We start from the raw sequence: 57,671 nt of genomic DNA on the forward strand, positions 1-57,671 counted from the left end.
AGTAGCCCAAAGGCTACCAGATTAAACATCTCCCCACAGTGTCTTTGCGAGTTCGTATTTCTTTTGTAATTCATTTACTTCTTTCTTTGCATAAGTAAGAGCATAAGAATGACTACGCGGGCACTTTCCCGATTTAACGGCTTCGTGATATTTTTGAGCAACTTCAAGTTTATGCTCGTAGAAATCGATACTCTCCGGCATGGATAAATTGATTGTATTTGCACGTTGTTCCCAATATTTAGCTATCCTTTCGTGCTCGGCTGCTTTTTCGTCAAACTGAACACTTTTACCCATATTGTTCCATGCATCATCTATCGCTTTTCTGTGTCGCTTCTCGCTATGATGTCCCACTTTGATAGGTTCACCTAGAGAAAGAAAATCCTTATCTTTATTGGACTTGTTGTAGTATTCACTGCTTTTCTGTACAGCAGATGTAGCCCATTCATGACGACGTTCAGCCCTTTGTTTAGCCCACTCTTGTACATTAAATCCATCAGCCCGTACGATCGAGTAATAATAGAATCCATCACGTTCGTAAATGAGGTTGAAAACAATACATTCATTTTCTTTTCCATACTTGGTTGTAACCTCGATTACTTCTCCTTTTTCATGTTTTTCACTACATTTTGCAAGAAAAACATTTGGTACATATTTACTATACGTATTCATAGTGCCTATAATTATTGATTAAAAACTTCTTTGTGTACTTGGTTAATTGTTCCATTGATTATTAATGATCCTTTGGTAACACGAATCTTGTTACCTTTCTCTTGAACTTGGTAGCCCGCTTTTTTTAGCCGGTCTATTTTCTGTTGTGGCTCCATTTTAAAACCCCTCATCATCATAATCTGTATCAAATATTCGTGCAACCATATCGACGATATTTTCCTCAATGTCTTCCGTAGATCCGGTTACAGCATTAGCTATATTCTTTTTCTCCTGGATGATTCGATAAACCTTCTCATCTATCGTCCGACGGCCAAGAAAATAGTAACAGGTAACAGAGTCCTTTTGCCCGATACGGTGTGCCCGGTCTTCGCACTGACAACAATCGGCGTATGTCCAAGGGAACTCAACAAAAGCGACATTACTTGATGCAGTAAGCGTTAAGCCAACTCCAGCCGCTTTAATAGAGCAAATAATTATATCTGTCTTAGGATTATTCTGGAAGGCATCAACCGCTCTTTGCTTAACATCTTGGGAATCTCTTCCGGTAACTGACACAGCAGTGGGAAAGTAACGTTTCAGTTGGTCTACAACCTCATGAAGAGAACAAAAGAGGATTATTTTCTTTCCATTCTCCCGGAAGTCTTTCACAAATTCAATAACATCGCGTACTTTTCCACGTGCGGAGATCTGCCGAAGAATATTGATACGTACCATGACTTCACCACGCAAAGCCTTTTCAATCTTTTCATCGTCGGCATCCTTATATTTCTGTAGATACATAATAAGGTCACGTTCGGCATCTACGTACTCCTTACGATTAGTAATTTCACATGTGTTTACTTGACGTATTTTATCCGGAAGATCTGTAAGAACTAGTGACTTTTCACGTCGAAACATACAGTATTTCCATAGGTTGAAATTTAATTCTTTCAAATTTGACGCTTCTCTTTGACCTGAACAGTATCGGTTAACAAAAGGCTTATAACCTCCAAAATCTTCCATACGATTCAATATTGCTAGCTGTGGAATCAGGTCTTTTGGCCTGTTGACAACTGGGGTTCCCGTCAATTCGATAATCCATTCTTTGCCGGTGCATATCCCTTTACAGAATTTAGCCTGCTGGGTAGATGCAGATTTACAACGATGACTCTCATCAATGATAACTGATTTGAATAAGTTGATTGAGTTTCTAAATTCTACATCTCGTAGCGTCCAGCCTTCGGACTTCTTTATACGTTGTACAAAGTACTTTTTTAAAGACTCATAATTGACTATAAATACCTGATGCATTCCTGTTTGAAAGAAAAAAGTCCAAGTATCACGTACTTTATCAGTTAAGATCATTGCTTTTTTGTCCGTAAACTTCTCCCATTCACGCATCCAGTTTATTTTTAATGAAGAAGGACAAATAACAAGACAAGGAAAAGCACCAGCGATATTAATTGTTGCAATACTCTGCAATGTCTTACCGAGTCCCGGTTCATCACAGTTCATAAACCGTTTTAATTCTAATCCTCGAGCAATGCCTTTAAGTTGATAAGGATAAGGTTGAATTTTAAGATTATGAGGAATGACCAGCTCCGGAAGTTCCGGAATATCGTAAACAGCTTCTTCTTCCCTTTTTTCATTGCCACTAAGCCAGTTTATATTCTCAAATTGCTGTATTTGATAAATCATCCTTTCAAGATCAACTCTACTCCTAGTCGGAATAATCCAAACTTTTCGGGTACCGTCAAAACGTCTTCCAGGAATCTGCCTGATCCGATCTACGATAGAAGGTTTATATTTGAAAGATAATTCAAAATTATCTCCTTTTAATTCGATATTCATGATTTAGAGTATTTTGTAGGGGGAATTATCCCCCTATAGTGATTGGTGTTATGCAGTTGCATCTAAAGGAGCTGGAGCTTCTATTTGCTTCTTTCGCCCTCTTTTTTTAGGTTTATCTTCAATTATAACGGCTTCTTCCGGTTCGTCTGTATCAAAATCAAGACGTTCCTGTCTGACTCCCCATTTCTCTTCAAACAGATAACTCTCAACTTCCGCATCACAAGCTGCCGCATCAATGCTCAATTCTTCATAGTAAGGATAGTCTGCATCAAGAAGAGGAACGAAGATTTTCAGATCAACAACCTTGCCAGACTGAAGTAATTTAGCTCCCATAATAGTAATTCCAGAAACACTGTCGACACTATCGTTTGCATAGCCGGTTATGATGTAATTTTCAAGAATCTCTGAATAGCCAGGAGACGTAAAACTATCCTTATTAATATTGGCAGCTTCCGGCTGTTCGCATAATACGACAAGATGTAATTTAAGACGATTAAATGTCTCTCTTAAGTCACTATGAATGATCTGATCGCAGTTCTTGCTAATTACATTCGTATAGTTTGCTTCCGAAAAACGTTCATTGTACACTACATTCAAGCGGTCCTTTTTAATAATCGCTTTCTTGATTTCATTTTTTGCTTGTTCCATAATCTTCTTTAGTTGATAAAGTGATAATACTAAACGTTGATACAACTCCCATTACGGCAGCCGTAGTTATTTCTCTAGTTGTAGCATCTTCTCTTTGAGAGAAAGATAATGCCGTAAACAGGCCGATAACGGATATTCCGATTGTGACTCTTCTTAGATTTTTCATGATAATTACTTTTTGTTGTTAAACATTCCGGACATTTGCATTTCTGCCTTAGCTTTACTTATTACAGTTACACACCACGATAATTGATGTGTTGCCGTCCGATTGCAACGTTCGCACCAATCAACTAAGTATCTCTCTTCCCGACATAAAGAATTGACTAGAGCATTTATCGCTGTCGCTGTTGCTTTCGCACTTTTTGCCGTGTCTACAAGCGTCTGCATGACCTCGGATTTCATTGCCTCATTGAGCCAATATTTTGAATCTGCGAGCAATTTTCCAGAGCGGGCAACATATACAGCTAAATCATTACCGCGTTGTACAGCTTCTGCTACATCTTCGCTCATAGTTATATTAAGGAATGAATCTATATTGGTTAATTCGGCCAATATTTGTTCTTTTGATGTAATAAGTAAATTCATATTGTTTTATGGTAAAATATAATCAGACCATTAATTGCCACCACTTAAAAGCAAGGTCCTCGTATTTCTCTTTTCCTCTGATGTATGAAGGGTGTTTCCGGTCGGTGATAAAATGCTTGAAGATTCTACAATTCTTCTTGCTGATAGCATAAATAAAATCTTGTTTGCTACCGGCTATATCCATATACCATGCCCGGGACCGGTCCCAGTCAAAGAAATCTATCGCTTCATCAAATTGTGTTTGGGACTCTGCGAAGGTCGTTTTTAAATCACCTCCAAAGTTGAAAGAAGACAACCACCAATCCCATTTACACCGTGTATCAAGATGATAAACAAAGTTCCCATAAAAGAACTCTTGTTGTTTATTAACCATAAACTTTTGTGTATCGGACTGTGCTAAAACGACAGCTAGAAATTGATCCTTTTCTGCTTCTTTCCGGAGAGCCTTACGCATTTCAAGCCCTAGTTCAAATTCGTCTTTCGTATACACGTAATCGTCTACCATTAACTTGTCATATCTTACACGCTCGTTTTCTGTAATAAGAGCATCTACAAGAGTTCCAAACTTGAATGCCTTCTCTTTATCCCCGTATTGAGCACGGGGATAAAGATAGTTCTTAAGCTCTGTCAGATCTGAATTGCTGACCTCCGGACGAGAGTAATATGAATCAGGATTTGACATGGCTATTTGGCTTTTACATCTGCTTCATATCGGATGAATTTTGATTCGATATGCTTTTGATCTTTACCGTTCGCCTGCTTCTCGCAATAAGTAATCATCTTTTTAAAGATTTTCTCCAGTTCTTCAACAGGCAATGTTTGACCTTCGTTTATCCACCACATCTGGAATATTTCTAAATATCCCTGCTGATGAAGTACAACAATCTTTTCTTTCACCTTGGCGTTAGTCGGTGGAGGAGCAATAGAAGCGGCAGCTTCCATAAAAAGACTACCAATAGAGCTTTGTTGTGCCTTCAGTGCAGCCTCTTGTTTTGCTGCTTCTTCCTCCTTTTTCAACTCTTCCATTCTTTTGGCTGCAGCTTCTTTTTCACGTTGTTTACGCAATTCTTCCGCTTTGGCAGCTTCCTCTGCATTAGCGAGACGAAGTTGTTCCAGTTCTGCAAGTTCCTTGCGTTTAGAGGGAACACGGTCGGTAAGGTCTTGCTTAACGCTTACAATCTTTGCCTTATACTGTTGAGCGTATTGCTCATATTTGCCCTCTAGAACTTCTCGGCGAATCTCCTGTTTTGTTTCTTGACTAATATAGTAAGTCGCAGAATCCGCACTAAACTTATCAAAATGAGATTTGGGATAATCGGTCTGAAAAACTGTGATTCCTATAACTTCACGATCGAAGTTTTCATAAGTCAAGTTGGAAAATATTCCCTGCAATTCAGAAACTTTACTTGAAAGATATTGGTTGAAATAAGAAAGAAGGCTATCCCCTATTATCTGTCGATAGTTTGCTTTCTCTGTTTCAATTCTAGCTCTCTGTTCCGCTTCTCTCTTTCTTTTCTGTTCTTCTTCGTATTTAAACTTGGCATACTCATTGCGCTTTATCACAAGCTTTCCGGGAATTGTTGAAGGATCCTTAGGATCAATTTGTTTTTCTTGGGAGGTGAAAAAGGAACGTATTCTATCAAATATCTGCGTAATAGGTTTACGACGTTCATCCATATTTTTGAGTGTTACGCTAACCTTTTTCAAGTAGTCGGCTGTAGCCTGATCTATTGTTTCATTCATACCTTCTCCTTCGATAGTGTCAAGGAGAGCTTGCCCAGCTTCATTACACTTTTTGACAGAATTTGTATTCTTCCCCATTATATCTGGAAAAGATGACAGAATATTTTTTGCTTCGTCTATTTTGATTAACTCTGTTGCCATATTATTTATTTTAATCGGTTAGTAAGTATTAGAATCCACCGTCTTCATCATCATCGGAGACTGGCACCTGTACAGGTTCTGGAGCTTCCAGTTGTTTTTCTTCACCGAAAGGAATATTAGGATTATCCACAGCCTGAACGGGTTCATTAACCTTATCTTCATCCACCAAGCCATAGTCGATAATTTCTTCCTCTTCTTGATCCGAATCCATAATAGTAAACTTACCTGTACGCACTTTTGGATAAGCATCAAACGCATGTTTGATCATCTTATTCTCAAGGAACCCAGGATCAATGCTGCCATTATTCGAAGTATAGAGTGCATTGGCTTTACCCAATTCACGTCTTTTAGTTTGATCGTTCCACTTCGAATTTGCTTTTTCACTATAATGTTTCAATCGTTCGATATCACCTTCCATTAACCATTGATAATCTACCGAGTTGTCATTTCGTACAATACGAATGAATGCAGCAATAACTTTGGTTGAAGTACGGGGACATTGTGCTTCATACTCGATATTCTTTATACCATTAACTAAGGATGCTTTAAAATGATCTCCCTCATATACAACGACTGGATTATCCGCATACTTGATTTGCCCGGCACGCATACGCATTGTCAGTTCGCCATACCCGGTAACTGAAACATAGGCACGTTTTTCATAAATATCATATCCTTGTGCATTCTTGTGTCCGGTTTTACTGCTTCTGCTAAGTATATAGCAAAGTGGATGTCCTGTTTGATCTAGTGTAAGACCGTTGACTGCTATATCAAGAAAACAGCCATATAGAGACATCTTTGTCGAATCTGCCAAATCAGGATTATCACGGAGAAGTTTTTGAAAGTTGAATACTTCTTTATGATACATTTGCTCACCTTTATCTGTTCCCCAGATAGCATTGTACATTTGAACGAATTTTGCCTGTACATTTTCACTTTCGACAATTTTCGTTGCTGGAAGCGCATTTAGCTCTTCCACTTTTACTTCAATAATTTTACTCATAATTGTTTAAATATTAGCGTTTTATTAATCTCCTTGATATACTCCACGTCTATATTCCTCCATTAAAAGAATATCTTCGGCCGTGGGCTCTATGCTTATATTTTTATCAGGTTTAATCTCTACAGGAGTAGGAACATAGTTCTTTTTCTGTTCTTCTCTTTCTGCAATCTGCTTTCCGATACTGTCTTGCAGAGCCTGTAATACTTCTGATGATTTCGGTATATATCTCATACAGCGATCTGCATTAGTTGTTTGATAATGTTATCTGGAACTTTATTATGCAAATCCATCATTGCACTGGCTGTTTCCAATTCGGATCGTTTCACATAATATTTTCCTCTTTCCTTATTATTTGCCGGATAAAACTTAATCCAGGCTTTTTCGCGCCACTCTTTTATTAGGCGTTTTCCGTATATTTCTTCCGCTTGTGATATTGTTACTACTTCGGGGAGTAGTCCCAGCATCGTAAGCGTTTGCACCGTCCCAATTTTAATGCATCGGGCGACCATCATTTCGAAGCAATTTTCCATAATCTCTAATTAGGCTGTTTCCTATACTTTTGAATGGTGTTGAGCTGATTTTATTACTGAAACACATCTGCATCTCTATGCTATGCTGCCTGATTAATATTGATTAGAGTTCATATACTTCTTCTATTTTATTTCTTCGTATTCTTGCCCGTCGACTCCGGTTAAGATCGTTGTTGCAGTCAAATGCAATCTGAAAGGCAATAATTCCAAGAAACGAAAGAGCTACGATTGTTTTCTGCAATTGCTGGAAATCAATATTTAGAGCAAATGCTCTATTAGCCCACCAACTGCCTAATTCATTCAGTTTACTTGTTCCTGTCTTTTTGTAAGCTCTATCCAGTATTACGTTTACCGTCCCGTATGCAATATTCAAGAGATCCGCAATCTCTTTCTTTGCTTTACCACAAAAAGCGAGGCCAGCAATCTGATTTTCGCGCTTCGTTAGTTTAGCGTCAGCTTGCAGTTCCATGATGCAAAGTCTCTAGTTCGGCGGCAGCTTTGGAGACTCCTTTAGTAGCTTCCAAGGCTTCATTAGCCATTCTTACAGCGACATTCAATACTTTTGCTTTGTAGGTTGAGCGAGCAGAAGCCGGCTTATTATTAAGGATATTGTGCACTGTACCCTGTGAGCATCCTACTTCTTTCGCTATCTGCTTTTCGTATCCGTAAGGCAGATTTGCTTTGATAGTTTCTAATTGATTTTCCATATACATTATTATATTTATAGTTTCTAGTTCCCGGAAAGGCGGTCAAACCCGTCCGGGATTATATAGCTTATTCTTCCGTTTCTTTGTCAGTGAATGAATACTCTTCTTCTGCAATTCCGAAAGAAGAAAACAGTTCACGAATTTCATCTTTCAGTTCTTCGTCACCATCACACTCATATCCATCATTCATATCATAAGTTGGTAGTTCCCAAACATTGGTACTTGTTTGGTTCAGTTCTGTACGCAGCAAACTATATCTAATTGCATCCTTTGCCTTACTTGCTTCCTGTAATGAAACTTCTAGAATTGTCTTCATTTTCTTATTTTATTTATAAATGTAATCAGGTGAATTTTTATATCCATCAAACGAAATTCCAAACGCATCAAAATCACTCTCGCTTGCTAGTCTGATTTCATTCGGATTGTTGATCTGGAAATTGTTCTGCAAATTGGTTGTACCAATAGCTCCTTTCAGAGGTGAAGAATGTAGTATTTGAACTGAATCAGGCAATTCTGGTAGAATATACCCAAGCGTATGTTCTTTGTAAACCACTAATTTTATTTTTTCTGTCTTTACCATATCTATATATCGATTTAGAGTAAATAATCTATTTTGTTAACTTTATTGCCCTTTTATTTTGGCGTTATCATTGTTTTGCGTTAACTTTATAGTGCAAATATAAATTTTGTTTATATAGAAAACAACTTTATATATAAACATTGTTTAGTTTTTAATATAAATTAAGTTTGTATGACAGTAAACGAGAGGATAAAACTCGCAATAAAGTGGTTAATTGGACAACGTATTGCAGATAACCAAGAAGAAGTAGGTAAGCTATTAGGCTACTCAAATAAGTCATCATTTTCTCAAGTGATAAATGGAAGGGTTCCATTACCTAATGATTTCGTAGAACGTTTATGTTCGCTCGATAGAAATATAAACAAAGTTTGGATAACCGAAGAGAAAGGTGAAATGATATATCCTCAAAAAACACATATTACTAATGTAGATATTGACAAAGCTTCAAATATAAAAGGAATACCTTATTTTGACGTTGATGTTACTATGGGATATGATGAACTTCCCAACGATCAGACTAATATTCCTAATTACTATTTGCATATACCTGCATTTCAGAATTGTGATTGTGCGGTACCAGCTTATGGACGTTCTATGATTCCAGACATAAATGATGGTTCTATTATAGCCATTAAGGAAGTCAGTTTAGATAGTGTTCTTCCTGGAGAGGCATACCTTATTATAACAGACGAATACAGAACTGTGAAGTATATCCGTAACTGCAAGGATAATCCCAACAAGTGGCGCTTAGTCCCAAAGAACCTAGAAGAGTTCGATGAGATGGTAATAGACAAAGCTAAGATACTCCGGGTATTTCTCGTTAAGGGAGTAATCACAAACAAAATATTATAATATAAAGCACAAATATTATGGCTTCAATTCCTGATTTTAATTATAACAACGTGCTCCCTCCTCATTTAGGGAATCCCACAGATACTAGTAAAATATCACCATATAAAACAGATATTATGGAATTCTGTAAAAAGTTTGCTACATCATCTGAAAGAATAGAGATTTTAAAAGGATTTATCTATTTTAGATTAGAGGCATGTAAAAAGAATATTGTAAATGGATTCCAATGGATTGATGGGAGTTTTACAGAGAATATTGAAGCGTCAGAAAAAAGAGCTCCACATGATATTGATGTGGTGAGTTTTATATCACAAATATCTCCTCAACTCGAGCAAGATATAATTATTAAATTTCCAGCATTTGCATCTCCCTCTCTTTCAAAAAGCCAATATCATGTAGACCACTATCTTGTGATATTTGACCAGAATCCTTTAATGACTGTCCAAATGACCAAATATTGGATTCAATTGTTTAGTCATAATAGGGCTGGGGTATGGAAAGGTATGATTGAGTTACCATTGTACAATACCCTTGATTCAGATAATGAAGCCTTAAACTTTTTAAATTCACTATGATTATGGGAAATCATTCAAAAAAAGAGTGGCTTCAGTGGCAATTAACTGAAACACAACAATTATTAGAAGTTTCTAAGGATAGTCTATTAATGAAAGTATCCTTAGAAAATCGTATAGAAGATATAAAAAGACAACTAAAGGAATTAGAAGAACATTCTGTAGAAGCAAAGATTAGTTTACTATTTGCGGGAAATGCAGTTTTGGGTTCTATGGGAATAAAGTCTTCATTTGCTAGCAAAACAATGAGTTCGATACAAGGTATGATAAAGACCCAAATAGTTTATGATGCCTATGGAGAAGAACGTATAGGAAAAAGAGGTAAACTGGGGAAAACTAAAATGGGAGAAATGTTTCTAACAGGTTTACCTCAAGGTTCATTTGGTTTTGAACTCTCTTTAATGAATAATGAAGACCTTTTTGCAGAAGATTACGCAGCTAATTCTATTAAGGAAGTCATGGATATTATTCAAGCTACAGCTACTGACCAAGAACAGTATGAGAAACTAGTTTCCAATCATCCTAGCAGAATGTTTACTTATTTAAAAGATTTCTTCAAGGAGTTAGCGTCAGAAAATAGTATGCTAAAAATGGAATCGGGTAGCCATTATGTGGAATTAAGTGTAGATGATAATATGACAGGGTACGCAAGGACTACATCAACACATTGTCAAGAAAACAACATAAGAATAAATGGTGTTTTCAAAGGAGCATTTGTTGAATCTGGTAAATTTGAATTTTTGGATGAAGATGGCAACATAAAACATGGTAAAATAAGTGAAGATATTGATGAGGATATGATTGTAGAATATATTAGAAGATATTCTAATGAAAATTGTACCATGATGATTCTTGAGCGCAATTTTACTTTTAAAGATGGAAGGGAAAGTACTAGTTATGAGTTAATTGATATTCAAAAAGAAATAGGAAAATAGACTAGTATCAGATAAAAATTAGTAGTCTAGTTAATGAAAAAGTAGAATACACTAAAAGGCATCCTATTGGATACCTTTTACAATATAATTACATATATTTTCAATATACCTAATGGCAACCTCATCTAGTCCACCGTCATCTCGTTCATAGCAAAATGCATTAATGGAATTAGATGAATGTTTCATTGTATAATCAATATAATATTTGCGTAGTTTACGCATACGATAATTGTAAAGTAACTTTTTAAACATAACTTTTAATTTAATATATAAATGGAACCAGAGAATACCCCAAAGGTAATAGAACTCAAGGAGTTTGTAGAGGAAGCAATTTCCCAAATCGTTGATGGTATAACAGCTGCTCAAAAAAGAGTTGAAACCAGTGGGGCTATTGTAAGTCCTCGAAAAAGTAACAGTAAGAACAATGTAGAAATAGAAGGAAAATTATACAGTGTTCAGAATATTGAATTCGAGGTATCATTGGCTAATATGTCCGGTGAAGGTGGAAAAGTTGGCTTTGGAGTTACTTTTGGTGCTTGGGGATTCGGTAGTAATACCAAAATTGAAGGACAAGCTAAGTCAGCTACAAATATAAGATTTAGTATACCTATTGTTTTTCCTTGTATAGATAATAAAGAAAACAAGAAAGTGCAAGTAGCCGGACGACAAAAAATAACCGGATAAACCAACTAATAAATATATGGAAGATAAAGACAAAATAATCGCTTCGCTCCGGCAGCAGCTCCGGAAAGTACTGCGAGAAAACAGCGCCCAAAAGCAAGAAATTGCTCTCTTGAATTATGAGTTAGAAAGGGCTAAAATAAGGCCCTCAAAATAGCGTTCTTTGAACTATCTTTGAAATGGTTAGCTCGCATCATTATAATTGACTGATATGTAGCTGAATATCCTTTATTATCACGCCGCTTTGGGAGCAGGGGGTCGTGGGTTCGAATCCCGCTACCCCGACGAAAAAGAAAACGCTGATAATTAAGTTGCAAACTTGGCTATCAGCGTTTTCTTTTTATTCAAAAACTCCAAAAGCCATCGAAGAAACAACTAAACAAGCTAAAACAAAACAACTTATAAATTATTATTATGAAAAACATTTTATTTACACTTTTTGCTATTCTGATCTTAACTAGCTGTAGCAAAGATGATAACTGGATCGAGCTTAACGAAAACAATATCGTGGGTAATTGGTCGACAGGCATTAAAGGCTCGCATAAGTTTTTAAATTTCGGAAACGATGACAAAGGCTCTTTTGGAATTTATAGCAATGCAGATCCCATTTCTTTCCAAACGTTCAAATACAAAGTCGAAGATAGTAAGATTTACATCTATGATGTATTCCCAAAAGGTAAGTCACCATATTATTTGGACTGTAAAATATCAAATAATAAACTCAAAATTGAAAATGGTGAGGAATCTGGTACTTACGAAAAATTAGAATACTAACTACTTCCAAACTTAAAAATGCTTAGAATTAATAGTATAACACAAAAAATAATATTTATGAAAACAGCTTTTTTATTGGGCAGCATAGGATCAGGACTAATTCTATTATGCCACCTTTATTCGTTTGTCCAAATGATCATAATGAATCGCCCCGATTATTTGTATCCGACATATTACATCCAATCCATTATCATCTTCATAGCATGGACTTTGATTTTCATTTGCTTTATGATCGCTTACCAAAAACAAAACAATAAATCATGGAAGGATTAATACAATTCACAGGCATAGTGATCATTGCATTTGGAATACTGCAAATCATCCTTTTCTTTAAAGTTTGGGGAATGACTAATAACGTCAAACGTATTTGGAAGAAAATAGATAATAAAGACTTTCTTTCCGATGCTTGTGTTTCTTATATAAAAGGCAACTTGGAAGAAACAGAAAGATTGGCAAATGAAGCTTTTCTACAGGAAGTAGCTTTGCTTTCTAAATCATCTGAATCTTATGAAGATTGGATCGATAATTATATAAAAATAAAAGAAAAATATACCCGTATCTTCAAGAAAATAGATAAGCCAGCTCCTGACTTTAATAAATACGAAGAACCGAAGATGTATCTACTTTAAACAATAGAGAAAAAATAAGGCTGACATAACGAGTATCAGCCTTATTTTTTACATATATCCATATCACATATTCAAATAATACTCCCGCGTCAACGCTATATATTCCTCGCTATACTGATGACGTGCCAATTCCGTCAACAATTCTTCTACCACACACTCCTGAACGGAAAAAGAAAAGGTAATCAGCGTACGTTTTGAGACACCGCCGGGTTTAGTAATCACATGAAGTTGACGAACCGCATACAACTTCTTCGCAAACGCAATCTCCTTTACCCGATCGGCCACATCTGACGGAATGACCACCGTAAAAAGTCCGTCGTCCGCTAACAACTCACTAACTCCTTCCAACAAATCGCCATAAGTCAATGAATCATTGTGACGGGCCGTAGCCCTCTGCCGATCCGGACACTCCAGAGAATCGACAAAATAAGGAGGATTTGAAACAATCACGTCAAATTTATCCGAAGACCGGTATTTCTTAAAGTCAGCCTGCACCACCTCTACCCGCTCCCGCCAAGGAGAACGAACCACATTTTCCCTGGCCTGTCCGGCAGCCGCCTCGTCTATCTCCAATGCCACAATCTTTGCGTCCGGCAAACTGCGTTGAGCCAACATTAAAGCCACCAACCCCGTCCCCGTACCAATATCCAATATCCGGCGCGCACCCTCAACTGAAGCCCAAGCTCCCAAAAGCACCCCATCCGTACCGACTTTCATAGCACATTGATCGTGCCACACTGTAAATTGCTTAAATTGAAAATAAGGATTCGACATTTTATCCGTTTGTCTTAAAGCTGTTTTATTCTACTATTTTATTGCAAATCGCCAAAAATAAATAATAATTATGGAATACTCCCTCTACAAACCGATATTTTGGCATTGTTTTTGTGTTTTTATTCTGCGCAGTGCTTTATTATTAGAGAGAATCAATTAACTTTGCAAACGATTTATGCATATCAGTATGACATAAACTAAATTAAAACGAAAAGATGAAAGAAAGATATTTATTGGAAGATGGAAGCGAAAACGGCTTCTCGCTAATCACTGACTATGATGGGAACGATGAACAGGCATTTGATGTAAATGTGAAATCTGGTGAAATTCTTCCGGTACTCCCCCTACGCAACATGGTATTGTTTCCTGGAGTATTCCTACCAATCACAGTGGGCCGTAAGTCTTCTCTGAAACTCATACGCGACGCTGACAAGAAACATAAAGATATTGCCGTAGTATGCCAGAGATCGGCACATACAGAAGATCCGAAACTGGACGATTTACACAATATCGGTACCGTAGGACGAATTGTGAGGATATTGGAAATGCCCGATCAGACAACAACTGTCATCCTTCAGGGAATGAAACGTCTGAACCTGATAAACATTATCGAAACCCATCCGTACCTGAAAGGTGAAATAGAACTTCTGGAAGAAGACATTCCAAGCAAAGACGATAAAGAGTTTCAAGCCCTGGTAGAAACCTGCAAGGACTTGACTATGAGATATATCAAATCGTCAGACGTGATGCATCAGGATTCGTCATTTGCTATTAAGAATATCAATAGTCCGACGTTCCTGATCAATTTCATCTGCTCGAACCTGCCGTTCAAGAAAGACGAGAAGATGGACTTGTTGAGCATCCACTCATTGCGTGAACGCACATATCATTTACTGGAAATCCTGAACCGCGAAGTGCAGTTGGCAGAAATCAAGGCATCCATCCAAATGCGTGCCCGCGAAGATATCGACCAGCAGCAACGCGAATATTTCCTGCAACAGCAAATCAAGACTATCCAGGATGAACTGGGTGGCGGCGGCCAGGAGCAGGAAATGGAAGAAATGCGCCAAAAGGCAGAAAAAATGCGTTGGAACGCAGAAGTCAGGGAAACATTCATGAAAGAACTGGCTAAACTGGAACGCACCCATCCGCAATCTCCGGATTACAGCGTACAGCTTAATTATCTGCAAACCATGCTCAATCTTCCATGGGGTACGTATACAACTGACAATCTGAACCTTAAAAACGCAGAAAAGACGTTGAACAAAGACCATTACGGACTGGAGAAAGTGAAAGAACGCATTTTGGAACATTTGGCTGTATTAAAGCTGAAAGGTGATATGAAATCACCGATTATTTGCTTATATGGCCCTCCGGGAGTAGGTAAAACATCTCTCGGAAAATCCATTGCGTCTGCGCTCAAACGGAAATATGTACGTATGTCCTTGGGCGGCGTGCATGATGAAGCTGAAATCCGCGGCCATCGGAAAACTTATATCGGTGCCATGCCCGGACGAATCATCAAAAGCTTGATTAAAGCCGGTGCATCCAACCCTGTCTTCATCTTGGATGAAATAGACAAGGTCAGTGCCGACCGTCAGGGAGATCCCTCTTCCGCATTGCTGGAAGTGCTTGACCCGGAACAGAATACTTCTTTCCACGACAACTTTCTGGATGTAGATTACGACCTCTCAAAGGTATTGTTTATCGCAACAGCCAACAACCTGAATACAATCCCCGGCCCATTGCTCGACCGTATGGAATTAATTGAGGTTAGCGGATATATCACGGAAGAGAAAGTAGAGATAGCCCGCAAGCATCTGGTTCCCAAAGAGCTGGAAGCCAACGGACTTAAAAAGACAGATATCAAGCTTCCCAAAGATACGCTGGAAGCTATCATCGAGTCATATACCCGTGAGAGCGGCGTTCGTGAACTGGAAAAGAAGATTGGTAAAATCCTTCGTAAATCAGCCCGTCAATATGCCACGGACGGTCATTTCACCAAAACAGAAATCAAACCGTCGGATTTGTATGACTTCCTGGGAGCACCGGAATATACACGTGACAAGTATCAGGGAAATGATTACGCAGGCGTAGTCACCGGATTGGCATGGACAGCCGTCGGAGGCGAAATCTTATTTGTAGAAACGAGCTTGAGCCGTGGCAAGGGCGGACGTCTCACACTGACCGGTAACCTGGGAGATGTGATGAAAGAGTCTGCCATGCTGGCACTTGAATATATCAAGGCACACGCTTCTATCCTGAATCTGGACGAGGATATCTTCGACAACTGGAATATCCATATCCACGTTCCGGAAGGCGCAATTCCGAAAGACGGCCCGTCGGCAGGTATCACGATGGCTACCTCCCTAGCTTCTGCCCTAACTCAAAGAAAAGTGAAAGCCAACATTGCCATGACAGGCGAAATTACCCTTCGTGGCAAAGTGCTTCCCGTGGGTGGCATCAAAGAGAAGATATTGGCAGCCAAGCGCGCCGGAATCAAGGAAATCATCATGAGTGCCGAGAACAAAAAAAACATAGATGAGATTCAGGAGATTTATCTGAAAGGACTGACTTTCCACTATGTGAACGATATAAAAGAAGTATTTGCCATCGCGCTGACCAATGAGAAAGTGGCGGATGCTATTGATTTATCTGTTAAGAAACCCAGCCAGGAATGACATTTGAGTTACAATATACAGATACTAAAAGTAATGCCCGTGCAGGTCTGATTACCACAGACCACGGGCAGATACAAACACCAATTTTTATGCCGGTGGGCACACTGGGCACGGTTAAGGGAGTACATCTGACCGAATTGAAAGAGGATATTCAGGCACAGATTATTCTGGGCAATACCTATCACCTCTATTTGCGTCCGGGGCTGGACGTAATCGAGAAAGCAGGCGGACTGCACCGTTTTAATGGTTTCGACCGCCCGATGCTGACTGACAGCGGTGGTTTCCAAGTATTCTCTTTAGCCGGAATCAGAAAACTGCGTGAAGAAGGAGCCGAATTTCGTTCGCATATCGATGGAAGCAAGCACGTCTTCACTCCGGAAAAGGTGATGGACATAGAACGCACCATCGGCGCGGACATTATGATGGCTTTTGACGAATGTCCTCCCGGTGACTCGAATTATGAGTATGCCAAAAAGTCATTAGGTTTGACACACAGATGGCTCGACCGTTGTATACAACGTTTTAACGAGACGGAACCTAAATATGGTTACAACCAGGCTCTCTTCCCTATCGTGCAAGGTTGTGTCTATCCCGACCTGCGCAAGCAATCAGCAGAGTTTATTGCGTCCAAAGGCGCCGACGGAAACGCTATTGGCGGTTTGGCAGTAGGCGAACCGGTAGACAAGATGTATGAAATGATTGAGATTGTCAATGAAATACTTCCCAAAGACAAACCCCGCTACCTGATGGGCGTCGGAACTCCTGTCAATATTCTTGAAGGAATAGAGCGTGGCGTGGATATGTTCGACTGCGTTATGCCTACACGAAACGGACGAAATGGCATGTTGTTCACCAAGGATGGTATTATCAATATGCGAAACAAGAAATGGGAAACCGACTTCTCTCCCATCGAAGCCGACGGTGCTTCAAGCGTAGATACGTTGTACAGCAAGGCTTATTTGCGCCATCTTTTCCATGCGCAAGAGCTACTGGCCATGCAAATTGCCTCGATACACAACCTGGCATTCTATCTGTGGCTGGCAGGAGAAGCAAGAAAGCATATTATCGCCGGAGATTTCTCGACCTGGAAACCGATGATGGTCAAAAGAGTATCAACTAGATTATAAGAAATGAAAAGCAATCGATTTATAAAACGGCTGGACTGGTATATCATCAAGAAGTTCTTGGGGACATACGTATTTGCTATTGCATTGATCATTTCTATTGCAGTGGTATTCGACTTCAACGAAAAGATGGATAAATTGATGGAGCATGAAGCTCCTTGGGATAAGATCATCTTTGAATACTACATGAACTTTATCCCCTATTTCTCCAATCTGTTCAGTCCGCTGTTCGTATTCATTGCTGTTATTTTCTTTACCTCCAAGCTGGCAGAGAACTCTGAAATCATCGCTATGTTCTCCACCGGTATGAGCTTTAAGAGGATGATGCGTCCTTATATGATTTCGGCCGCTATCATTGCACTGACTACCTTCACGCTAAGTTCGTACGTGATTCCTAAAGGAAGCGTGACGCGTCTGAACTTTGAAGACCGGTATATCAAACCCAAGAAACAAAACTCGGTAAGCAATGTACAGCTAGAGGTAGATAGCGGGGTTATTGCCTATATCGACAACTATAACAACGCCATGAAAACCGGTAACCGTTTTTCATTGGATAAATTCGTCGACAAGAAGATGGTTTCGCATCTGACCGCACGGCGCATCACTTACGATACCACCACCGTTCATAAATGGACGATTCACGATTATATGATACGCGAGCTGGACGGTTTGAAAGAGAAAATCACCAAGGGTGACCGGATCGACTCTATCATCAACATGGAGCCTTCTGACTTTCTTATCATGAAAAATCAGCAGGAAATGTTGACCAGTCCCCAGTTGAGTGACTATATCGCGAAACAGAAGCGAAGAGGATTTGCCAATATCAAGGAGTTTGAGATTGAATATCACAAACGAATTGCCATGTCGTTCGCCTCTTTCATCCTTACCATTATCGGTGTGTCGCTTTCATCCCGGAAAACAAAAGGCGGTATGGGGCTCCATCTGGGTATCGGACTAGGGTTAAGTTTCTCTTATATCCTGTTCCAGACGATTACTTCCACCTTTGCCGTGAACGGCAATGTGCCTCCTGCCATTGCAGTCTGGATTCCTAATATCCTGTATGCAGGCATCGCGTTCTTCCTGTATCAGAAAGCGCCCAAATAAAAGAAAGATATAAAAATAAGAAGTTCCGCCTATTCCTGCTAATGCAAGTGTAGGCGGAACTTTTTTGTTGTATCCATTTCCTCTTTTGTCTATTCTCCATTGTTTTCACCTGACGGTGATCCGGAAAATCCCTCTTTCTCCTTACATTCTTAAAATCGTTAACCGATTTCTTTTACATAAGCAGAAAGATCTGCAGCAGAGATGTTTTTGGCTATAATTACACCATTTCCATCTAATAAATAGTTAGTGAATCCCCGATTTAAACGGTACTTCTTAAATAATCCGGAATCCTCGCCTTCTGTTTCCACGAAACAAGTGGGCGTAACTATTTGATCCTTACGAACGGTTTCCTTAAATATTGACTGATATTCGTCAAATGAAACAGAAACCATTTCCACATTATGAGAAGAACGAAGCGCATTGCTTAAACTTACGTTTTGCATCCGGGACTGCGCGTCATAACTTGCCCAAAAACTTAGCAACACATATTTACCTTTCAAATTTCTCAATTTAAAGGCGGGTTGCTCATTTGACGTAGATTCGATTTTAAAATCAGGGGCTACGTCGCCCTCACTCAAACCTCCGGTAGGTTTGTCTTTCTCTACGAAAGCGGTCAAGGAACAAATCAGTAATACAACAAAAATCCATTTTACATGCTTCATGTAATTCGGTTTTAGTTAATACTATCCGGGACTGTCCTTAAACAGTGGTTTCTTCCCGAAACGTTGTCTTTTCAGGCATCAGGCGAAGAGGAATCCGCTGATTATCAGAGCCTTTATTTTTGAAACCGGGTGCAAAGGTAAGTAAATATTAAATTAACTTCCAAGCAAATAAGCAAAAATATCACTTTTCGGCTATAACTTTTTATGTTATTTAGCATAAAAACGAACTTTTTTCTCTACTTTTGCAGAGTTAAAGTCTATTTTTTATGCAACCATCAAATACTGAATTGATTCTGATTCGAGTTACCGGCGAAGATCGCCCGGGACTGACTGCTTCTGTGACTGAAATCCTTGCCAAATATGATGCTACGGTTCTTGATATCGGCCAGGCAGATATTCATAATACATTATCGTTGGGGATTCTGTTCAAGAGTGAAGAAAGACACTCCGGATTCATCATGAAGGAACTCCTGTTTAAAGCTTCTTCACTGGGAGTGACCATCCGGTTTGAACCTATCACTACCGAACAATATGACAACTGGGTAAGCATGCAAGGGAAAAACCGCTATATCCTGACGGTATTGGGACGCAAACTCTCCGCCCGCCAGATTTCTGCCGCTACAAGCATATTAGCCGAACAGGGCATGAATATCGATGCAATCAAGCGTCTGACAGGTCGTATCCCGTTGGACGAATGTCAGGCTGATACACGCACCCGGGCTTGCATCGAATTTTCAGTAAGAGGTACTCCGAAAGACCGCATTGCCATGCAGGAGAAGTTGATGAAGCTGGCCAGCGAACTGGAAATGGACTTTTCTTTCCAACAGGATAATATGTACCGCCGTATGCGCCGCCTGATTTGTTTTGATATGGACTCTACCTTGATCGAGACAGAGGTAATTGACGAATTGGCCATCCGTGCCGGTGTAGGCGACGAAGTAAAAGCCATCACGGAAAGCGCCATGCGTGGAGAAATAGACTTTACAGAGAGCTTTACCCGTCGTGTAGCCCTATTGAAGGGGTTGGACGAATCGGTAATGCAGGAAATAGCCGAGAGCTTGCCTATCACAGAGGGCGTAGAGCGACTAATGTATGTATTGAAGAAGTACGGTTACAAGATTGCCATCCTATCGGGAGGATTCACTTATTTCGGGCAATACCTGCAAAAGAAATACGGTATAGATTATGTCTATGCCAACGAACTGGAAATCATCGACGGCAAACTGACCGGACGTTACCTCGGGGATGTAGTAGACGGAAAACGGAAAGCCGAACTGCTCCGCCTCATTGCACAAGTGGAAAAGGTGGATATTGCACAGACCATCGCCGTAGGAGACGGAGCCAACGACCTCCCCATGTTGGGGGTTGCCGGACTGGGGATCGCCTTCCACGCCAAGCCCAAAGTGGTGGCCAATGCCAAACAATCAATCAACACTATCGGACTGGATGGAGTGCTCTACTTCCTCGGATTCAAAGATTCTTACTTGAATATGTAATTAGACAAAAAAAATAGATTATCTTTGCTGACAAATTAAATAAAAGAATGAAGTTTTCCGAACTACAATTAAATGCAAATGTGCTTGAGGCGCTTGATGCCATGCGATTTGACGAATGTACGCCTATACAAGAACAAGCAATTCCAATCATACTTGAGGGTAAAGATTTGATCGCAGTAGCACAGACGGGGACAGGTAAAACGGCAGCGTTCCTGCTTCCTGTATTGAACAAATTATCTGAAGGTAAACATCCGGAGGATGCGATTAATTGTGTCATCATGTCTCCTACCCGGGAACTGGCTCAACAGATTGACCAGCAAATGGAAGGGTTTTCCTATTTCATGCCGGTATCGAGCGTTGCCGTATATGGTGGAAATGACGGAATATTGTTCGAACAACAGAAAAAGGGACTCACATTGGGAGCTGATGTTGTCATTGCTACCCCTGGACGTCTGATCGCCCATTTAAGCCTTGGATATGTAGATCTTTCCAAGGTTTCTTATTTTATTCTAGATGAAGCAGACCGGATGCTTGACATGGGATTTTACGAAGATATCATGCAAATAGCCAAATATCTGCCGAAGGAGCGACAGACTATCATGTTTTCAGCAACAATGCCGGCAAAGATACAGCAATTGGCAAATACAATCTTAAACAATCCGTCGGAAATAAAGCTCGCTGTTTCCAAACCTGCGGAAAAGATTATTCAGGCGGCATACGTCTGCTATGAGAATCAAAAATTGGGCATCATACGCAGCCTTTTTATGGATGAGGTTCCGGAACGTGTGATTGTCTTTGCTTCTTCCAAAATCAAGGTTAAAGAAGTTGCCAAGGCGTTGAAATCAATGAAGCTGAACGTAGGTGAAATGCATTCGGACTTGGAACAGGCGCAACGGGAAACGGTTATGCACGAGTTTAAAGCCGGACGAATCAATATATTGGTAGCTACGGACATCGTTGCACGTGGTATCGACATCGATGATATTCGCCTGGTTATCAACTTCGACGTACCTCACGACAGCGAGGACTATGTGCACCGCATCGGACGTACGGCACGTGCCAACAATGACGGAGTGGCACTTACGTTTATCAACGAAAAGGAACAGAGTAACTTCAAAAGTATTGAGAATTTCCTGGAGAAAGAGATTTATAAGATTCCTATCCCTGAAGGATTGGGAGAGGCTCCGGAATACAAACCGCGTTCGTTCAACAAAAACAGGAACGGGAATTTCTCTAAAAGAAAAGATTTCCGGGGAAAAAGAAACAACGGAGGGAGGAAAAGCAGCTACCCTGCGCCCAGAGAAAAATAAAATCTGTAATTCTTTGTTTGGATAGAATCTGTATTTCTTATTGGGAGAAGCCTGATTTCTATTTAGATAGAATATAGAGTCCTTATTTGGATGAAGTAATCTCCAAATCGCCTTTAAAGCTCACTTCCATATTTACAATGCTATATATGGAAGTTTCCGGAATGGCTAATATAGCTTGATAATGAAAACCATTCCGGTTTACTTTCACAAACTTTGTATCTGATAGGATCGATTGCGCCAGGAAATCCGCAGGAAGCACTTTCTCAAACATCTGTTTGGTTATATCACTGGCAAACAGGCTCTTTTTACCTTCGTACACACAGATGTGCATCACATTATCATAGTACACATTATCCATACTAATCCCGTCTTCGGAATAAGTCGTCTTGATGACTTTCATTTTAGATGGGTTAATATATACGTATGCACGATAGCGAGTGCCGTTGTAGGTCACTACACTATCGCGTTTGGTTACTTCTGTATAAGTCGGAACCACAAGTTCCTGACGGACGAAATAGACAGAATCATTGAGGTCTTCAGATTTATGCAGCTTTATTACATTATCCGTGATGGAATGGAACCAGAATATATGCTCCCCTTGCTTATCAATCTTATAATAAGTGGTATCATTTCCATAAGTGTAAAGAGTGTTCCGCATTATTTTAAATGCAATGGGAGTACTTTGTGCATCTGCATAGTAGATGGTATCTCCTTCCACGCGCATCAACGGGCTCTCCGTTTCATCGTCCAGCCAAATTCCCTGCAGTAGCTCTTTTGCGCTAAGATCCTCTTTCTCCTGTTGAAGAGAATGGGGACCTTTATTGCCGCTACATGCCGCGAAAAGAATTGCCATTAACGATACAGCCACATTTTTCATCATCTATCTTAGTTTTGTATAAAGATACTCCTATTTTTTCATTTACCAATACAATGGTAAACAAATCCGAGTTCTTCCATCTCTTTTTTATCATATATATTACGCCCGTCCAACACTATTTGCTGGGACATCGTCTTCTTGATAACGGCCCATGAAGGCAGACGGAATTCTTTCCATTCGGTAACCAGCATCAATACATCAGCATCCAGCACCGCATCGTACATGTCACAAGCATAATAGATTGTCTCTCCAATTCTACGCTTGCACTCTTGCACGGCAGCCGGATCGTATGCACGCACCTTGCAGCCTGCCTCCAACAATTTATCGATCAGGACTAATGCCGGAGCCTCACGCATGTCATCCGTTTCCGGTTTAAATGCCAGTCCCCACAAAGCCACAGTCTTACCTTGCAAATCACCATTAAACTGTTTCTTTAGCTTTTCAAACAGGACACTTTTCTGTTGTTCGTTCACTTCTTCCACAGCGCTAAGCACCCGCATATTATAACCGTTCTGTTCCGCAGTCTTAATCAATGCTTTCACGTCTTTAGGGAAACAGGAACCACCATATCCGATGCCCGGATACAGGAACTTACGTCCGATACGGGTGTCCGAACCTATTCCGCTACGTACCATATTCACATCTGCGCCAACGATTTCGCACAAGTTTGCGATATCATTCATAAAGCTGATACGGGTTGCCAACATCGAGTTCGCCGCATATTTAGTCATTTCCGCAGATGGAATATCCATGAAAATCACACGGAAATTATTTAATAAGAATGGTTTATATAGTTTGGACATCAATTTCTCCGCACGTGCCGACTCCACTCCCACTACCACACGGTCCGGGCTCATAAAGTCACTGATCGCATTTCCTTCTTTCAGGAATTCCGGATTAGAAGCCACGTCAAAATCAACTTTCACGCCTCTCTTATCCAATTCTTCCTGAATAACCGCGCGAACCTTACTGGCAGTACCCACCGGAACGGTGCTTTTGGTAACTACCAATTTATATTGTTTCATATTGCGACCAATGGTACGGGCCACCTCCAACACATATTTCAAATCAGCGCTACCGTCTTCATCCGGAGGAGTGCCAACCGCACTGAATATAACCTCTACGTCATCCAGACAACTTTCTAATGAGGTTGTAAACTTCAATCGCTTTGCTTTCATATTACGGAGCACCATCTCTTCCAATCCACTCTCATAAATCGGAATATTCCCCTTTTGCAAAGATTCGATTTTCTCTTTATTCGTGTCTACGCACGTTACATTCACGCCGATTTCGGCAAAGCATGTACCTGACACCAGCCCCACATACCCTGTTCCCACGATTGCAATTTTCATACTAAATCTATTGTTTGTTTAGAAATTCATTCAAAATAAGCGGCATCTTTAAAGGCAGTTCCCTCTCTGTCTTTCGCCGATAATACCATTTGCGACTCTGCCAACGGCCAGTCTATCCCCAATGTTTCATCATTATATAAAATAGAAGCTTCTGCCTGCGGAGCATACTTGTTATCTACCTTATATGTAAATACAGCTTCTTCGCTCAAAACAGCAAAACCATGAGCAAAACCACGGGGAATGAAAAATTGTCTCTTGTTTTCCTCACTAAGCAATACGCAGATATGCTTTCCAAACGTAGGCGATGATTTGCGCAAATCAACGGCAACGTCCAGCACTTTTCCTTTAAGAACACGAACCAATTTCGCCTGACTATATTCTCCTTTCTGATAGTGCAATCCACGTAACACACCAAAAGATGATTTCGACTCGTTGTCCTGTATAAAATCTACGGGACCAATATTGGCATCAAACTCTTCTTTCTTATAGGCTTCCATAAAATAGCCCCGTTCATCGGAGAAAACTTTAGGCTCTATCAGCCATACTCCGTCTATTTCCGTCTGTATATAGTTCATTATTGATAGTGATAAATAAAACGATGCAAAAGTAGTGAATTTTTCGAAGTTTTCTGGGATATATTCAATTTATCTCGTAATTTTGCAGACATGATTGAATTGGCACAACATATAGAGACTTTATTACTGGAAAACGACTGCGTCATTGTTCCGGGGTTTGGCGGTTTTGTAGCGCATTACTCGCCTGCAACCCACGTAAAGGAAGAAAATATATTTTTACCTCCTACCCGCACAATCGGCTTTAATCCTCAATTAAAACTGAATGACGGTGTATTAGTGCAATCTTATATGTCAGCGTATGACACGAGTTTTGCTGACGCCAGCCGCATAGTAGAAAAGGAAGTAAACGAATTCATCGGTCTCCTTCATGAAGAAGGAAAAGCCCATTTGGATAATATAGGCGAGATTCATTATAACATTTATGGTAACTATGAGTTTGTTCCTTATGACTATAAGATAACGACTCCTTCATTATACGGTCTCGACTCTTTTGAAATGCATGAACTTTCCGTTCTGCAACAGAAAGAAAAAGTATGGGTACCGGCTCATCCGGAGAAGGAAAAGAAGACTTTTGAAATCAGTATCAACCGTGCATATCTTCGTAATGCTGCAGCAATGATTGCTGCCATCGTTTTGTTCTTTGCCTTTTCAACTCCGGTAGAGAATACCGATGTTCAAAAGAACAATTATGCACAATTATTGCCCAGTGAGCTTTTTGAGCAAATAGAAAAGCAATCGGTTGCAGTAACTCCTGTGTATGTTAAGAGTGATGCAATGCAACAGGCAAAGAAGCTTTCCGCTACTGCTTCAACTTCTTCTTCAACGAAGACTTCATCTGCTAAAAAGCATACAGCGAATAAGGCCAAGACTTCCAAACCAATCGCAGTTAGAGAAGTAAAAGTGGCCAAACAGGAAATGGCAGCTACTGCTCCTGCGGTTAAATCTCAAGAAAGCGCCAATCATCCTTTTCATATCATAGTGGCAGGAGGAATCAGCCTGAAAGATGCAGAAGCCATAGCAGCCCAGTTAAAATCAAAAGGGTTTGCTAATGCAAAAGCGCTGAACATGGATGGAAAAGTACGTGTCAGCATCAGTTCATTCGACAACCGTAATGAAGCGACCAAGCAATTACTTGAGCTAAGAAAAAACGAAACTTATAAGAATGCCTGGTTACTGGCTAAATAAAAATCCCTTTTTAAAAGCATGAAACGAGTTCTTTGTCCTAAATGTGAGAATTACCTTTTTTTTGATGAAACCAAGTATAGCGAAGGCCAATCACTGGTATTCGAATGTGAGCATTGCGGCAAGCAATTCAGCATCCGGCTTGGAAAAAGCAAAGTAAAGGCTCTTAGAAAGGAAGAAAACCTGGAAGAAGAAGCTGAATCCCATAAAGAAGAATTCGGATATATCACTGTTATCGAAAATGTATTCGGTTATAAACAGATATTGCCCTTACAAGAGGGTGACAATGTCATAGGCCGCCGTTGTGTGGGAACTTCTATCAATACGCCCATTGAAAGTGGTGATATGAGTATGGATCGACGCCATTGCATCATCAATATCAAACGTAATAAGCAAGGAAAACTTGTTTATACATTACGAGATGCTCCCAGCCTGACAGGTACTTTCCTCATGAATGAAATCCTAGGGGATAAAGATCGTGTACGCATTGAGGACGGCGCTATTGTGACTATCGGAGCTACTACATTTATTTTACATGCAGCTGAATGAATTTATAGCTTATTTTGATATTCTCGCATAAATTCATCAGCGATATAGAGATTGCCGTAGAGATAAAGCCCTGTCTCCTTGTCATGCAAGTCAGCACAAGTCTTGCTTTCATAAAACGTCACTTAGCCAATTCTGTTCCATCATAGGTAAGGTATTTATGCGTTACTCTTGGTTTAACAAACAAATCTGGTTGTTCGGTTGGTATTGAGCTAGATGCTGTAATGCTACAACTCGTTCCGTTCCTCCATGATATACAGTGATCTTCATTGTTTTGTCTCCCAAGTTGTAAGACATTCTATCATATTATCAGTCACATGCTCACGACTTTCAGTATGTAATACATCATAGCAAGGTAAAATGTAATTCTCAATCATGCCTACACGCTTCATGCGGGCAAATATTTCTTGATATGATTTACCTAACCGACGTGCCGTGCTTTCAATGCAAGACGCCACAAATGCTAATGTCACTTCTGTATGTGAATAATTCAATCAAATTCTCCATATTAATCCTGTATAAAGCCCAATTGAGCCAATTATAAAGTTAATGAATATATCCGGAAACAGATAAAGTTTAATATTCTTTTTATTGTTTTCGATTCATTTGCTTCTTAATCTTTAATAATTAACAACTTTCCGCCTCTTAATTATCTAACAGTTAAGGGCATTTTGATAGTTGTTTCCTCTATCAAAATGCCCTCTACTTATTAACCTTATGGTTATAATCTTATATCTTACAGAATACCTTTAACGGTCTCAAGCATTCCTTTTTCCTGGATAGAATCCAAGTTTGCTTTTACGGCTTCTGCCAATCCCGGGATCTTATTCAAATCTTCTCCCCAGATAAAGTCAGCAGCCAGAACACCTTCGGTTACTTTCTTTGTACAACCGGTTGCCCAAAGCTCTTTCAGCAGGTTCATGATTTCAGGAGCATCATTCGGAACAATTTCAGCACCATCAGCACGTACACCACCTTTATAGTAAGTAATGATAGCGGCCAAACCAAGTACCAGACCTTTAGGAAGTTCGCCCTTACGTTCGAGATAAGTCTTCAATCCCGGCAAATCACGAGTTTCATATTTTGGGAAAGAATTCAGCATGATGCTTGTCACTGCGTGATCTACGAATGGATTGTTGAAACGTTCCAATACATCATTGGCAAATTTTTCCAACTCATCTTTCGGTAAATTCAATGTCTCCATCAATTCATCGAACATTACTTTGTGAATGTATTTACCGATTACTTCGTGTTGACAGGCATCACGTACGATATTCACTCCGGACAGATAAGCCACCGGAGAAAGAACAGTGTGCGGCCCATTCAACAGAGTGACCTTACGTTCATGGTAAGGAGCTTCCGAAGGAACAAACAACACATTCAAACCTGCCTTGTCGGCCGGGAACTCTTTAGCAACTTCCTGCGGAGCTTCAATCACCCACAGATGGAAAATTTCAGCCTGAACAACCAAGTTATCATCGTATTGCAGTTTTTCTTTGATAGCAGCAATATCTTTGCGCGGGAATCCCGGAACGATACGGTCTACCAATGTCGCATATACGCCACAAGCTTCTTCAAACCAAGTTTTGAACTCATTACCCAGGTTCCATAATTCAATATATTGATAAATGGTTTCTTTCAACTTATGTCCATTCAGGAAAATAAGCTCGCAAGGGAAAATAATCAAGCCTTTTGTCTTATCACCATTGAATGTTTTGAAACGATGATACAACAATTGAGTCAGCTTACCCGGATAAGATGAAGCAGGAGCATCTTCACGTTTGCAGGACGGATCAAAAGCAATGCCAGCCTCTGTAGTGTTTGAAATAACAAAACGCATTTCAGGTTGCTCTGCCAATTTCATAAACTCGTCATTTTGAGAATATGGGTTCAGTGCGCGACTGATTACATCAATCATTGTCAAGCTGTTAACTACCTCTCCTTTATCCAACCCTTGAAGATTAACATGATAAAGGTCGTCTTGAGCATTCAGCATATCGACCATACCTTTATCAATGGGTTGAACCACTACCACACTGCTATTAAAGTCAGTTTTCTGGTTCATGTTGTAAATAATCCAATCAACAAATGCACGCAAGAAGTTACCTTCGCCAAATTGGATAATACGCTCCGGACGTTGTGTCTTAGGAGCAGTTTCTTTGTTTAATGCTTTCATGTTAGTTGTAATTTATAAAGTTGATATTATACAAATTCAAAATAAAAATCAATATTCTCTTTAATCAGGATGTCGATAGGCATATATTTTACAGGTTCAACAGACTTCTTAAACACGACATGGTCGCACAAAGCCTTCACCGCGCAATATCCTTGCAATCCCGGACGTTGCCCGATTAAATAATGCACATCACCTGATTTTAGCAGCTCTACATTTGCTTTCAAAAGGTCATATCCTATCAGCCCTTTCATGCTACGTCCCGCATGACGGAGATACTCTCCCAACTGATACACTCTGGAATTAAATACAACTCCCAGCACAGCCTTCGGATGCGCCCGGAAAAACTCATCTAATGTCTGTTGATTGCTTTCCTGATCGGATTTATTGAGTACTACCTCATGGATTAGCAAGTTATTATATTCCTCAGCTATGTAACTCATAAAACCATTCAAACGACGTTGCATCTGTATTTCAGCCGGATTATCTTTATTATTACTTAAGAACAAGACTAGCTCCTGGCCTTCTCCCGCTGAATAGTTGCGCATCAATATTTTTGCTGCGATATATCCACTCTTATAGGAATCCTGCCCAATATACGTCAAGGCTCTCGCTTCTTCCATATTGAAATCAACAAAAGCATAAGCTATCTTATTTTCCTGCAGATAAGCTGTCAGCGCCAGCGTCTCTTCCCGGAAATTCGGAGAAATCAATACTGCGTCTACATTCTTTTCTTTTATAGAAAGGCAGGCTTCCTGATAACTTTTCTCATCTCCATGATGATAACACAGATAATCTATACTCACATTAAAAGGACGCAACTCTTGCCGGGCACGCTCAATCCCCCCGACTACCGAATGCCAATAGTCGTGCTCTATATAATAAGGTATCAGGCAGAGGAAAGAATATTTCTTTTTAGCAGCCAAACCGATAGCAAATACATTGGGCTGATAATGAATCTCATCCAATACCTTTTGTACTTTAGCTTTGCTTTTGGGAGACACGTCGCCACGATTGTGCAACACCCTGTCCACCGTTCCGGCGGAAACACCGGCCATACGGGCTATGTCTTTAATGGTATAGTTCTGGTCCTCCATAGTGCTAAAACTTAAATATTATAAATAATCGCTGCAAATATACGAATTATTTTGTTACTCCAAGTAAATTTTCTATTTTTGTGTTCGATAACGGTTAATAAAACTAAAACGAGATTTACGCCTATTAGCTTTAAAATCAATACTATATAGGTATAAATACAGAAAGTAATAATTTTATATACTTAAAACACAGTAATAATGAAGAACTTCATGGACGAAAACTTCTTGCTGCAGACAGAAACCGCGCAAAAGTTGTATCACGAGCATGCGGCTAAAATGCCGATCATCGACTATCACTGTCATCTTATCCCCCAAATGGTAGCTGACGACTACAAGTTTAAATCACTGACTGAAATCTGGTTGGGCGGTGACCACTACAAATGGCGCGCAATGCGTACAAATGGCGTAGACGAACGTTTCTGCACAGGAAAAGATACCACCGACTGGGAAAAATTCGAAAAATGGGCGGAAACAGTTCCTTATACTTTCCGTAATCCACTGTACCACTGGACTCACCTCGAATTGAAAACAGCATTTGGTATCAATAAAATATTGAATCCGCAAACTGCACGCGAAATTTACGATGAATGTAACGAAAAGCTGTCTCAACCTGAATATTCAGCTCGTGGAATGATGCGTCGTTATCACGTAGAGACTGTTTGCACTACGGATGATCCTATCGATTCACTGGAATATCACATCAAAACACGTGAAAGCGGATTTGAAATCAAGATGTTGCCAACTTGGCGTCCTGATAAGGCTATGGCGGTAGAAGTCCCTGCTGATTTCCGTAGTTATGTAGAAAAGCTGGCAGAAGTTAGCGGCATCACTATCTCCAATTTTGATGATATGATCGCTGCTTTGCGCAAACGTCACGACTTCTTCGCAGAACAAGGTTGCCGTTTGTCTGACCATGGTATTGAAGAATTCTACGCAGAAGATTACACTGATGCTGAAATCAAGGCTATATTTAATAAGGTATATGGCGGTACAGAATTGACCAAAGAAGAAATTCTGAAATTCAAATCGGCCATGCTTGTTATCTTCGGTGAAATGGACTGGGAAAAAGGATGGACTCAACAGTTCCACTACGGCGCTATCCGTAATAACAACACTAAGATGTTCAAATTACTGGGCGCTGATACCGGCTTCGACTCTATCGGTGAATTTACCACAGCCAAAGCAATGGCTAAATTCCTTGACCGCCTGAACACCAATGGCAAATTGACCAAAACAATCCTCTATAACCTGAACCCATGCGCAAACGAAGTGATTGCAACTATGTTGGGCAACTTCCAGGATGGTTCTATCCCGGGAAAAATTCAGTTTGGTTCCGGATGGTGGTTCCTCGATCAAAAGGATGGTATGGAAAAACAAATGAACGCCTTGTCTGTGCTTGGTCTTCTAAGCCGCTTTGTAGGTATGTTGACAGACTCTCGTTCTTTCCTATCCTACCCGCGTCATGAATATTTCCGCCGTACATTATGTAACTTGGTAGGACGCGACGTAGAGAACGGAGAAATCCCTGCATCTGAAATGGAACGCGTAAACCAAATGATTGAAGATATCAGCTACAATAATGCTAAGAACTTCTTCAAGTTCTAACAGATAGTAGTTACACTATAAAAAAATACCGCTACCAAAGTCGAATATTTGAGTAGCGGTATTTTTTATGTTCTATTATTACCATTCATCCAATTCCACAACTTAGGGCTTATCTTATGCATTGACAGTAGATTCACAACACAAACCACAACGCTGACAAATCCCCAAAGCAATGTTTCATTCAGCGTATAACAGTCTTTAACCTGAATAAAGGCCCAAATACAATACGGTAAACATAATACCGACGTAACAATAACAGGTATGTACTTCCTTATCACCAAAAACTGAATGATATGCACTATCAGATGCAAACCGAAGGCAATCAAACAACAATACCAAGCCGTCAAATCATTCATGCAGATTGACATAACCGTACAAGCTGATATAATTATAAACTCTTCCAATACCGTCAAGGCAAAAACCGGCGCATTACTCAAAGAATCTACTTTATCTTTCATAAAAGGGAAGCGCACGTACAACATAGCCTTGTTCTTATCCAACCATGTCGGAAGCATTATTATCTCTTCAAATTCATGAATCATGAATACTATGGGCAATAAATATAGGTATTCCATCGTTTTTATTCCTTATTATCATTCAAGTATTGATATACAAAAAAAGAGGCAACCTTTAGTTACCTCTTTTTAGTACACCCTCAGGGACTCGAACCCTGGACCCACTGATTAAGAGTCAGTTGCTCTACCAACTGAGCTAAGAGTGCAACATGTTATTTTCATTGCAACCGTGAATTTGTACACCCTCAGGGATTCGAACCCTGGACCCACTGATTAAGAGTCAGTTGCTCTACCAACTGAGCTAAGAGTGCTTAATTCCTCGTTTGCGGTTGCAAAAGTAGGTCTTTTATTTTATTTGACCAAACAATCATGCAGCTTTTTTACTATCTTTTTTTCGTCTTTATTCGAACACATAAAGCTCGGAAGGCGTATTTCGCTTTAAAGCAAGTAGTTGCACATCTTTACCTACAAGAATACCTTTGTTCTTTAATTTCCATTCCACCGTTTTATAAGCTAGCTCCGGATGATTATTGTCTTTACTTAAATGACACAACCAGATATATCGCAAATGTTCAGTGATATTTTCCGCTAAAAACTCCGCAGTATCAGAGTTACTCATGTGTCCGGTCTTACTTGCAATCCGCTCTTTCAAATATTGAGGATAAGGCCCCATTTTAAGCATTTCCTCATCATAGTTAGCTTCAAGTATCAGATAATGGGCCTTACTGATATAATGGGCAGCTGTAGGAGTAATTTCTCCAAGGTCCGTTAAGAAAGAGAAGACTTTGCCGTCGATTTCAATGCAATACCCCACATTGTCCGTTCCATCATGCGGCACTTCAAAAGATTCGATATGGAAATCCTCCAAAGTCATCGGCTCTTGCTTTTCCAGATAACGAACTGACGAGCTGAGTTTCTCTGTCATACAATAGCTACGATTTATTCCAGCATGAATACGTGCGGTTGTATAAACAGGAATATTCATTTTTTCTCCCAGATTACCCACAGCTTTGATATGGTCAGCATGATCGTGCGTTATAAATACCGCACGAATACTATCCATCAAGATATTATAATCTTTCAGTGTTTTTTTGATAGTACGTATGCCGATTCCGGCATCTATCAGTATTCCATAGGTTTCAGTGCCCAGATAATAACAGTTCCCACTACTGCCACTCGCCAGGCTTATAAATTTTACTTTCATGTTTTATCCTCTTTATTAAAATGCAAAATGCCGTCAACTTTTACAGCAAAGTGACGGCAAATATACATAAAAAAGAATAGAATTACCGAGAAGATTCCTTCTTTTTGTCGATGGATTCGGTGATTTTCGCAAATAATAGTAGCGCTACAGCGGCAATCAGGCCAATAGCAGCAAAGTAATACCATATATAATGGGCATTTGCGCTAGCTGCCTCCCACGCTGCCCGTGTCTCGAACAAAGCAGGATCCGGACAATATTTGGTGAGCAGAATTCCCGCCAGACCAAAACCAAAGATGGAAGAAAGAAAGGAATGTAAATGACTGAATCCTAAATACATTCCTTCTTCGCCTTTAGGAGCCTGCAAAGAGAAATATTCCAGATAACGTGGCGAAATAAAACATTCGGCAAGTGCCTGTACCACTATACCTGCAATCATCATCAGAGTAATATTGCTCATGCCTGTAATAAGATCATTGCCCAGCAAGTTTCCACATGCCATCAGCAACGCCGAAAAAGGAATCAAAAACATTCCCACATTCATCGAAGTAATCGCACTGCGCTTTGCCATCAAACGTGTGATAAAGCTAACGCAACAAACCACCACAAAAGGATTCACATTAGCAATCCAGCCCGGTTTCGCCGTCTCGCCGGCCAACCGGATCACATATTTAGGCATAGTGGCGTAAAGTTGCTGTTGCACCATCCAGAACCCTGTAACAATCAGAATAAGAATCAATAAACGCCAGTTGGTGATGATGCGCATAAATCCTTGCCCAATCTCACGGAGACTTTTTCCTTCACCAGCCGTGTGCGTTGATTTATAAAGGAGAATAACAGCAAGCAAAGCAATAATTGTCATCGCACCGGAGAAATAATTAATATAGATATACGCTTGTTCACCAATAACATTACGCAAAGGATCGATAATTGTTTTACCAGTAAAAGCACCTACATTTACCATCATATAAAAAATGGAATAACCACGCGCACGCGTTGCCTCTGTTGTTTCTTTAGCTACAGACGCAGAAATGATGGACTTAATGAAGGAACCTCCCACCATAAGCACAAACAAGACCGGCACAATGATCCACCGGGTATAGCTATCGGGCAAACCATTAAATTGAGTAGTGACGCCATAACTAACCAAGCCGGCAGCTTCCAGCAAAGTGGGCAATACTCCCAATCCTAAATATCCGACGGATAATAAGGAAAATGCTATAATCATTGACTTCCGGAAACCGATCTTATCAGCATAAGCACCGGAAAAAATAGGAAGCAGATACAACCCGCCGGAAAAAAGCCCGGAAATCATACTTGCTTCAAAATCATTAAAACCTAAAATGGAAGATAGATAAATAGTGAGAACGATGAAAACGGCATAATATGCCATACGCTCAAACAGTTCGACTGTGTTGCTGACCCAAAATGCTCTCGTAAAGCCTTTAGCAGCACGCTGAGGGGAATTGTTCATGTATTTATTAATTTATTAATAATGTTAATTTGAGACAAAGATACGTTTTTTTGGCTTACTGTCTGTATCTTTGTTCAAAATTAGGTAATTAAAAACTATGATTATAGCTGTTGATTTTGACGGAACGATTGTAGAACATCGTTATCCACGCATTGGTGAAGAAATTCCATTCGCTGTTGACACATTGAAGTTATTGCAACAAGAAAAGCATCGTTTAATACTATGGAGTGTGCGTGAAGGGGCACTTTTGGACGAAGCTGTCGAATGGTGTAAAGCCAGAGGCTTAGAATTTTATGCCGTTAATAAGGATTATCCTGAAGAACAAAAAGACCATCAGGGATTTTCACGAAAGTTGAAAGCCGATATGTTCATTGACGATCGGAACTTAGGCGGTTTGCCGGATTGGGGAGTTATTTATGCAATGATTAAAGAGAAAAAGACGTTTGCGGATATTTATGGCCAAAACGGAGAAGAGGAAAAAACATCATCAAAAAAGAAGAAAAGATGGCTGCCTTTCTAATAAATAGATAAATAGCAAGCTGACAGATATACCAAAAAATAGATGATGCACTCTTATCCGACATGATTAAGAGTGCATTTCTATATGATGAAATAACTTATCTCCCAACATGGAATGGCCATTTACTACGATTCTCTGTTTTCCCACTTTTCCCTGAACTCCCATAGTTGCTCAATAGTAGGATAAAAAGTCGGATTTTCCCAGTTTCTGGAAATCATAGCAATCAACGATTCCAAATACGATTTACCATCAATAATTGTAGTACATTGATTGACCTGATATCTTTCAGTTGGATAATTCTTTGTTTCAATCATCTTTTTTGCCCAGTTCAATAACTCCTGGACAGCTTCATTGTCATAAGTATGTTGCGCCATATTTTTAGAATTTTCCACAAAGATACAAAGTTTATTTATTCATAAACAAGGAATAACCGAAGAACTGGCAGAGATTCTACAAGTTGTGCTATCAGCAAAGAACAATTTCAAGATTTTTTATGTTTATATAAATAGAGATAAACTTAAAAATAGAACGACTTATGATTTATGATTTCTTATTCCCCACAAAATCGAATACAACAAAAGTGTCTTTGTTGCTATTGGCTGTCCGGATCATCTTCGGCATATTATTAATGAACCATGGTATCCAAAAATGGAGTAATTTCCAAGAGCTTTCTACGGCATTTCCTGATCCGCTTGGAATAGGAAGTCCCCTGTCTCTCGGATTAGCTATTTTTGGTGAACTTGTATGTTCAATGGCATTTATTGTAGGCTTCTTGTATCGCTTGGCAATGATCCCGATGATTTTCACGATGATAGTAGCTTTCTTTGTTGTTCACGCAAATGACGTATTTGCTGTTAAAGAGCTAGCTTTCATTTATTTAGTGGTATTCATATTGATGTATATTGCTGGTCCGGGTAAATTTTCAATAGACCATATCATAGGAAACGAATTGTCAAGACGAAAATCAAGAACATACAAAAATTAGAAATAATCCCCCTGATTAATTAAAAAATATTATATTTGCATACTTGTATGAGAGAAATTATCAATATTTTTTATTAATCAAAAAATGTTTTAACATGAAAAGAGGGAAACTGACTTTAGTCGCAGTAGTGCTTAGCGGTAGCTTATTATTCAGTTCTTGTGTAGGATCATTCAGTTTATTCAACCGCCTGTCTTCCTGGAATCAATCAGTTGGAAACAAGTTTGTAAACGAACTCGTATTCCTTGCTTTCAACATTATTCCGGTTTATGGTGTAGCTTACCTGGCTGATGCTTTAGTTATCAATTCTATCGAATTTTGGAGTGGTTCCAATCCGATGGCTAATGTAGGTGACGTAAAGAAAGTAAAAGGAGAGAACGGCAACTACATGGTGAAAACTCTTGAGAATGGATATTCTATTACTAAAGAAGGCGAAACTGCTTCAATGGATTTGATTTACAACAAAGAAGCTAACACATGGAACGTCGTTGCAAACGGTGAAAGCGCTGAATTAGTAAAAATGAACAATGACGGCACTGCTGATTTGTTCTTACCGAATGGCGAAAAGATGAATGTAACGTTGGATGCTCAAGGCATGCTGGCAGCACGCCAGGCTACAATGAGTAATCTTATGTTTGCCGCCCGCTAAAAATAAAAACAAATACGAAGGAGATGAAACTACTTATTGAAGTTTCATCTCCTTTTTCAATCTCATCTTCTATCCAGCATCTTTTTATACTATGAATAAACTATATACACTTATCTATTCTGCTCTCATATTCACTTGTCTATCCTGTCAACAACAAACTCCCCAAACTCAAATAGAACAAACAGCCATAGATTTCTGCGAAGCCTTCTACAATTTCAATTATCCGGTCGCCAAAGCATGGAGTACCCCTTCTTCCCTGTCCTATCTTAGCTTTTTAGCGTCCAATGTGCGGCAAACTCATCTGGATCAGCTCAAGACACGAGGTGCTGCGAAAGTTTCTGTTATTTTAAGCAAGATAGATGCTAATTCAGAGGAAGCGACGGTTGTTTGCCAAATAAAAAATGCATTCGTCATCAATCCTGTTGAAGGGAAAATGGAATATATGAACTCTCTGCAAGATACCCTCCAATTAGTAAGAGAAAATAATAAATGGCTGATTAGAAAGGATATCCCACAGCAAAATGGAAGGCAAAGTCACGACTAAATTTAGGATGAATAATCGGGAAATGTTCTTTCTTCGTTTCATAGGCGGGATTGACTGCTTTCATACCTCCATCAAAACGAAGGATGAAGAAATCTAAATCCAGGCGAAGCCCTAGTCCATAGGCCACGGCTATTTGCTTATAAAACTTGTCAAACTTGAAAACTCCTCCTGGTTGGTTGGCATAATTCCGGATAGTCCAGATATTACCTGCATCAATAAATGCCGCTCCCTGAAATTTCCAGAATAATTTGCTTCGGTATTCAATGCTGGCATCCAGCTTAATATCTCCCGATTGATCGAGCAAATTTCCATTTCCAGCAAAAGAACCCGGTCCCAAATCGCGAACTGCCCATCCGCGAACACTATTGGCTCCACCGGAGAAATATTGTTTCTCAAACGGAATCGTTTTTGCATTTCCATAAGGCACAGCTATTCCTACACCGGCATGAAACGCAAAAGAGTTACGATGGTCGATTCTGATATTTTTAGCAAAATCAAACTCTCCTTTCAGATATTGAGCATAAGGAATTCCCAAAATAGCGTATTCACCATTACTATTCTTCCGAATATTGGTAGCCTTAGACAGGGCATACATTATATTTCCCGCCGACTCGAAATTAAAACGGATGGAGTATGAATTAGAAGCAATCGTATTGTTAATAATAGACCCTCCCACGCTATTATAATTATAGCTATATCCCATATTTACAATTAATCGATTCTGATAATTATACTGGAAAATATGGTTCTGTCCTTTATTAATATAGTCTTCTTTAAACCTGTCAGAGATACGAGGCAAATATAGAAAAGCAATATTAATCAAATCAATACGGTGTTGTATCTTCTGACGTTGTGTCCACTTGTAGCTCCAGTTGGCAGAAGCCATCGTACGCAGGAATTCCGGGCGCAACTGATAATTATACTGCAAACCAAACTCTGTTGTCGCCCTGATTTTCCGTTTAAAATCAGAGGAAATGAAAGGGAACAGAAAATTAGGGAAGTTGATACTCGTTTCCACCCCGTACTCTGTATAGTTATTATTCGAATAACCTGCCTGAAGTCCGGAAATAACTTCATACGCTCCGCGGAATTTTATCATAAAAGTTTCCGATCCGCGAAAAAGATTCCTGTTCTGGAAAGAGACGGAAGCTGCCGCTCCCAAGTCACCGGCAGAATTAGTTCCCTCTACCTCGAAAGCTACTGATTTATGTTTGCTCTTGGTCAGCATCACATAACAATCGAGCATCGTTGAATCTCCTATTTGAGTCTCAATAAAACGAATATTTGTATATTTCAATGCCGATAAACGTCCAAAACTGGAATAGGTCTGCTGCACATCGCGCTCATTATACAGGTCGCCGGAAGCAAACCGAAGGTTATCCATAAGAACTTTAGGACGCAAATAGAGTTTATCCTTATAGTAAATCGGATATCCCTTATAATGAACCGAATCATTGATGTCCACACTGCTCATTGCCGAGGACTGTAAAACATCATAATCCGTAATAAAATTAATCTTATTGATCCAATATTGCCGATGTTCTCTTGCCGAATCACTTGCGTGAGCTTTATACATCTGCAAATGTTGAGTCAGATCTACATTATAAGTATTACGAACGGTATCGGCAGTATATCCGATATAGTCCTTATTAAATTTATAGTAACCATTCCGAAGTAACTTATTCGTGATACGTTGCCTGTCCGCGTCCAATACATTCACATCAAAATACATTCCTTCCTTCAGCAAACTTCTGGCAGAATCCTGTTTGAGAAGCGCAGCTATTTTAGGATCATAAATATCATATTTGATAGATTGGACAACGTATGGCTTGCCTGCCGTTACATCATAATAGACTTTGATCTTTTTCTTTTTTACTTTAGTCGAACGTTTCACTGTTGCTGCCATATATCCCATATTATGCACAGCCTTAGTGATCTCTTCTTCAGAGCGTTGCGCTTCGTCCTCGCTATATATTACGGGAGCATCCCCTATTCTTCTCAAGAACTTATTCCCCCATTTGGTCGAATCACGCCCCGACAGATTGTACACATAAAGTTGGGTTTTTATCAGACTGAACCACTTGGCATTAGGATTTTGGCGAACATACATACGCAAGGAAGAAGGCCGTATATTTTTTTGGTCCGTACGAATTTTAACTTCATCCAGCAGGTAAGATCCATCCGGCACAAACTTAGTGGTAGTACACGAAGCAAGTGACAAGACAGCAGCAGAAGCAAGCAAATAAAGAAAATTTCTCCTCATACGGTTTTACATCGATAGCATGAAAAATGCGCTTACAAAGATAAATTATATTTTCTGACGGGGAAAATAATTTAAGAAAAAGAGAGGAAAGTAAGGATAGATTGGAAATATCTTTATAGCTTTGCAAAAGAATATCAAATCTATGGCATCATTAAGTAAAAACAAAATAAAGTATATCCACTCGCTGGAACTGAAAAAAATACGTAAAGAAGAGCGGGTATTTCTGGCTGAAGGGCCTAAATTGGTAGGTGATTTACTCGGACATTTCCCCTGTCGTTTTTTAGCTGCCACTCCCTCTTGGCTTCAGGAACATCCGGGTATTGGCGCAAGTGAACTGGTAGAAGTTTCACAGGAAGATCTTTCACGGGCCAGTTTATTGAAAACTCCCCAACAGGTACTTGCCATTTTCGAACAACCACAATACGCACTGGATACGGAAGCAGTCCGCCAATCGCTTTGCCTTGCATTGGATGATGTGCAAGATCCCGGAAATCTGGGTACTATTATCCGTTTGGCCGACTGGTTTGGCATCGAACATATCATCTGCTCGCAGAATACGGTAGATGTATATAACCCTAAGACCATACAGGCCACTATGGGCGGAATTGCCCGGGTGAAAGTACATTATACTTCTCTTCCCGATTTTATCCGGTCGCTCGGAGATACTCCTGTGTTCGGTACGTTCCTGGATGGGAAAAATATATATGAACAACCATTGTCGGCCAATGGCTTGATAGTAATGGGAAATGAAGGGAATGGCATAGGGAAAGAGGTAGCCACATTAATCAACCGAAAATTATATATCCCCAATTACCCGGCAGGCCAAGAGACATCCGAGTCTCTGAATGTAGCCATTGCTACCGCAGTAATCTGTGCCGAGTTCCGTCGACAGGCTGCATGGAAGTAAAATCAAAAGGATAAAACAAATAAGGAAATAAAGCTTCCCCCTTCTTTTCTGCTTCCTGCAGATACTCATTAAAACATTGGGAAGATTGATTCGAGACACTGGGAAGATTGATTTGAAACACTGGGATGTTTTTTAAAATCATCCCAGTGTTTTTTATTTCCTTCATCTGACTTTCAGAAAGCAGCACAATCACTCCCGGCATCCATTCAACCGATTCAATCTCTCCGGTCAATGGGAATACACCTCGGGCAACTCCTTTGTCGGTGATCTCTACCACCTGCTGCTTCATATATCCGACAGCAGGTATCAGCAAATAATGAGAAGCAAAGCGTTTCATTACAATTAGTTGTTTGAGCGTCTTTGCTGTTGCTGCCTGCGTTGATTCATCTGGCGTTCCTTTCTTTGCTCAATCCGTTCCTTTTGGATATGCTGTTCCACCTGAATCTGCTCCGGCTTCTTCTCACGATGAGTTCCCGTACGACGACGGTTCATCTCTTCCGGTGTCAGACGCTGCATGTCATCTTTATTCTTGTCTATGACCCTATGTAAAGAGTCAACATTTTCTTTAGTAGCTATCTTTTTCAAAGAATCCGCTTTCAATGCTTTTATCTTATTCAAAGAATCACGTACGGCAAATGCGAGCGTATCCGTACAATGATAACGAGTCATCATGAAGCGGTCAGCCAATACTGCTCCGCCTTTTTCCTGGCTATCCATCGGATAATAAATGAAACCTTTTATTTCTTTCATCGAACCTAATGTATCTGCAAACAAACGAATTTGTTGCACACCCGGTTCAGTCACCGTTTTCCAATGATTGATCGTATCTTTTTCATAAATCACCTGCATGGCCATAGTGACACCTCTTAAAGAGTCGGCAAGCATCGGTTCCAGGAAACGATACCGCACCTCCCATACCAATGTATCCCGGTCTTTGTAGTTAGAGTCGGTCGGCAAAGTAAATACATATTGATTATCCATCATTTCACCGGTCAAACGTATCATACGCTGCCACGGCCAGACATCGATACTATCACCCTGCTTGGTCATTTTCGGTTTCTTATCACGCTTGGCTATCAGGTCACCAACAAGTTCCTGTTCGTCTTTCAAGCGTTTTTTCACCTTATCATAAATTTTCGATAAAATTTCTGTGTTACGGGTATACCAAACCATGGATGAGTCAAATGCAGCTTGTGTAGTCCCATATTTCTTGAAAACGGCGTCGATATATAATGCTTTCTTATAGTTCTCACTATAAGGCAAATTATCTCCCATAGACTTTGCCACATGATAATCATACAGCAAATTCTCCATCTTCGATTCCGAGATTACATCACTGGGTCTTTTCACTTTACACCCGGCTACCGCAAAAACGAACATGCAGATGAGACACAGATGAAACCGAAATTTATTTTTCATGATCCGTAGTTTCCTTTTTATCTTTATCCAGCGAATGATAAGACTCATTCAAATATTTACTATAAAAGAGTAATAAGGCAATGATACCGCAACTGATAGCGGCATCTGCAAAATTAAAGATCGGACTAAAGAATATAAAATGCTCTCCACCCACAAACGGCATCCATGTAGGCCAGTTTGTATCTATAATCGGAAAGTAAAACATATCCACCACTTTTCCGTAAAACCAGGTAGAATATCCACCACCTTCGGGCATGAAACTGGCAATCTGCGAATGAGTGCTTTCATTGAAAATAACTCCATAGAACACGCTATCTATGATATTCCCCAAAGCACCGGTCAGAATAAGAGCCACACAGACGATATAACCTGTTTTGAACCCTTTCTTTATGATTTTATAGAGATACCACCCTATCAATGCTACCGCAACAATGCGGAATGTTGTCAGGAATAACTTGCCGAAGATTTCCATGCCGAAAGCCATCCCGTTGTTTTCGGTGAAATAGATATAAAACCAATCTGTCACACGTATGCTTTCATGCCAGTACATGTGAGTTTTAATCCAGACCTTGATGATCTGGTCAATAATCAATACGGAAAAGATAACGAGAAGGGCAATTCTCCCCTTCGTGAATAGTTTCTTCATGTGTTTATTATAAGTTAAACATAACGAGCTACAAGTGCCGTGCGTAAACTTTGCGCAGCTACTTGTAGCTCGTTACCTGTAGCCTACTTGCTATCTGTTATTTTTTACCACTGTTCTTTGCTTCAATGCTTAATGTAGCATGAGGAACAGCACGCAGGCGCTCTGCCGGAATCAACTTTCCGGTTTCACGGCAAATGCCGTACGTTTTATTCTCAATACGTACCAAAGCTGCTTGTAATCCTTGAATAAACTTCAGCTGACGTTGTGCCAGTCGGGTTGTCTCTTCCTTGGAGAGCGTATTAGCTCCTTCTTCCAATACTTTATACGTAGGAGATGTATCATCGGTATCATTACCGTCCAGTCCCATCAAACTTTTCTTCAACTGTTCATAGTCACGTTGTGCCAATTCCAGTTTCTCCATAATAATGGCACGGAATTCCTCGAGTTCCGCATCCGAATATCTAGTCTTTTCTGCCATAACTTTACAATTTTAAAGGTTAATCAATATAGTATTAGTCTTTTATCACATTCACAAACAATGAGAAGTCGTCAAACTCCAGCATTGTTCCGTCTTTCACTTCATCTACAAGTTCAAGAGATGTGCCTAAAACCTGGTTACAAATATAAGTATTATATTCATTTACCGCATCATCTGTTTGCGTATTTTTCGAGATTGTTATTTTTATTTTGTCTGTAATCTCAAAGCCGCTTGACTTACGTATATTCTGAATACGGTTCACCAATTCACGGGCAATGCCCTCGCGACGCAATTCTTCGGTAATGGTAACTTCAAGCGCTACTGTCAGTTTGCCTTCATTGGCAACCAACCATCCCGGAATATCTTCACTAAAGATCTCGACATCTGATACCTCAATAACAGCTTCCGCACCATCCAAGTTTAATGTATACTTTCCGTTTTTCTCCAATTCACCGATAGCTTCCTGTGACATTTCCGCAACAGCAGCAGCTACTGCTTTCATTTGCTTGCCAAATTTCGGGCCTAACTTTTTAAAGTCACATTTCACTTTTTTCACCAATACACCGGCTGCACCATCAACGAATCTGACTTCTTTTACGTTCACTTCATTCATAATCAGGTTCTTCACAGCTTCGATATGAGCTTTCTGCTCTTCATCTACCACCGGAACCATGATACACTGCAGCGGTTGGCGTACCTTGATATTCACCTTGCGGCGCAATGCTAACACCATAGATGTAACATCCTGTGCCATTTGCATGCGGGCTTCCAATTCCTTGTCTATCATTTCTTCCTGATATTTCGGGAATTCGGCAAGATGGACAGAAACTACATTGTCACGTCCTGTTGCTGTAATCAAGTCTGTATACAACCGGTCTGCATAGAACGGAGATATAGGAGCCATCAGTTTGGCCACTGTTTCGAGACAAGTGTACAATGTCTGATAAGCAGACAATTTATCCTGTGTAAATTCACCACCCCAGAAACGTTTACGATTCAGGCGAACATACCAGTTGGACAAATTATCATTCACAAAATCAGAGATCAAACGTCCTGCCTTTGTCGGTTCATATTCATTATAGCATGTATCTACCTCCTTTATTAATGTATTCAATACAGACAAGATCCAACGGTCGATCTCCGGACGTTCTGCCATCGGTACATCCGCTTCTTTATATTCAAATCCGTCTACATTCGCATAAAGCGCAAAGAATGAATACGTATTATATAAAGTGCCGAAGAACTTACGACGCACTTCTTCCACTCCCTCAACGTCAAATTTCAGGTTATCCCACGGAGAAGAATTGGTAATCATGTACCAACGCAATGGGTCAGAGCCATACTTTTCAATCGTAGTAAACGGATCGACAGCGTTATTCAAACGCTTAGACATCTTGTTACCGTTCTTATCGAGTACCAAACCGTTAGAAATAACAGCTTTGTAGGACACGCTGTCAAATACCATGGTAGCAATAGCATGCAAGGTAAAGAACCAGCCACGAGTCTGGTCTACTCCTTCGGCGATAAAGTCAGCCGGATATACCTGACGGTTATCCAACAGTTCTTTATTTTCGAACGGATAATGGATCTGCGCGTATGGCATAGCACCCGAATCGAACCATACATCAATCAAGTCTGATTCACGCTTCATCGGTTTGCCATCTTTCGATACCAATATGACATCGTCTACATAAGGACGGTGAAGATCAATCTTATCATAATTTTCTTCCGAATATTGACCCGGCACGAAACCTTTATCCTTGTATGGATTGGATTTCATAAATCCGGCAGCTACCGATTTCTCGATTTCATTATAAAGTTCTTCTACAGATTCGATGCATATCTCATCCGTATTATCTTCTGTACGCCAGATAGGTAATGGAGTACCCCAATAACGAGAACGGCTAAGGTTCCAGTCATTCAGATTTTCCAGCCACTTGCCGAAACGGCCGGTTCCGGTAGATTCCGGTTTCCAGTTGATGGTTTTATTCAATTCCATCATTCGCTCCTTGCAAGCGGTAGAACGGATAAACCAGCTATCCAATGGATAATAAAGCACCGGTTTGTCTGTACGCCAACAGTGCGGATAGTTGTGGACATGCTTTTCTATCTTGAAAGCCTGATTATTGGCTTTCATCATCATAGCAAGAGCGATATCCAACGATTCGGCTGCTTGCGCAGCTTTCTCATCAAACTTACCGTCTACCATAAATTGAGGATCATAGGCGTTTTTCACCCATGCACCCTGATATTCTTTGTATTTATCTACATCAACACATTCTTTCACAAAGGTTTCGTCCAGTTCATCCAACAGATAGAATTTACCGGTCAGATCCACCATCGGACGAGTTTCGCCTTTCTTATTAATCATGAACAATGCCGGGATTCCTGCAGCACGTGCCACATTCGCATCATCCGCACCAAATGTAGGCGCAATGTGAACGATACCTGTACCGTCTTCTGTCGTTACATAATCACCCGGTATTACACGGAAAGCCTTATCACTAGGCTTCCAGTTGCCATTTTCGGATACCTCAACCGGTTTCACCCAAGGAATCAACTGCTCATATTCCATACCGACAAGATCAGTGCCTTTGTATTCGGCAATCACTTTAAACGGTACAAGTTTATCTCCGGCTTTGTAGTCCTCCAATTTCAAATCAGCAGCTTTTGCATTGAAGTGTACATTCAATAAAGCTTTTGCCAGAACAACCGTGATAGGTTCTCCGGTATAAGCGTTGTAAGACTGTACAGCCACATAGTCAATTTTGGGTCCCACACAAAGAGCCGTATTTGAGGGCAATGTCCATGGAGTAGTTGTCCAAGCGATAAAATAAGGAGTTCCCCATTCCGTCATTTCCGGTTTAGGATTCTTCATTTTAAATTGGGCAACGGCCGTTGTATCTTTTACATCCCGATAACAGCCCGGTTGATTCAACTCATGTGAGCTCAATCCTGTTCCGGCAGCCGGTGAATACGGTTGGATAGTATATCCTTTATACAACAATCCTTTTTTATGCAGTTGTTTCAATAGCCACCATAATGTTTCAATATAGCGATTATCATACGTGATATAAGGATGCTTCATATCCACCCAATATCCCATCCGATGAGTCAGGTCTTCCCACTCCTTGGTATATTTCATCACGTCTTTCCGACAAGCCGCATTGTAGTCGGCAACAGAGATTTTCTTACCAATATCTTCTTTTGTGATACCTAATGCCTTTTCTACACTTAGTTCCACAGGCAGTCCGTGCGTATCCCATCCGGCTTTACGCTTCACCTGATAACCTTTCATCGTTTTGTAGCGACAGAAAATGTCCTTAATGGTACGAGCCATTACATGGTGAATACCCGGCATACCATTAGCCGAGGGAGGTCCTTCGAAAAACACGAACGAAGGACAGCCATCACGTTCTGTCATACTCTTGGCGAAAACCTGGTTCTCGTCCCATTTCTTCAGCACATCTTTGTTCACCTGCGAAAGGTCAAACTGCGAATATTCAGTAAATCTCTTACCCATAGCTGTCTACGATTTTACTATTTACAATTTACAATTTGAGGGGTATCCCCATTTTTAAGGGTGCAAATTTACAAAAACATTTGTTTAGTTGAGCAAAAAGCTAAGACTTTTAATCGGATTCGTGTGAAGTTAACGATTATAAACCGCCTACAGCCTAAACAAAACAGGTATCTCCTTGTTTTAGTGGGAAACCTAAAAGCACTTAACTTATGAATTACGGTATTAGCATTTTATTCAGGGCAATCCCTTTGGCGATGGCTGTTTTTTGCTTCGGATACGGAGCGTTCATTTATAATTATGGAGATGACGGGAGTCGTGTTGTGGCCGGTCCTGTTGTGTTTTCACTTGGTATGATATGCATTGCGCTGTTTTGCACGGCTGCCACTATTATCCGGCAAATCATACATACTTATAGTAAATCGGCCAAATACGTTTTGCCGGTTATAGGCTATTTGGCAGCCATCATTACAATCATTGGAGGTATCTGCATTTTCAGTAATGCCACTTCCACCTCTGCATTTGTTGCTGGGCACGTTATCACCGGTGTTGGATTTATAACCACTTGTGTAGCTACCGCCGCCACCTCTTCTACCCGATTCTCTTTAATTCCGGGAAATTCAAAAGCGACAAGTAATGAGGTTCCAGAAGGAGCTTTTTCCCTTAATCAGAGACGGGCATTGGTCATTGTTGCCATCACCGTTTCTCTCATCGCATGGATATGGGCATTTGTATTATTAGGGAACAGTCATTCTCATCCGGCTTATTTTGTCGCGGGGCACGTAATGGTCGGTCTGGCATGTATTTGTACCAGTTTGATTGCGTTGGTAGCTACCATAGCACGTCAGATACGTAATGATTATTCAGAAAAAGAACGGGATAAATGGCCAAAACTAGTTTTATTAATGGGATCTATCTCTTTTGTATGGGGATTATTCGTGATTTTGGCAGATTCCGGAAGCGCAAACGGTACCACCGGATATATTATGCTCGGGTTGGGGCTGGTATGTTACAGCATTTCCAGCAAAGTAATCTTGCTGGCCAAAATATGGAGACAAGAATTCAAATTAGCCAACCGTATTCCTATGATTCCGGTATTAACGGCATTGGCTTGTCTGTTCCTGGCGGCTTTTGTATTCGAGATTGCTACTATACATGCTGATTATTTCATTCCGGCACGTGTTTTGGTAGGTCTAGGAGCTATTTGCTTTACGCTGTTTTCTATCGTTAGTATATTGGAGAGTGGCACGTCTTCCAAATAAAAAAGTATTCTATAAAAAGGGCGTCACTATATGCCTCGGATAGTGACGCTATCCAAGGCATATAGTGACGCTATCCGGACAGCATAGCGTCACTCTTTTATTTCTTGTATCTCACCTCATACAGGTCATTCCTGCGGTCTTTCAAGTTGCGTACACTACCATAAGTATGCAGCTCGTTCAGCAAATCCAGATCAACATCCGATACCAAAATCATTTCGGTGTTAGGAGTTGCCTCTGCCCTCTTTCCGTCCGTTGGAAAAGCAAAGTCGCATGGGGTAAACACACCCGATTGAGCATATTGAATATCCATATTGTGCACACGGGGAAGATTTCCGACACTTCCGGCAATGACTACAAAACATTCATTCTCGATGGCACGTGCCTGCGCACAGACACGAACACGAGAGTAGGCATTCTGTGTATCTGTCAGGAAAGGAACAAATAATATCTGCATTCCCTGATCTGCCATCAGGCGGGAAAGTTCGGGGAACTCGACATCATAGCAGATCAAAACTCCAATCTTTGCACAATCCGTATCAAAAGTGTTCAGAAGTTTGCCACCATTAAGTCCCCAGCTTTTGATTTCATCGGGGGTAACGTGCAATTTCTCGTACATTTCATAGGTTCCATCCCGTCGACAAAGGAAACCTACATTATAAAGCAATCCGTCCTCTTTTACGTATGGCATACTTCCGGTTATAATGTTGATATTATAGCTAATAGCCAGATTCATAAACCGTTCCCGAATTTCATCCGTATACTTTGCCAATCCGCGAATAGCTTGTGATTCTCCTTTATCATTATACTTCGACATCAAAGGAGCATTGAAATATTCCGGGAAAAGAACAAAATCACTTTTATAATCGGATACTGCGTCCACAAAGAATTCTACTTGTTCGAACAGGTCATCCAATGTTTTATAACTACGCATCTGCCATTGCACTAGTCCTACACGAACCGTAGTTTTGGGACTGATATATTCCTGTGTAGGTGGCTGGTAATAGATATTATCCCATTGCAGCAAACAGGCATAATGTTTTGATTCCTCATCATTTGGCAGATAATTGGTCATTACCTTACGAACGTGGAAGTCATTCGACAATTGGAAAGTAAGTACCGGATCGTAAATCTCGCGTTGACGCACCCGTTCGATATATTCTTTCGGACGCATTTTGTCAGCATATTTATGATAATTCGGGATACGTCCGCCAAACATGATTGCTTTCAGATTCAATGTTTCGCAAAGCTCCTTACGATATTCATACATACGACGTGCGAGACGCAAACCACGATAGCCCGGGTGAATGAATACTTCAATGCCATACAGGATATTTCCTTTGGGATTATGTGTATTGAATGTTTCCTTACCCGTAACCTGTGCATACGTATGGTCGTTCTTTACTTTATCATAATCAACAATAATAGAAAGAGCACAACCAACTATTTTATCGTCAACGACTGTGACGATCTGACCCTCCGGAAAGATTTTAATTAACTTTTGTATCTGCTCACGAGTCCAAAACACATCGCTACCGTCAGAATAAACACGGGTAAACGATTGGGATAACTGTACATAATCTTCTATTTGCAGATTACGTATCTGCACTTTATTAATTTTTATCGGATGCTGTTCCATAACAATACGTGTTTTATAAAAGATGGCGCAAAGGTATAGTTAATCCTTTAATTGTGTTTTGAAACCAAGAAAAATTAATAATAGTATTTTATGTAAATTGAGTTATTCAATTCAAACTTATATGCTTTGACATTACTCTAACTCTAATATTTCTTTTACTTCACCTTCTCCTACATGCTTTCGTCCTTCTCCAAAGGTAAACTTAGTGCCTTCAGAAAAATTATCTCCTAAAGCTCTTCTAATAAGAAAAGCTATTTCAACTATCCCCTCATCTCCGGGATAAAAAGCCTCCCTATCAAGCAAAGTTATTTGACCAGAAGTTTTCGTCTCCTCAATAAAATCAAATAAAGGTCGATACCCACTATAAAATGGGTTTCTACGACCATCCTTATATAACCTTATACTAGCTATAATTCTAATCATAATAGTAACAATATAAAAAATAATCAACTAATTTGTGAGAATAAAGAATGGCGGACAATGTTAGCTATAAATATATTCATCAAAGTTATTCTAATAAATCGAAAAACAAAAAAATCAAATAGATATTTTCTAACATCAATTCATTTAATAGTCAAAAGGAATAATCGAACGATAATCTCTTTTACACAAATATATATTTTATTGTATTATCTATTTTATGTATTCTTTTTCAGCAAATTCCAAAGGTGAAGAAGCACACCGACATCACTTTTCATGTACCCACATATCACTTAAATTTATTGATGATCATTTATGCTTTCTAAAAATTTTAGTCTTCGCTTGTTTCTTATTGATAAAGTCGCTCTAATTTCATCAACAGATTTTATCTCCTTTTTAATATTCTCATTTTCATACTCTTCTTTGATAAAAAACATCCCTTTATAACGTTGATATAAATTGTATGGATAAAACTCCTGTATAGTATGCTTATCTCCTTTATATCTAGATAGTACTATTTTATTAAAAAAAGTCGACATAGGGAAATAGCATACATTACTTTCTTGCTGATTTAAGAAAAGTTCAATACTTCCAAAAGGAGGATGTTGCAAATCTTTTTCTTTTTTATTATACTGCCAATCATACACAGTTGCACTACCTTTACCTATTAATATCAGTAAAGGGATGTAATCATTCGAATATTGTTTCTTCATATACATGCCAAAAGGATCACAATGTACAGCAGGAAATGTTGAAACCGGATTGATATGTACATTATGTGCATAAACAATACTCTTCATGTCAACAGGAACTGAAAAATGTTCTAATAAAAATTTCGTATTCACAAACATTACTGAATCGCGACCTACAAATCGATTTACTCTCTCTGTTCCCATTTTCAGAGAAAGAGTTAGAATATGTAATATACACTCTACCTCATCCTCTGTAAGCAAATTTCGAATTTTAGTTTTGTGGGCTTTAAGATAGTCAATTGCTTTATTCCAATCTTTTTCCATCAGTAAACTTAATAACATATTAACTTCATATATCTTTTGTTTCTTATTTAAATGCATTATAAAATCGAAAATATCCATTGCTGAATTTTGATCTGCTTTCCACGTACTATTATAGTCTATACCTAATAAACACACCTTCTCTTTTGCCGTTTTACTAAAATTATGTAATCTCAATTCATTTATAAAATTCAGACTTTGGATATCAATAAACGCTGTTTCAATAGAATCAAGCATGAACTTACTATCCGTCACATACCTATTGTAAACAAGAGACATTTCCATAGGCATTTCCCAAAGGACTAGCTTGTACCCTCGTTTCTTTACACTTTCCATTATTAATCGATAAGCAAGATTACGAACAGAACTATTTCCATGTACGGATTCTCCTATGGCTATAATCTTTCCATTTTTCATTATATCTATTTCTCCAAATTCGTAATCAGTATTCAAAGGAATAAAATTGATATTCTTATTAGTTGGTAACTTCGGAAGGATCAAAGGGTATTCATTTATATTTTTATTGCCAATCATAATATCCAATTTAGAATATGCGATATATGCTTCCTTATTAAATTTGCCCTCAGTCCGAATCCTTATATTCAATAGGTTAACTCCAATCAATGGTATTTTCTTCAATACCTTGTTTAGTAAATGTCCCGAAGTAACTTTCACAGTATCTGAAAATATATATTTTTCTTCACTATTTATCCCATCTAATATAATAAAGATATTTTCAAGATTCTCTCCTTTGCTTTCAAATATCACCTGCCCTTCCTTCTCATTATTATTAGGAAGCACAATCCGTTGTTCTATTTCTGTACGAAGACGGTCAGATTGAAATCCTTTAAAATATTTTTTCGCTAATAACCTTCTCCCTGATTCTTCGATCAGATAAGGTACTGCACAACCAAGATATGCTGTGTTCTCCATCCATGGATATTCAATCGAAGAATTAGTGCTTATAGAAAAATGTAAATTATATACATCACTATAGCATTTAGAGACTGGTTGAGCTACACAGGATAAAGTGCAAACACAAATAAAAATCAATATGAAATATTCTTTCTTCCTCATTTGGTCTATAACTTTTTTCCAATAAATATCTACAATAAATTCAACAGATTAGTATAATATCAGTAAAATATACCTTTCAGTACATATGATTTTTATGATTTATCTGTGAAACTAATGCTAATGCTCGTTCTATTATTACATCCATATTATAATATTTATATTCCGCCAACCGTCCTCCAAAATATACACTATCCTGTTGCTGGGCTAATTCACGATACTTATTATATAATGTAACATTCACATTGTTATTTATAGGATAGTAAGGCTCTGCTCCCATTTGACATTCTAAAGGATATTCTTTCGTTATCACAGTATATGGTTGCTGCCCAAACTCAAAATGTTTATGTTCTATAATACGAGTGTAAGGAGTAACTGAATCCGTGTAATTTACCACTGCATTTCCTTGAAAATTAGACAAATTTTCTAATAAGCAAGTCTCAAACTTCAAACTTCGGTATTCCAAAGTACCATAACAATAGTCAAAATAACGATCTATTTCTCCCGTATATATTATTCTATTTGCTACATTATTAAAATATTCCTTATTAGATAAGTAATCAACTCCCAACAGCACATCGCTCCGTCGTAACATTCTTTCAATAATTGGAGTATATCCCCCAATCGGTATTCCCTGATACCTGTCATTAAAATAATTATTATCAAAAGTGAAGCGTATTGGCAATCGTTGGATGATAAAAGCTGGTAGTTCAGTCGCTGGTCTTCCCCACTGTTTTTCTGTATACCCTTTAATCAATTTTTCATAAATATCTTTCCCGACTAACGATATTGCCTGCTCTTCCAGATTCTTAGGTTCGATAATACCAGATTCCAGTTTCTGAAATTCAATTTTTGCTAAAGCTTCTATCGGTGTGGTCACTCCCCATATTTGATAAAAAGTATTCATATTAAAAGGTAGGCTATAAAGTTCACCTTTATAATTAGCCAATGGAGAATTTGTGTATCTATTAAATTCTGAAAATGAATTAATATAATCCCAAACAGTTTTATTATTTGTATGAAAGATATGAGCACCATATTTATGAACGATAATATCCCTGACCTTTTCAGTATATACATTCCCCCCAACATGGCTACGTTTATCTATAACCAAGCATGAACATGAACTTCGTGTTAACTGTTCGGCGATAACAGAACCATATAGTCCACAACCAATTATTAAATAATCATATCGCTTCATCTCACATTTTATCTAATCAATACTATACAAATAATTCATATTCTGAAACTTTATATTTCAAACGCAATATTAGGTTCAACTATTCTTTTTTCTTTTTATGGTCTCTCTAAATAGTGAAGTCAGTTCTGGAATATAATAATCGAAACTGAACCGTTTCCTCTCTTTCAAAACATTATCTTTTAAAACATTCATTCTTTCTTTATCCTTCAACTTTTTCGATAAATCATAAAAGTCACTAAAGAACACACCGATATCCAGTTTTCTCAAACACTCTTCCACTGCCACTATATTTCCAGAATTATCTCTTTGTATAATCGGTAAACCTGCAGCAGCATAAGTATTAATTCTCGCAGGTATATTTAAATCATCCCAAGTAACCTTTAACAAATCCCCTTTGTTATCACTGTGCAGACAATGTAACCAACCAGCATCGTACTGTGAGAACTCTTCAGTCCAATGACTTGGAGAACAATGTGGATGTACATGAAAATATTTAGGATATTTCCTAATAAAGTTAGCATATCTTTTTACTTTACAGGCATAGTAATTTTCCGTATATATATGTAGATGAATTCTATTTTCCACCAAAATATCCAAATTTCGTTCTGAAATACCAATCATTCTACCAGCAATAACCGTATGTACTTCTCCATCTTTAGAAGACAACTTAGGAGAAAAATTCTCTTTAAAATAGTCCAACTTTGGTAAATCCCCATCCATAATGAGAGATAATCCATCGGAAGGAATGAACTGTTCGAACCATCTCTTCACAATCTCATTCAAAAAGATTCTTGCAGTGGAATGTACTAACAAATAAATCAACTTATCCCAACTTCCTACACGCAAAGCAGCGAAAGGTCCTTCTTTAAAATGCCAAACAAAAGGTATATCTGGAAAAGTTTTTAAAACACTATATGCAAACGGAATAGCTCCCCAATTTAATAAAGCATAAATAATATCTGGATGTATTCTTTTTATTTCTTCTTGCCAATTGCTATTGGAAAGATCTTCTACATGACCAAACGAAAGAGGACCTATTGTTGCAACACTACATTTTGGTTCAGATATCCACAATCCGTACAACTTATGCCCGGCTTGTTCTAAAGCCAAAATACGTTCAGGGTTATAAGCTAATTCACCAACTATCAATATCTTCAAAGATTCTTGCTCTTCCACAGCAGGTGTAATATTCTTAAAATCAGAATATAATTCATACTCATCCCAGAATTTTTCTTTTGCAATTCTTATTCGTATGGGGTGTTGTATCTTATAATGACTTCTAACTCTGTTCAAACCACCACCATGTTTCTCACTTATTATTGAATGGCGTTGAAATGGATGGGGAGTCCAAAAACAAGTAATATCGGAGATTCTTATAAAAGATCCATGAATGGTCAATTTCCTCCAATACATAGCAAACAAATCATCACTTATCCATTCCGACCGTTCTACCCACCGTTCGTTAACCTTTTTATGAGCCACTTGTACTAGTTGCATTTCGAAACCTTTACGAACACCTTTGCTTTCAGTATCATTTGCTCTAATCAAAGAATCACTTACATCATAGCACACGCCAGTATATACAAGTACCACATCTTTATCCTGTCTAAAAGGCGCTTCCATCATTTCCAGATGATTTACAAAATAATAGTCATCGGAAGGTAGATAAGCAATCAAATCAAACTTTGCAACTTTAAGCCCTTGATTCAAAGCATAGCCTAATCCTTGATTGTTCTCATTCTTTATATAAACGACTCTTGCATCGTCTAAAAAGTCTGAGATAAACATCTCCGTCTCATCAGTACATCCATCATTGATAATGATTAATTCCCAATTAGGATAAGTCTGTTCATACAAACTAAGAATAGCCCTCCTTATAAAATGTGCCTGATTGTAAGTAGGCATTATGACTGAAAAAAAGTTCATTTTACAGATTTTATTTGCGAAAACAATATAACAACATCAACCTCTATTATTTATAAAACAGGCAAAAACAATATCACAACATTATTACTAGTATCAACTATCAAATAATTATATTCACCTATTTTTCAAAAGAATATCCGCAGTCTCTTTCAACATTTGTTCATAAGATGGCATAGGATAATCATCCGTTAGACTCTTTGGAGTTCTATACAATTGCAAACTCACTACTGATTCTACTCTATGCTCATTATATTCCATTAATCCCCATTTAACCTCATCATATTGCCGTTTAGTCAATACAGCCGAAAGAACAGAAGATATCTCTAAACCATATATTATAAATTCATGATAAACGTACTCTGACAATTCCCGTTTTTTAGCATAAGTACGTGGTTCACGACGAATATTCTTCAACAGATTGACTCGTAATAATTCTTCTTGCCTATCTATCAACAATGTATAAGAGGATACAAGAGACATGAAACGATTCAATACATTAAGCGTATCTGTAGGATTATATTTTTCATGAATCAAATAGTCTTCTTTTAAAAAAGATTCCATTGATGCCTTATCTTGAGGATAAAGAGAAATTCCATTGTATTTATCTCCCATTAATTTTAGCCTGTTACTGATATAGCTCAAATAAACCTCCTGAAATTTAGCTATTGAGCCATAACGAATCTTCAAAAAATCTGTAAAAGGATACAATTGCCCATTTCCTTCTGTAAGACCAAATCTATATTCTCCACCTTTCTTTATTCCATAAATGCGATATATAGGAAGATCCTTCCATGAAGCAGATTCATTTTTTACAGAAAGAATAAACACACTGTCCGATCTAAAGAACAGCTTCGTATTAATACGATTCCGCTCAAAGAAATCGTTATGATAGAAATTTACCTCTCCATATCGATTCTGCGCATACAACGTATCTTTATCAGAAAGACAAATATCCAAGTATTCAGGAGTATGTATAAAAGCATCATCAACAGTAGAGAAAAAATAGACCGGATCATATCTAACAACAGGAATACGTTTATACACCAATGCGTTATTCTGATCTTGACTATAACCCATATTACACACCAATAGCATTATTAAGAAAAATAACTGTATTTTTTTCATATAAACATGATTAAATTTATTTACTATCCAATAAATAATAGCTTTTAATAACTTTATTACTTCTCAAATCAGTTTCTGAGAGCCTTCTCGTAACTCCCTTTACAGGATCATAATACTCAAAATACCCTTCAACATTATTGACACCCGTTATAATAACATCATGTAACTCTTGAAGTTGAATATCTTCATTTAAATCACTTTCTCTCTCAACCAATCGTATATAAACCGGTTTACCACTAGAAACATGTTTGGTTATGTCACCTACCTTTTTAGATACTTTTACATTAAAATAATCATCTAAAATATCTTCTAATTTCTCATCACTCACAAAATATCTATTAATATTATCATTTTTATAATCTGATAAATCGGAAGTTATACCTGACTCTTTCAAATTTACCCCTAACATCTTACCTGCATTTACAATTGAGCCTACAATACATTCACCGTCATCCACTTTTATAAAATTCCAATCCTTTCCATGTCCTTCATCTCCAAAACCACCCCAGCTACCTCCTCCACCTCCAGAAGAATGATAGCCATAATAACCGTAGTAGCCATAATGATTGGAGTAATTATTATGGCCAGAATATACATTATTATTTGGATAGTAATTATTATATCCCGGATAACTACCTGCACTTCCTCCACCAGGCCATCCCGGCCAAAGAGAACCACCACTGCCACTACCTGGGTTACCATAACCACTATAACCACCAGGTTTTTCTGCATATATATAAACATCAGGAGTTACCCAACCCATACCTTCAACACAACCACCTTGCCATTGACCTGAATAAAATAAATAATTGTATTCTTCTTCAGTAAAAGGATCATCAGGGGTTCCTGAACCACCACCGATCAGACTTTTTTGAGAGTCTTTATTAATAAGACTACACTTGTCTGTTAAATTCAACAAACTTAATCGACCTACTTTTTTCATTATATAATTTTTTTCACGATTTCTATGCTCTTTATCACTCATTCAATCTATAAATACCTTCTTCAACACACCAAATCATTCTGAATATATGATGAATGGTTGGTTAGGACTTATTAATGGCTTCCCATTAGCAATTCCCTCTCGTATAATAGTATCTATCATTGTAGGATTGAATGTAACCCGTTCCGACATATTAGAATTATATGAAATATCTAAGTATTGAATATTTTTATGATTTATATCTACATCCGTCAAATCGTTGTAACATAATATAATACGATAAAGAGGATCACTAACATATATTCGCTTCAGTTTATTATAAGATATATTCAACTCTTTCAATGTACTAAATGAATTCTTTTCAATTTTCAACCAACCACTATATTGATTATGAGAAAGATTTAATTTCTCTAATTTTTTAGGTAAAAAACGGGGGATGATAGTATCCAACAAATTACCAGATAAATCAAGATTGTTTATTGTATATTTTGATAAATTCGGAAAATGCGTTATACT

Annotated in this window: 59 protein-coding genes, 2 tRNA genes and 1 pseudogene (1 of these 62 cut by a window edge); 20 read left to right on the forward strand and 42 right to left on the reverse strand. The window is 38.9% G+C overall.

All coding sequences use genetic code 11. The features are described from left to right. Positions 1–21: 21 nt before the first annotated feature. The 14 genes from I2I04_RS01530 to I2I04_RS01595 form a co-directional block, all read right to left on the reverse strand. Positions 22–669 (reverse strand): DUF3560 domain-containing protein, encoded by a 648-nt coding sequence (locus I2I04_RS01530; protein WP_008998693.1) that lies wholly within the window; start codon positions 667–669, stop codon positions 22–24. Between the two features lie 156 nt (positions 670–825). After that, complete coding sequence (locus I2I04_RS01535; RefSeq protein WP_118029609.1) at positions 826–2,499, reverse strand: DEAD/DEAH box helicase; 1,674 nt, start codon at positions 2,497–2,499, stop codon at positions 826–828. Between the two features lie 48 nt (positions 2,500–2,547). Next, the gene (locus I2I04_RS01540; RefSeq protein ID WP_008998695.1) at positions 2,548–3,147 is read right to left on the reverse strand and encodes a hypothetical protein; all 600 of its coding nucleotides are present in this window, start codon (positions 3,145–3,147) and stop codon (positions 2,548–2,550) included. Continuing rightward, positions 3,128–3,313, reverse strand: a complete 186-nt coding sequence (locus tag I2I04_RS01545) for a hypothetical protein (RefSeq protein ID WP_005681099.1) — start codon at positions 3,311–3,313, stop codon at positions 3,128–3,130. Before I2I04_RS01545 ends, I2I04_RS01540 begins: the two co-directional genes overlap by 20 nt. A gap of 5 nt (positions 3,314–3,318) precedes the next feature. Next, on the reverse strand, positions 3,319–3,732 hold the full coding sequence (locus I2I04_RS01550) for a hypothetical protein (protein ID WP_008998696.1): 414 nt from the start codon (positions 3,730–3,732) through the stop codon (positions 3,319–3,321). A 22-nt stretch (positions 3,733–3,754) separates the two neighbouring features. Continuing rightward, a complete protein-coding gene (locus I2I04_RS01555) occupies positions 3,755–4,414 on the reverse strand; it encodes a hypothetical protein (RefSeq protein ID WP_008998697.1) in 660 nt (219 codons plus the stop codon). A 2-nt stretch (positions 4,415–4,416) separates the two neighbouring features. Further along, complete coding sequence (locus I2I04_RS01560; RefSeq protein ID WP_008998698.1) at positions 4,417–5,616, reverse strand: hypothetical protein; 1,200 nt, start codon at positions 5,614–5,616, stop codon at positions 4,417–4,419. 28 nt (positions 5,617–5,644) lie between these two features. Beyond that, entirely contained in the window at positions 5,645–6,619 is a 975-nt protein-coding gene (locus I2I04_RS01565; RefSeq protein ID WP_005681103.1) for a recombinase RecT, read from the reverse strand. A gap of 24 nt (positions 6,620–6,643) precedes the next feature. After that, the gene (locus I2I04_RS01570; protein WP_008998699.1) at positions 6,644–6,850 is read right to left on the reverse strand and encodes a hypothetical protein; all 207 of its coding nucleotides are present in this window, start codon (positions 6,848–6,850) and stop codon (positions 6,644–6,646) included. Next, complete coding sequence (locus tag I2I04_RS01575) at positions 6,847–7,149, reverse strand: hypothetical protein (protein ID WP_005681105.1); 303 nt, start codon at positions 7,147–7,149, stop codon at positions 6,847–6,849. The genes I2I04_RS01570 and I2I04_RS01575 overlap by 4 nt, the downstream gene beginning before the upstream one ends. Positions 7,150–7,252: 103 nt before the next feature. After that, positions 7,253–7,618: a helix-turn-helix transcriptional regulator gene (locus I2I04_RS01580; protein WP_008998700.1), complete on the reverse strand. Its 366-nt coding sequence runs from the start codon at positions 7,616–7,618 to the stop codon at positions 7,253–7,255. Then, positions 7,602–7,856 carry a hypothetical protein gene (locus I2I04_RS01585; protein WP_005681107.1) on the reverse strand — a complete coding sequence of 85 codons (255 nt, stop codon included), beginning with the start codon at positions 7,854–7,856 and terminating at the stop codon, positions 7,602–7,604. The genes I2I04_RS01580 and I2I04_RS01585 overlap by 17 nt, the downstream gene beginning before the upstream one ends. Before the next feature lie 67 nt (positions 7,857–7,923). Beyond that, complete coding sequence (locus I2I04_RS01590) at positions 7,924–8,172, reverse strand: hypothetical protein (RefSeq protein WP_008998701.1); 249 nt, start codon at positions 8,170–8,172, stop codon at positions 7,924–7,926. A 9-nt stretch (positions 8,173–8,181) separates the two neighbouring features. Further along, on the reverse strand, positions 8,182–8,436 hold the full coding sequence (locus tag I2I04_RS01595) for a hypothetical protein (RefSeq protein WP_008998702.1): 255 nt from the start codon (positions 8,434–8,436) through the stop codon (positions 8,182–8,184). A 171-nt stretch (positions 8,437–8,607) separates the two neighbouring features. On the opposite strand from I2I04_RS01595, the gene I2I04_RS01600 reads away from it, so the two are divergent. The 6 genes from I2I04_RS01600 to I2I04_RS01625 all read left to right on the forward strand — a co-directional run bounded on the left by I2I04_RS01600 (position 8,608) and on the right by I2I04_RS01625 (position 12,879). Continuing rightward, positions 8,608–9,288 (forward strand): helix-turn-helix transcriptional regulator, encoded by a 681-nt coding sequence (locus I2I04_RS01600; RefSeq protein ID WP_195654109.1) that lies wholly within the window; start codon positions 8,608–8,610, stop codon positions 9,286–9,288. A gap of 17 nt (positions 9,289–9,305) precedes the next feature. Further along, entirely contained in the window at positions 9,306–9,863 is a 558-nt protein-coding gene (locus I2I04_RS01605) for a DUF6932 family protein (protein WP_175353338.1), read from the forward strand. A 2-nt stretch (positions 9,864–9,865) separates the two neighbouring features. After that, the gene (locus I2I04_RS01610; RefSeq protein WP_195654110.1) at positions 9,866–10,795 is read left to right on the forward strand and encodes a hypothetical protein; all 930 of its coding nucleotides are present in this window, start codon (positions 9,866–9,868) and stop codon (positions 10,793–10,795) included. 273 nt (positions 10,796–11,068) lie between these two features. After that, complete coding sequence (locus I2I04_RS01615) at positions 11,069–11,479, forward strand: hypothetical protein (RefSeq protein ID WP_049702751.1); 411 nt, start codon at positions 11,069–11,071, stop codon at positions 11,477–11,479. A 411-nt stretch (positions 11,480–11,890) separates the two neighbouring features. Continuing rightward, on the forward strand, positions 11,891–12,250 hold the full coding sequence (locus I2I04_RS01620) for a membrane lipoprotein lipid attachment site-containing protein (protein ID WP_195654111.1): 360 nt from the start codon (positions 11,891–11,893) through the stop codon (positions 12,248–12,250). Between the two features lie 260 nt (positions 12,251–12,510). Beyond that, positions 12,511–12,879, forward strand: a complete 369-nt coding sequence (locus I2I04_RS01625) for a hypothetical protein (protein ID WP_008022415.1) — start codon at positions 12,511–12,513, stop codon at positions 12,877–12,879. A 63-nt stretch (positions 12,880–12,942) separates the two neighbouring features. Here the strand turns inward: I2I04_RS01625 and I2I04_RS01630 are convergent, their stop codons facing one another. Then, on the reverse strand, positions 12,943–13,653 hold the full coding sequence (locus tag I2I04_RS01630) for a tRNA1(Val) (adenine(37)-N6)-methyltransferase (RefSeq protein ID WP_143258561.1): 711 nt from the start codon (positions 13,651–13,653) through the stop codon (positions 12,943–12,945). A 215-nt stretch (positions 13,654–13,868) separates the two neighbouring features. Between I2I04_RS01630 and lon the strand changes: the two genes are divergently transcribed. Genes lon through I2I04_RS01645 form a run of 3 tightly spaced genes read left to right on the forward strand, consistent with a single transcriptional unit; the run spans position 13,869 to position 18,562 of the window. Beyond that, positions 13,869–16,334, forward strand: coding sequence for an endopeptidase La (gene lon, locus I2I04_RS01635; RefSeq protein WP_195654112.1), 2,466 nt, complete (start codon positions 13,869–13,871; stop codon positions 16,332–16,334). Continuing rightward, positions 16,331–17,461 (forward strand): tRNA guanosine(34) transglycosylase Tgt, encoded by a 1,131-nt coding sequence (gene tgt, locus I2I04_RS01640; protein WP_143258563.1) that lies wholly within the window; start codon positions 16,331–16,333, stop codon positions 17,459–17,461. The genes lon and tgt overlap by 4 nt, the downstream gene beginning before the upstream one ends. A 3-nt stretch (positions 17,462–17,464) precedes the next feature. After that, on the forward strand, positions 17,465–18,562 hold the full coding sequence (locus tag I2I04_RS01645; protein ID WP_049702750.1) for an LptF/LptG family permease: 1,098 nt from the start codon (positions 17,465–17,467) through the stop codon (positions 18,560–18,562). A gap of 158 nt (positions 18,563–18,720) precedes the next feature. Here I2I04_RS01645 and I2I04_RS01650 read toward each other — a convergent pair whose 3' ends face one another. Continuing rightward, positions 18,721–19,224 (reverse strand): thioredoxin family protein, encoded by a 504-nt coding sequence (locus I2I04_RS01650; RefSeq protein WP_143258565.1) that lies wholly within the window; start codon positions 19,222–19,224, stop codon positions 18,721–18,723. A gap of 266 nt (positions 19,225–19,490) precedes the next feature. Here I2I04_RS01650 and serB point away from each other — a divergent pair, with 266 nt between their 5' ends. Further along, positions 19,491–20,720, forward strand: coding sequence for a phosphoserine phosphatase SerB (gene serB, locus I2I04_RS01655; RefSeq protein WP_143258566.1), 1,230 nt, complete (start codon positions 19,491–19,493; stop codon positions 20,718–20,720). Between the two features lie 47 nt (positions 20,721–20,767). Continuing rightward, positions 20,768–22,030: a DEAD/DEAH box helicase gene (locus tag I2I04_RS01660; RefSeq protein ID WP_143258567.1), complete on the forward strand. Its 1,263-nt coding sequence runs from the start codon at positions 20,768–20,770 to the stop codon at positions 22,028–22,030. An 82-nt stretch (positions 22,031–22,112) separates the two neighbouring features. Here I2I04_RS01660 and I2I04_RS01665 read toward each other — a convergent pair whose 3' ends face one another. Genes I2I04_RS01665 through rfbC form a run of 3 tightly spaced genes read right to left on the reverse strand, consistent with a single transcriptional unit; the run spans position 22,113 to position 24,834 of the window. Beyond that, entirely contained in the window at positions 22,113–22,910 is a 798-nt protein-coding gene (locus tag I2I04_RS01665; protein ID WP_143258568.1) for a DUF4738 domain-containing protein, read from the reverse strand. 35 nt (positions 22,911–22,945) lie between these two features. Beyond that, positions 22,946–24,259, reverse strand: coding sequence for a UDP-glucose dehydrogenase family protein (locus tag I2I04_RS01670; protein ID WP_195472769.1), 1,314 nt, complete (start codon positions 24,257–24,259; stop codon positions 22,946–22,948). Positions 24,260–24,285: 26 nt separating this feature from the next. Continuing rightward, entirely contained in the window at positions 24,286–24,834 is a 549-nt protein-coding gene (gene rfbC, locus I2I04_RS01675; protein ID WP_143258570.1) for a dTDP-4-dehydrorhamnose 3,5-epimerase, read from the reverse strand. Between the two features lie 90 nt (positions 24,835–24,924). Between rfbC and I2I04_RS01680 the strand changes: the two genes are divergently transcribed. After that, positions 24,925–26,019, forward strand: a complete 1,095-nt coding sequence (locus I2I04_RS01680; RefSeq protein WP_195472768.1) for an SPOR domain-containing protein — start codon at positions 24,925–24,927, stop codon at positions 26,017–26,019. A gap of 18 nt (positions 26,020–26,037) precedes the next feature. Then, positions 26,038–26,565: an FHA domain-containing protein gene (locus tag I2I04_RS01685; protein ID WP_118219892.1), complete on the forward strand. Its 528-nt coding sequence runs from the start codon at positions 26,038–26,040 to the stop codon at positions 26,563–26,565. A 263-nt stretch (positions 26,566–26,828) separates the two neighbouring features. Here the strand turns inward: I2I04_RS01685 and I2I04_RS01690 are convergent. The 3 genes and pseudogenes from I2I04_RS01690 to I2I04_RS01700 all read right to left on the reverse strand — a co-directional run bounded on the left by I2I04_RS01690 (position 26,829) and on the right by I2I04_RS01700 (position 29,832). Further along, a pseudogene (locus I2I04_RS01690) lies at positions 26,829–27,069 on the reverse strand (DUF3791 domain-containing protein). 229 nt (positions 27,070–27,298) lie between these two features. Next, complete coding sequence (locus I2I04_RS01695; RefSeq protein ID WP_195654114.1) at positions 27,299–28,738, reverse strand: tagaturonate reductase; 1,440 nt, start codon at positions 28,736–28,738, stop codon at positions 27,299–27,301. 26 nt (positions 28,739–28,764) lie between these two features. Then, positions 28,765–29,832 carry a substrate-binding domain-containing protein gene (locus I2I04_RS01700; protein ID WP_195472766.1) on the reverse strand — a complete coding sequence of 356 codons (1,068 nt, stop codon included), beginning with the start codon at positions 29,830–29,832 and terminating at the stop codon, positions 28,765–28,767. 198 nt (positions 29,833–30,030) lie between these two features. Here I2I04_RS01700 and uxaC point away from each other — a divergent pair, with 198 nt between their 5' ends. Further along, positions 30,031–31,437: a glucuronate isomerase gene (gene uxaC / locus I2I04_RS01705; RefSeq protein ID WP_143258575.1), complete on the forward strand. Its 1,407-nt coding sequence runs from the start codon at positions 30,031–30,033 to the stop codon at positions 31,435–31,437. Between the two features lie 65 nt (positions 31,438–31,502). On the opposite strand, the gene I2I04_RS01710 is transcribed toward uxaC, so the two are convergent. The 5 genes from I2I04_RS01710 to I2I04_RS01730 all read right to left on the reverse strand — a co-directional run bounded on the left by I2I04_RS01710 (position 31,503) and on the right by I2I04_RS01730 (position 34,627). Next, positions 31,503–32,012: an HXXEE domain-containing protein gene (locus I2I04_RS01710; RefSeq protein WP_195654115.1), complete on the reverse strand. Its 510-nt coding sequence runs from the start codon at positions 32,010–32,012 to the stop codon at positions 31,503–31,505. Between the two features lie 73 nt (positions 32,013–32,085). Beyond that, a tRNA-Lys gene (locus I2I04_RS01715) sits at positions 32,086–32,158 on the reverse strand. Between the two features lie 32 nt (positions 32,159–32,190). Next, positions 32,191–32,263: transfer RNA gene (locus tag I2I04_RS01720), tRNA-Lys, on the reverse strand. 89 nt (positions 32,264–32,352) lie between these two features. Beyond that, positions 32,353–33,156 (reverse strand): MBL fold metallo-hydrolase, encoded by an 804-nt coding sequence (locus I2I04_RS01725; protein WP_117685434.1) that lies wholly within the window; start codon positions 33,154–33,156, stop codon positions 32,353–32,355. 82 nt (positions 33,157–33,238) lie between these two features. Next, the gene (locus I2I04_RS01730; protein WP_117685435.1) at positions 33,239–34,627 is read right to left on the reverse strand and encodes a peptide MFS transporter; all 1,389 of its coding nucleotides are present in this window, start codon (positions 34,625–34,627) and stop codon (positions 33,239–33,241) included. Positions 34,628–34,724: 97 nt separating this feature from the next. Here I2I04_RS01730 and I2I04_RS01735 point away from each other — a divergent pair, with 97 nt between their 5' ends. Beyond that, positions 34,725–35,147, forward strand: a complete 423-nt coding sequence (locus tag I2I04_RS01735; protein WP_143258578.1) for a BT0820 family HAD-type phosphatase — start codon at positions 34,725–34,727, stop codon at positions 35,145–35,147. Positions 35,148–35,272: 125 nt separating this feature from the next. Here the strand turns inward: I2I04_RS01735 and I2I04_RS01740 are convergent, their stop codons facing one another. After that, complete coding sequence (locus I2I04_RS01740) at positions 35,273–35,521, reverse strand: DUF6965 family protein (protein WP_143258759.1); 249 nt, start codon at positions 35,519–35,521, stop codon at positions 35,273–35,275. A 161-nt stretch (positions 35,522–35,682) separates the two neighbouring features. Here I2I04_RS01740 and I2I04_RS01745 point away from each other — a divergent pair, with 161 nt between their 5' ends. The 3 genes from I2I04_RS01745 to I2I04_RS01755 all read left to right on the forward strand — a co-directional run bounded on the left by I2I04_RS01745 (position 35,683) and on the right by I2I04_RS01755 (position 37,322). Beyond that, positions 35,683–36,132, forward strand: coding sequence for a DoxX family protein (locus tag I2I04_RS01745; RefSeq protein WP_143258579.1), 450 nt, complete (start codon positions 35,683–35,685; stop codon positions 36,130–36,132). Positions 36,133–36,226: 94 nt separating this feature from the next. Beyond that, on the forward strand, positions 36,227–36,778 hold the full coding sequence (locus tag I2I04_RS01750) for a DUF3332 domain-containing protein (protein WP_065538638.1): 552 nt from the start codon (positions 36,227–36,229) through the stop codon (positions 36,776–36,778). Between the two features lie 91 nt (positions 36,779–36,869). Next, the gene (locus I2I04_RS01755; RefSeq protein WP_195472762.1) at positions 36,870–37,322 is read left to right on the forward strand and encodes a hypothetical protein; all 453 of its coding nucleotides are present in this window, start codon (positions 36,870–36,872) and stop codon (positions 37,320–37,322) included. Here the strand turns inward: I2I04_RS01755 and I2I04_RS01760 are convergent. Beyond that, positions 37,276–39,585 carry a BamA/TamA family outer membrane protein gene (locus I2I04_RS01760; RefSeq protein WP_143258581.1) on the reverse strand — a complete coding sequence of 770 codons (2,310 nt, stop codon included), beginning with the start codon at positions 39,583–39,585 and terminating at the stop codon, positions 37,276–37,278. The genes I2I04_RS01755 and I2I04_RS01760 overlap by 47 nt on opposite strands. A 142-nt stretch (positions 39,586–39,727) precedes the next feature. Between I2I04_RS01760 and I2I04_RS01765 the strand changes: the two genes are divergently transcribed. Further along, a complete protein-coding gene (locus I2I04_RS01765) occupies positions 39,728–40,492 on the forward strand; it encodes a TrmH family RNA methyltransferase (protein WP_195654116.1) in 765 nt (254 codons plus the stop codon). Here the strand turns inward: I2I04_RS01765 and I2I04_RS01770 are convergent. The 5 genes from I2I04_RS01770 to ileS form a co-directional block, all read right to left on the reverse strand. Then, entirely contained in the window at positions 40,443–40,829 is a 387-nt protein-coding gene (locus tag I2I04_RS01770) for a hypothetical protein (protein ID WP_143258583.1), read from the reverse strand. The genes I2I04_RS01765 and I2I04_RS01770 overlap by 50 nt on opposite strands. 5 nt (positions 40,830–40,834) lie before the next feature. Next, positions 40,835–41,911: a DUF4296 domain-containing protein gene (locus I2I04_RS01775; RefSeq protein ID WP_195654117.1), complete on the reverse strand. Its 1,077-nt coding sequence runs from the start codon at positions 41,909–41,911 to the stop codon at positions 40,835–40,837. Beyond that, positions 41,901–42,557, reverse strand: coding sequence for a lipoprotein signal peptidase (locus I2I04_RS01780; RefSeq protein WP_143258585.1), 657 nt, complete (start codon positions 42,555–42,557; stop codon positions 41,901–41,903). The genes I2I04_RS01775 and I2I04_RS01780 overlap by 11 nt, the downstream gene beginning before the upstream one ends. A 97-nt stretch (positions 42,558–42,654) precedes the next feature. Then, positions 42,655–43,035, reverse strand: coding sequence for a TraR/DksA family transcriptional regulator (locus tag I2I04_RS01785; RefSeq protein ID WP_004295883.1), 381 nt, complete (start codon positions 43,033–43,035; stop codon positions 42,655–42,657). A gap of 34 nt (positions 43,036–43,069) precedes the next feature. Then, entirely contained in the window at positions 43,070–46,558 is a 3,489-nt protein-coding gene (gene ileS / locus I2I04_RS01790; RefSeq protein WP_143258586.1) for an isoleucine--tRNA ligase, read from the reverse strand. Between the two features lie 209 nt (positions 46,559–46,767). On the opposite strand from ileS, the gene I2I04_RS01795 reads away from it, so the two are divergent. Further along, positions 46,768–47,817 carry a DUF2776 domain-containing protein gene (locus I2I04_RS01795; protein WP_195654118.1) on the forward strand — a complete coding sequence of 350 codons (1,050 nt, stop codon included), beginning with the start codon at positions 46,768–46,770 and terminating at the stop codon, positions 47,815–47,817. A gap of 97 nt (positions 47,818–47,914) precedes the next feature. Here the strand turns inward: I2I04_RS01795 and I2I04_RS01800 are convergent, their stop codons facing one another. The 8 genes from I2I04_RS01800 to I2I04_RS01835 all read right to left on the reverse strand — a co-directional run. Next, positions 47,915–49,453: a carbon-nitrogen hydrolase family protein gene (locus I2I04_RS01800; RefSeq protein WP_004295880.1), complete on the reverse strand. Its 1,539-nt coding sequence runs from the start codon at positions 49,451–49,453 to the stop codon at positions 47,915–47,917. 132 nt (positions 49,454–49,585) lie between these two features. Next, positions 49,586–49,876, reverse strand: a complete 291-nt coding sequence (locus I2I04_RS01805; RefSeq protein ID WP_195472755.1) for a hypothetical protein — start codon at positions 49,874–49,876, stop codon at positions 49,586–49,588. A 296-nt stretch (positions 49,877–50,172) separates the two neighbouring features. Beyond that, positions 50,173–51,963 carry an erythromycin esterase family protein gene (locus I2I04_RS01810; RefSeq protein WP_195654119.1) on the reverse strand — a complete coding sequence of 597 codons (1,791 nt, stop codon included), beginning with the start codon at positions 51,961–51,963 and terminating at the stop codon, positions 50,173–50,175. 76 nt (positions 51,964–52,039) lie between these two features. Next, a complete protein-coding gene (gene glf / locus I2I04_RS01815) occupies positions 52,040–53,161 on the reverse strand; it encodes a UDP-galactopyranose mutase (RefSeq protein WP_195654120.1) in 1,122 nt (373 codons plus the stop codon). 75 nt (positions 53,162–53,236) lie between these two features. Continuing rightward, positions 53,237–55,087 carry a glycosyltransferase family A protein gene (locus I2I04_RS01820; RefSeq protein WP_195654121.1) on the reverse strand — a complete coding sequence of 617 codons (1,851 nt, stop codon included), beginning with the start codon at positions 55,085–55,087 and terminating at the stop codon, positions 53,237–53,239. A gap of 114 nt (positions 55,088–55,201) precedes the next feature. After that, positions 55,202–56,212, reverse strand: coding sequence for a hypothetical protein (locus tag I2I04_RS01825; protein WP_195654122.1), 1,011 nt, complete (start codon positions 56,210–56,212; stop codon positions 55,202–55,204). Between the two features lie 16 nt (positions 56,213–56,228). Next, a complete protein-coding gene (locus I2I04_RS01830; protein WP_195654123.1) occupies positions 56,229–57,155 on the reverse strand; it encodes a hypothetical protein in 927 nt (308 codons plus the stop codon). 75 nt (positions 57,156–57,230) lie between these two features. Continuing rightward, positions 57,231–57,671, reverse strand: partial view of a hypothetical protein gene (locus I2I04_RS01835; protein ID WP_195654124.1) — the 3' portion only. 168 nt of this gene lie beyond the right edge of the window; the window shows 441 of its 609 coding nt (coding positions 169–609); its start codon lies beyond the right edge, outside the window; its stop codon occupies positions 57,231–57,233.

This window comes from Bacteroides sp. 1001136B_160425_E2 (assembly GCF_015559655.1).
Classification (GTDB): domain Bacteria; phylum Bacteroidota; class Bacteroidia; order Bacteroidales; family Bacteroidaceae; genus Bacteroides; species Bacteroides luhongzhouii.

Coding starts and splice junctions, on each gene's coding strand:
- I2I04_RS01530 (WP_008998693.1), bottom strand. CDS start 669: ATGAATACGTATAGTAAATATGTACCAAATGTTTTTCTTGCAAAATGT.
- I2I04_RS01535 (WP_118029609.1), bottom strand. CDS start 2,499: ATGAATATCGAATTAAAAGGAGATAATTTTGAATTATCTTTCAAATAT.
- I2I04_RS01540 (WP_008998695.1), bottom strand. CDS start 3,147: ATGGAACAAGCAAAAAATGAAATCAAGAAAGCGATTATTAAAAAGGAC.
- I2I04_RS01545 (WP_005681099.1), bottom strand. CDS start 3,313: ATGAAAAATCTAAGAAGAGTCACAATCGGAATATCCGTTATCGGCCTG.
- I2I04_RS01550 (WP_008998696.1), bottom strand. CDS start 3,732: ATGAATTTACTTATTACATCAAAAGAACAAATATTGGCCGAATTAACC.
- I2I04_RS01555 (WP_008998697.1), bottom strand. CDS start 4,414: ATGTCAAATCCTGATTCATATTACTCTCGTCCGGAGGTCAGCAATTCA.
- I2I04_RS01560 (WP_008998698.1), bottom strand. CDS start 5,616: ATGGCAACAGAGTTAATCAAAATAGACGAAGCAAAAAATATTCTGTCA.
- I2I04_RS01565 (WP_005681103.1), bottom strand. CDS start 6,619: ATGAGTAAAATTATTGAAGTAAAAGTGGAAGAGCTAAATGCGCTTCCA.
- I2I04_RS01570 (WP_008998699.1), bottom strand. CDS start 6,850: ATGAGATATATACCGAAATCATCAGAAGTATTACAGGCTCTGCAAGAC.
- I2I04_RS01575 (WP_005681105.1), bottom strand. CDS start 7,149: ATGGAAAATTGCTTCGAAATGATGGTCGCCCGATGCATTAAAATTGGG.
- I2I04_RS01580 (WP_008998700.1), bottom strand. CDS start 7,618: ATGGAACTGCAAGCTGACGCTAAACTAACGAAGCGCGAAAATCAGATT.
- I2I04_RS01585 (WP_005681107.1), bottom strand. CDS start 7,856: ATGGAAAATCAATTAGAAACTATCAAAGCAAATCTGCCTTACGGATAC.
- I2I04_RS01590 (WP_008998701.1), bottom strand. CDS start 8,172: ATGAAGACAATTCTAGAAGTTTCATTACAGGAAGCAAGTAAGGCAAAG.
- I2I04_RS01595 (WP_008998702.1), bottom strand. CDS start 8,436: ATGGTAAAGACAGAAAAAATAAAATTAGTGGTTTACAAAGAACATACG.
- I2I04_RS01600 (WP_195654109.1), top strand. CDS start 8,608: ATGACAGTAAACGAGAGGATAAAACTCGCAATAAAGTGGTTAATTGGA.
- I2I04_RS01605 (WP_175353338.1), top strand. CDS start 9,306: ATGGCTTCAATTCCTGATTTTAATTATAACAACGTGCTCCCTCCTCAT.
- I2I04_RS01610 (WP_195654110.1), top strand. CDS start 9,866: ATGGGAAATCATTCAAAAAAAGAGTGGCTTCAGTGGCAATTAACTGAA.
- I2I04_RS01615 (WP_049702751.1), top strand. CDS start 11,069: ATGGAACCAGAGAATACCCCAAAGGTAATAGAACTCAAGGAGTTTGTA.
- I2I04_RS01620 (WP_195654111.1), top strand. CDS start 11,891: ATGAAAAACATTTTATTTACACTTTTTGCTATTCTGATCTTAACTAGC.
- I2I04_RS01625 (WP_008022415.1), top strand. CDS start 12,511: ATGGAAGGATTAATACAATTCACAGGCATAGTGATCATTGCATTTGGA.
- I2I04_RS01630 (WP_143258561.1), bottom strand. CDS start 13,653: ATGTCGAATCCTTATTTTCAATTTAAGCAATTTACAGTGTGGCACGAT.
- lon (WP_195654112.1), top strand. CDS start 13,869: ATGAAAGAAAGATATTTATTGGAAGATGGAAGCGAAAACGGCTTCTCG.
- tgt (WP_143258563.1), top strand. CDS start 16,331: ATGACATTTGAGTTACAATATACAGATACTAAAAGTAATGCCCGTGCA.
- I2I04_RS01645 (WP_049702750.1), top strand. CDS start 17,465: ATGAAAAGCAATCGATTTATAAAACGGCTGGACTGGTATATCATCAAG.
- I2I04_RS01650 (WP_143258565.1), bottom strand. CDS start 19,224: ATGAAGCATGTAAAATGGATTTTTGTTGTATTACTGATTTGTTCCTTG.
- serB (WP_143258566.1), top strand. CDS start 19,491: ATGCAACCATCAAATACTGAATTGATTCTGATTCGAGTTACCGGCGAA.
- I2I04_RS01660 (WP_143258567.1), top strand. CDS start 20,768: ATGAAGTTTTCCGAACTACAATTAAATGCAAATGTGCTTGAGGCGCTT.
- I2I04_RS01665 (WP_143258568.1), bottom strand. CDS start 22,910: ATGATGAAAAATGTGGCTGTATCGTTAATGGCAATTCTTTTCGCGGCA.
- I2I04_RS01670 (WP_195472769.1), bottom strand. CDS start 24,259: ATGAAAATTGCAATCGTGGGAACAGGGTATGTGGGGCTGGTGTCAGGT.
- rfbC (WP_143258570.1), bottom strand. CDS start 24,834: ATGAACTATATACAGACGGAAATAGACGGAGTATGGCTGATAGAGCCT.
- I2I04_RS01680 (WP_195472768.1), top strand. CDS start 24,925: ATGATTGAATTGGCACAACATATAGAGACTTTATTACTGGAAAACGAC.
- I2I04_RS01685 (WP_118219892.1), top strand. CDS start 26,038: ATGAAACGAGTTCTTTGTCCTAAATGTGAGAATTACCTTTTTTTTGAT.
- I2I04_RS01695 (WP_195654114.1), bottom strand. CDS start 28,738: ATGAAAGCATTAAACAAAGAAACTGCTCCTAAGACACAACGTCCGGAG.
- I2I04_RS01700 (WP_195472766.1), bottom strand. CDS start 29,832: ATGGAGGACCAGAACTATACCATTAAAGACATAGCCCGTATGGCCGGT.
- uxaC (WP_143258575.1), top strand. CDS start 30,031: ATGAAGAACTTCATGGACGAAAACTTCTTGCTGCAGACAGAAACCGCG.
- I2I04_RS01710 (WP_195654115.1), bottom strand. CDS start 32,012: ATGGAATACCTATATTTATTGCCCATAGTATTCATGATTCATGAATTT.
- I2I04_RS01725 (WP_117685434.1), bottom strand. CDS start 33,156: ATGAAAGTAAAATTTATAAGCCTGGCGAGTGGCAGTAGTGGGAACTGT.
- I2I04_RS01730 (WP_117685435.1), bottom strand. CDS start 34,627: ATGAACAATTCCCCTCAGCGTGCTGCTAAAGGCTTTACGAGAGCATTT.
- I2I04_RS01735 (WP_143258578.1), top strand. CDS start 34,725: ATGATTATAGCTGTTGATTTTGACGGAACGATTGTAGAACATCGTTAT.
- I2I04_RS01740 (WP_143258759.1), bottom strand. CDS start 35,521: ATGGCGCAACATACTTATGACAATGAAGCTGTCCAGGAGTTATTGAAC.
- I2I04_RS01745 (WP_143258579.1), top strand. CDS start 35,683: ATGATTTATGATTTCTTATTCCCCACAAAATCGAATACAACAAAAGTG.
- I2I04_RS01750 (WP_065538638.1), top strand. CDS start 36,227: ATGAAAAGAGGGAAACTGACTTTAGTCGCAGTAGTGCTTAGCGGTAGC.
- I2I04_RS01755 (WP_195472762.1), top strand. CDS start 36,870: ATGAATAAACTATATACACTTATCTATTCTGCTCTCATATTCACTTGT.
- I2I04_RS01760 (WP_143258581.1), bottom strand. CDS start 39,585: ATGAGGAGAAATTTTCTTTATTTGCTTGCTTCTGCTGCTGTCTTGTCA.
- I2I04_RS01765 (WP_195654116.1), top strand. CDS start 39,728: ATGGCATCATTAAGTAAAAACAAAATAAAGTATATCCACTCGCTGGAA.
- I2I04_RS01770 (WP_143258583.1), bottom strand. CDS start 40,829: ATGAAACGCTTTGCTTCTCATTATTTGCTGATACCTGCTGTCGGATAT.
- I2I04_RS01775 (WP_195654117.1), bottom strand. CDS start 41,911: ATGAAAAATAAATTTCGGTTTCATCTGTGTCTCATCTGCATGTTCGTT.
- I2I04_RS01780 (WP_143258585.1), bottom strand. CDS start 42,557: ATGAAGAAACTATTCACGAAGGGGAGAATTGCCCTTCTCGTTATCTTT.
- I2I04_RS01785 (WP_004295883.1), bottom strand. CDS start 43,035: ATGGCAGAAAAGACTAGATATTCGGATGCGGAACTCGAGGAATTCCGT.
- ileS (WP_143258586.1), bottom strand. CDS start 46,558: ATGGGTAAGAGATTTACTGAATATTCGCAGTTTGACCTTTCGCAGGTG.
- I2I04_RS01795 (WP_195654118.1), top strand. CDS start 46,768: ATGAATTACGGTATTAGCATTTTATTCAGGGCAATCCCTTTGGCGATG.
- I2I04_RS01800 (WP_004295880.1), bottom strand. CDS start 49,453: ATGGAACAGCATCCGATAAAAATTAATAAAGTGCAGATACGTAATCTG.
- I2I04_RS01805 (WP_195472755.1), bottom strand. CDS start 49,876: ATGATTAGAATTATAGCTAGTATAAGGTTATATAAGGATGGTCGTAGA.
- I2I04_RS01810 (WP_195654119.1), bottom strand. CDS start 51,963: ATGAGGAAGAAAGAATATTTCATATTGATTTTTATTTGTGTTTGCACT.
- glf (WP_195654120.1), bottom strand. CDS start 53,161: ATGAAGCGATATGATTATTTAATAATTGGTTGTGGACTATATGGTTCT.
- I2I04_RS01820 (WP_195654121.1), bottom strand. CDS start 55,087: ATGAACTTTTTTTCAGTCATAATGCCTACTTACAATCAGGCACATTTT.
- I2I04_RS01825 (WP_195654122.1), bottom strand. CDS start 56,212: ATGAAAAAAATACAGTTATTTTTCTTAATAATGCTATTGGTGTGTAAT.
- I2I04_RS01830 (WP_195654123.1), bottom strand. CDS start 57,155: ATGAAAAAAGTAGGTCGATTAAGTTTGTTGAATTTAACAGACAAGTGT.